Source organism: Cupriavidus necator (genome assembly GCF_013141915.1).
GTDB lineage: Bacteria > Pseudomonadota > Gammaproteobacteria > Burkholderiales > Burkholderiaceae > Cupriavidus > Cupriavidus necator_B.
On record NZ_SROX01000010.1, the window covers coordinates 1 to 55,330 of the forward strand.

General features: G+C 67.9%; 55 protein-coding genes and 1 tRNA gene (1 of these 56 cut by a window edge). 33 read left to right on the plus strand and 23 right to left on the minus strand.

The genetic code is table 11. The annotated features are described in order from the left end of the window. Positions 1 to 583: 583 nt before the first annotated feature. The 3 genes from E5S69_RS18620 to E5S69_RS18630 all read left to right on the plus strand — a co-directional run bounded on the left by E5S69_RS18620 (position 584) and on the right by E5S69_RS18630 (position 2,943). Positions 584 to 970: a DUF488 domain-containing protein gene (locus E5S69_RS18620; protein WP_171516126.1), complete on the plus strand. Its 387-nt coding sequence runs from the start codon at positions 584 to 586 to the stop codon at positions 968 to 970. A 64-nt stretch (positions 971 to 1,034) separates the two neighbouring features. Beyond that, positions 1,035 to 2,279, plus strand: coding sequence for a nucleoside recognition domain-containing protein (locus E5S69_RS18625; protein WP_171516127.1), 1,245 nt, complete (start codon positions 1,035 to 1,037; stop codon positions 2,277 to 2,279). Between the two features lie 385 nt (positions 2,280 to 2,664). Beyond that, positions 2,665 to 2,943: a DUF1488 domain-containing protein gene (locus E5S69_RS18630; protein WP_018006086.1), complete on the plus strand. Its 279-nt coding sequence runs from the start codon at positions 2,665 to 2,667 to the stop codon at positions 2,941 to 2,943. A gap of 57 nt (positions 2,944 to 3,000) precedes the next feature. Here E5S69_RS18630 and E5S69_RS18635 read toward each other — a convergent pair whose 3' ends face one another. Further along, positions 3,001 to 3,471 (minus strand): universal stress protein, encoded by a 471-nt coding sequence (locus E5S69_RS18635; RefSeq protein WP_171516128.1) that lies wholly within the window; start codon positions 3,469 to 3,471, stop codon positions 3,001 to 3,003. A gap of 203 nt (positions 3,472 to 3,674) precedes the next feature. Between E5S69_RS18635 and paaA the strand changes: the two genes are divergently transcribed. From paaA to E5S69_RS18670, 7 genes are all read left to right on the plus strand, one after another. Beyond that, positions 3,675 to 4,694 (plus strand): 1,2-phenylacetyl-CoA epoxidase subunit PaaA, encoded by a 1,020-nt coding sequence (gene paaA / locus E5S69_RS18640; protein WP_171516129.1) that lies wholly within the window; start codon positions 3,675 to 3,677, stop codon positions 4,692 to 4,694. Between the two features lie 31 nt (positions 4,695 to 4,725). Beyond that, positions 4,726 to 5,013, plus strand: coding sequence for a 1,2-phenylacetyl-CoA epoxidase subunit PaaB (paaB, locus tag E5S69_RS18645; protein WP_012354162.1), 288 nt, complete (start codon positions 4,726 to 4,728; stop codon positions 5,011 to 5,013). A 10-nt stretch (positions 5,014 to 5,023) separates the two neighbouring features. Further along, entirely contained in the window at positions 5,024 to 5,875 is an 852-nt protein-coding gene (gene paaC, locus E5S69_RS18650) for a 1,2-phenylacetyl-CoA epoxidase subunit PaaC (RefSeq protein WP_171516130.1), read from the plus strand. A 31-nt stretch (positions 5,876 to 5,906) separates the two neighbouring features. Next, positions 5,907 to 6,476 carry a 1,2-phenylacetyl-CoA epoxidase subunit PaaD gene (gene paaD, locus E5S69_RS18655; protein ID WP_216621377.1) on the plus strand — a complete coding sequence of 190 codons (570 nt, stop codon included), beginning with the start codon at positions 5,907 to 5,909 and terminating at the stop codon, positions 6,474 to 6,476. 24 nt (positions 6,477 to 6,500) lie between these two features. After that, a complete protein-coding gene (gene paaE, locus E5S69_RS18660) occupies positions 6,501 to 7,589 on the plus strand; it encodes a 1,2-phenylacetyl-CoA epoxidase subunit PaaE (RefSeq protein WP_171516131.1) in 1,089 nt (362 codons plus the stop codon). A 195-nt stretch (positions 7,590 to 7,784) separates the two neighbouring features. After that, positions 7,785 to 8,579 (plus strand): DUF1835 domain-containing protein, encoded by a 795-nt coding sequence (locus E5S69_RS18665; RefSeq protein WP_171516132.1) that lies wholly within the window; start codon positions 7,785 to 7,787, stop codon positions 8,577 to 8,579. A 10-nt stretch (positions 8,580 to 8,589) separates the two neighbouring features. Then, positions 8,590 to 9,207 (plus strand): TetR/AcrR family transcriptional regulator, encoded by a 618-nt coding sequence (locus E5S69_RS18670; RefSeq protein ID WP_171516133.1) that lies wholly within the window; start codon positions 8,590 to 8,592, stop codon positions 9,205 to 9,207. Between the two features lie 27 nt (positions 9,208 to 9,234). Here the strand turns inward: E5S69_RS18670 and kefC are convergent, their stop codons facing one another. Further along, positions 9,235 to 11,049: a glutathione-regulated potassium-efflux system protein KefC gene (kefC, locus tag E5S69_RS18675; RefSeq protein WP_171516134.1), complete on the minus strand. Its 1,815-nt coding sequence runs from the start codon at positions 11,047 to 11,049 to the stop codon at positions 9,235 to 9,237. Continuing rightward, complete coding sequence (locus E5S69_RS18680) at positions 11,046 to 11,600, minus strand: NAD(P)H-dependent oxidoreductase (protein WP_171516135.1); 555 nt, start codon at positions 11,598 to 11,600, stop codon at positions 11,046 to 11,048. The genes kefC and E5S69_RS18680 overlap by 4 nt, the downstream gene beginning before the upstream one ends. Positions 11,601 to 11,927: 327 nt before the next feature. On the opposite strand from E5S69_RS18680, the gene E5S69_RS18685 reads away from it, so the two are divergent. Further along, positions 11,928 to 12,626, plus strand: coding sequence for a GNAT family N-acetyltransferase (locus tag E5S69_RS18685; protein WP_171516136.1), 699 nt, complete (start codon positions 11,928 to 11,930; stop codon positions 12,624 to 12,626). 98 nt (positions 12,627 to 12,724) lie between these two features. Here the strand turns inward: E5S69_RS18685 and E5S69_RS18690 are convergent, their stop codons facing one another. The 5 genes from E5S69_RS18690 to E5S69_RS18710 form a co-directional block, all read right to left on the minus strand. Further along, on the minus strand, positions 12,725 to 13,219 hold the full coding sequence (locus E5S69_RS18690; protein WP_010813460.1) for an Lrp/AsnC family transcriptional regulator: 495 nt from the start codon (positions 13,217 to 13,219) through the stop codon (positions 12,725 to 12,727). 407 nt (positions 13,220 to 13,626) lie between these two features. Next, positions 13,627 to 14,241 carry an EF-hand domain-containing protein gene (locus E5S69_RS18695; RefSeq protein WP_171516137.1) on the minus strand — a complete coding sequence of 205 codons (615 nt, stop codon included), beginning with the start codon at positions 14,239 to 14,241 and terminating at the stop codon, positions 13,627 to 13,629. A 154-nt stretch (positions 14,242 to 14,395) separates the two neighbouring features. After that, positions 14,396 to 15,175, minus strand: a complete 780-nt coding sequence (locus E5S69_RS18700; RefSeq protein WP_171516138.1) for a type II secretion system protein N — start codon at positions 15,173 to 15,175, stop codon at positions 14,396 to 14,398. Between the two features lie 126 nt (positions 15,176 to 15,301). Further along, a complete protein-coding gene (locus E5S69_RS18705; protein ID WP_171516139.1) occupies positions 15,302 to 16,522 on the minus strand; it encodes a globin domain-containing protein in 1,221 nt (406 codons plus the stop codon). Positions 16,523 to 16,614: 92 nt separating this feature from the next. Further along, a complete protein-coding gene (locus E5S69_RS18710) occupies positions 16,615 to 17,067 on the minus strand; it encodes an RrF2 family transcriptional regulator (RefSeq protein WP_171516140.1) in 453 nt (150 codons plus the stop codon). A 242-nt stretch (positions 17,068 to 17,309) separates the two neighbouring features. Between E5S69_RS18710 and gspG the strand changes: the two genes are divergently transcribed. From gspG to gspF, 11 genes are all read left to right on the plus strand, one after another. Further along, positions 17,310 to 17,771, plus strand: a complete 462-nt coding sequence (gspG, locus tag E5S69_RS18715) for a type II secretion system major pseudopilin GspG (protein ID WP_171516141.1) — start codon at positions 17,310 to 17,312, stop codon at positions 17,769 to 17,771. A gap of 38 nt (positions 17,772 to 17,809) precedes the next feature. Then, positions 17,810 to 18,310, plus strand: a complete 501-nt coding sequence (locus E5S69_RS18720; protein ID WP_171516142.1) for a GspH/FimT family pseudopilin — start codon at positions 17,810 to 17,812, stop codon at positions 18,308 to 18,310. After that, positions 18,307 to 18,720, plus strand: a complete 414-nt coding sequence (gene gspI / locus E5S69_RS18725) for a type II secretion system minor pseudopilin GspI (RefSeq protein ID WP_171516143.1) — start codon at positions 18,307 to 18,309, stop codon at positions 18,718 to 18,720. The genes E5S69_RS18720 and gspI overlap by 4 nt, the downstream gene beginning before the upstream one ends. Then, on the plus strand, positions 18,698 to 19,405 hold the full coding sequence (locus tag E5S69_RS18730) for a PulJ/GspJ family protein (RefSeq protein WP_171516144.1): 708 nt from the start codon (positions 18,698 to 18,700) through the stop codon (positions 19,403 to 19,405). Before gspI ends, E5S69_RS18730 begins: the two co-directional genes overlap by 23 nt. Next, complete coding sequence (gspK, locus tag E5S69_RS18735; protein ID WP_171516145.1) at positions 19,402 to 20,451, plus strand: type II secretion system minor pseudopilin GspK; 1,050 nt, start codon at positions 19,402 to 19,404, stop codon at positions 20,449 to 20,451. Before E5S69_RS18730 ends, gspK begins: the two co-directional genes overlap by 4 nt. Before the next feature lie 271 nt (positions 20,452 to 20,722). Then, the gene (gspL, locus tag E5S69_RS18740; RefSeq protein ID WP_171516146.1) at positions 20,723 to 22,165 is read left to right on the plus strand and encodes a type II secretion system protein GspL; all 1,443 of its coding nucleotides are present in this window, start codon (positions 20,723 to 20,725) and stop codon (positions 22,163 to 22,165) included. A 16-nt stretch (positions 22,166 to 22,181) separates the two neighbouring features. After that, the gene (locus E5S69_RS18745) at positions 22,182 to 22,787 is read left to right on the plus strand and encodes a type II secretion system protein M (protein WP_171516147.1); all 606 of its coding nucleotides are present in this window, start codon (positions 22,182 to 22,184) and stop codon (positions 22,785 to 22,787) included. Continuing rightward, positions 22,787 to 23,596, plus strand: a complete 810-nt coding sequence (gene gspN, locus E5S69_RS18750; RefSeq protein ID WP_171516148.1) for a type II secretion system protein N — start codon at positions 22,787 to 22,789, stop codon at positions 23,594 to 23,596. Before E5S69_RS18745 ends, gspN begins: the two co-directional genes overlap by 1 nt. Positions 23,597 to 23,630: 34 nt before the next feature. After that, complete coding sequence (gene gspD / locus E5S69_RS18755; protein ID WP_171516149.1) at positions 23,631 to 26,117, plus strand: type II secretion system secretin GspD; 2,487 nt, start codon at positions 23,631 to 23,633, stop codon at positions 26,115 to 26,117. Positions 26,118 to 26,125: 8 nt separating this feature from the next. Next, positions 26,126 to 27,673: a type II secretion system ATPase GspE gene (gspE, locus tag E5S69_RS18760; RefSeq protein WP_171516150.1), complete on the plus strand. Its 1,548-nt coding sequence runs from the start codon at positions 26,126 to 26,128 to the stop codon at positions 27,671 to 27,673. Positions 27,674 to 27,687: 14 nt separating this feature from the next. Beyond that, positions 27,688 to 28,905, plus strand: a complete 1,218-nt coding sequence (gspF, locus tag E5S69_RS18765; protein ID WP_171516151.1) for a type II secretion system inner membrane protein GspF — start codon at positions 27,688 to 27,690, stop codon at positions 28,903 to 28,905. A 203-nt stretch (positions 28,906 to 29,108) separates the two neighbouring features. Here gspF and E5S69_RS18770 read toward each other — a convergent pair whose 3' ends face one another. Continuing rightward, positions 29,109 to 30,377 carry an NYN domain-containing protein gene (locus E5S69_RS18770; RefSeq protein WP_171516152.1) on the minus strand — a complete coding sequence of 423 codons (1,269 nt, stop codon included), beginning with the start codon at positions 30,375 to 30,377 and terminating at the stop codon, positions 29,109 to 29,111. Positions 30,378 to 30,715: 338 nt separating this feature from the next. On the opposite strand from E5S69_RS18770, the gene E5S69_RS18775 reads away from it, so the two are divergent. Then, a complete protein-coding gene (locus tag E5S69_RS18775) occupies positions 30,716 to 34,321 on the plus strand; it encodes an indolepyruvate ferredoxin oxidoreductase family protein (RefSeq protein WP_171516153.1) in 3,606 nt (1,201 codons plus the stop codon). Positions 34,322 to 34,496: 175 nt separating this feature from the next. On the opposite strand, the gene E5S69_RS18780 is transcribed toward E5S69_RS18775, so the two are convergent. Next, positions 34,497 to 35,108, minus strand: a complete 612-nt coding sequence (locus E5S69_RS18780; RefSeq protein ID WP_171516154.1) for an HD domain-containing protein — start codon at positions 35,106 to 35,108, stop codon at positions 34,497 to 34,499. Positions 35,109 to 35,281: 173 nt separating this feature from the next. Here E5S69_RS18780 and E5S69_RS18785 point away from each other — a divergent pair, with 173 nt between their 5' ends. The 4 genes from E5S69_RS18785 to E5S69_RS18800 all read left to right on the plus strand — a co-directional run bounded on the left by E5S69_RS18785 (position 35,282) and on the right by E5S69_RS18800 (position 38,645). After that, complete coding sequence (locus E5S69_RS18785) at positions 35,282 to 35,632, plus strand: GFA family protein (RefSeq protein ID WP_171516155.1); 351 nt, start codon at positions 35,282 to 35,284, stop codon at positions 35,630 to 35,632. A 4-nt stretch (positions 35,633 to 35,636) separates the two neighbouring features. After that, a complete protein-coding gene (locus E5S69_RS18790) occupies positions 35,637 to 36,056 on the plus strand; it encodes a VOC family protein (protein WP_171516293.1) in 420 nt (139 codons plus the stop codon). A 100-nt stretch (positions 36,057 to 36,156) separates the two neighbouring features. After that, positions 36,157 to 37,446: an MFS transporter gene (locus E5S69_RS18795; RefSeq protein WP_171516156.1), complete on the plus strand. Its 1,290-nt coding sequence runs from the start codon at positions 36,157 to 36,159 to the stop codon at positions 37,444 to 37,446. After that, positions 37,443 to 38,645 (plus strand): MFS transporter, encoded by a 1,203-nt coding sequence (locus E5S69_RS18800; RefSeq protein ID WP_171516157.1) that lies wholly within the window; start codon positions 37,443 to 37,445, stop codon positions 38,643 to 38,645. Before E5S69_RS18795 ends, E5S69_RS18800 begins: the two co-directional genes overlap by 4 nt. Positions 38,646 to 38,661: 16 nt before the next feature. Here E5S69_RS18800 and E5S69_RS18805 read toward each other — a convergent pair whose 3' ends face one another. Beyond that, positions 38,662 to 39,546: a DODA-type extradiol aromatic ring-opening family dioxygenase gene (locus tag E5S69_RS18805; RefSeq protein WP_171516158.1), complete on the minus strand. Its 885-nt coding sequence runs from the start codon at positions 39,544 to 39,546 to the stop codon at positions 38,662 to 38,664. Between the two features lie 263 nt (positions 39,547 to 39,809). On the opposite strand from E5S69_RS18805, the gene E5S69_RS18810 reads away from it, so the two are divergent. Next, complete coding sequence (locus E5S69_RS18810; protein ID WP_171516159.1) at positions 39,810 to 40,151, plus strand: hypothetical protein; 342 nt, start codon at positions 39,810 to 39,812, stop codon at positions 40,149 to 40,151. A 75-nt stretch (positions 40,152 to 40,226) separates the two neighbouring features. Continuing rightward, entirely contained in the window at positions 40,227 to 41,537 is a 1,311-nt protein-coding gene (locus E5S69_RS18815; RefSeq protein WP_171516160.1) for an MFS transporter, read from the plus strand. Positions 41,538 to 41,606: 69 nt separating this feature from the next. Here E5S69_RS18815 and E5S69_RS18820 read toward each other — a convergent pair whose 3' ends face one another. Beyond that, positions 41,607 to 41,963: a DUF2314 domain-containing protein gene (locus E5S69_RS18820; protein ID WP_171516161.1), complete on the minus strand. Its 357-nt coding sequence runs from the start codon at positions 41,961 to 41,963 to the stop codon at positions 41,607 to 41,609. 104 nt (positions 41,964 to 42,067) lie between these two features. Between E5S69_RS18820 and E5S69_RS18825 the strand changes: the two genes are divergently transcribed. Beyond that, positions 42,068 to 42,694, plus strand: coding sequence for a DNA-3-methyladenine glycosylase I (locus E5S69_RS18825; RefSeq protein WP_171516162.1), 627 nt, complete (start codon positions 42,068 to 42,070; stop codon positions 42,692 to 42,694). Between the two features lie 360 nt (positions 42,695 to 43,054). Here the strand turns inward: E5S69_RS18825 and E5S69_RS18830 are convergent, their stop codons facing one another. Continuing rightward, on the minus strand, positions 43,055 to 43,999 hold the full coding sequence (locus E5S69_RS18830; RefSeq protein WP_236901382.1) for a cation diffusion facilitator family transporter: 945 nt from the start codon (positions 43,997 to 43,999) through the stop codon (positions 43,055 to 43,057). A 204-nt stretch (positions 44,000 to 44,203) separates the two neighbouring features. Between E5S69_RS18830 and E5S69_RS18835 the strand changes: the two genes are divergently transcribed. Next, positions 44,204 to 44,455: a hypothetical protein gene (locus tag E5S69_RS18835; RefSeq protein ID WP_018006124.1), complete on the plus strand. Its 252-nt coding sequence runs from the start codon at positions 44,204 to 44,206 to the stop codon at positions 44,453 to 44,455. 7 nt (positions 44,456 to 44,462) lie between these two features. Here the strand turns inward: E5S69_RS18835 and E5S69_RS18840 are convergent, their stop codons facing one another. The 4 genes from E5S69_RS18840 to E5S69_RS32655 all read right to left on the minus strand — a co-directional run bounded on the left by E5S69_RS18840 (position 44,463) and on the right by E5S69_RS32655 (position 48,299). After that, positions 44,463 to 45,176, minus strand: coding sequence for an aspartate/glutamate racemase family protein (locus E5S69_RS18840; protein WP_171516164.1), 714 nt, complete (start codon positions 45,174 to 45,176; stop codon positions 44,463 to 44,465). Between the two features lie 14 nt (positions 45,177 to 45,190). Further along, positions 45,191 to 46,672, minus strand: coding sequence for an MFS transporter (locus E5S69_RS18845; RefSeq protein ID WP_171516165.1), 1,482 nt, complete (start codon positions 46,670 to 46,672; stop codon positions 45,191 to 45,193). 203 nt (positions 46,673 to 46,875) lie between these two features. Then, positions 46,876 to 47,727, minus strand: coding sequence for a MurR/RpiR family transcriptional regulator (locus tag E5S69_RS18850; RefSeq protein WP_171516166.1), 852 nt, complete (start codon positions 47,725 to 47,727; stop codon positions 46,876 to 46,878). Positions 47,728 to 48,176: 449 nt separating this feature from the next. Further along, entirely contained in the window at positions 48,177 to 48,299 is a 123-nt protein-coding gene (locus tag E5S69_RS32655; RefSeq protein WP_272871726.1) for a hypothetical protein, read from the minus strand. Between the two features lie 457 nt (positions 48,300 to 48,756). Here E5S69_RS32655 and E5S69_RS18855 point away from each other — a divergent pair, with 457 nt between their 5' ends. Together E5S69_RS18855 and E5S69_RS18860 are read left to right on the plus strand one after the other, a co-directional pair. Further along, positions 48,757 to 50,349 (plus strand): hypothetical protein, encoded by a 1,593-nt coding sequence (locus tag E5S69_RS18855; protein ID WP_236901383.1) that lies wholly within the window; start codon positions 48,757 to 48,759, stop codon positions 50,347 to 50,349. 203 nt (positions 50,350 to 50,552) lie between these two features. Beyond that, positions 50,553 to 51,578, plus strand: a complete 1,026-nt coding sequence (locus E5S69_RS18860) for a hypothetical protein (RefSeq protein ID WP_171516168.1) — start codon at positions 50,553 to 50,555, stop codon at positions 51,576 to 51,578. Here E5S69_RS18860 and cas5 read toward each other — a convergent pair. The 6 genes from cas5 to soxA all read right to left on the minus strand — a co-directional run. Then, a complete protein-coding gene (gene cas5 / locus E5S69_RS32970) occupies positions 51,540 to 51,776 on the minus strand; it encodes a CRISPR-associated protein Cas5 (protein WP_171516294.1) in 237 nt (78 codons plus the stop codon). The two genes, E5S69_RS18860 and cas5, sit on opposite strands and share 39 nt — an antisense overlap. Continuing rightward, a tRNA-Ala gene (locus E5S69_RS18870) sits at positions 51,738 to 51,813 on the minus strand. The genes cas5 and E5S69_RS18870 overlap by 39 nt, the downstream gene beginning before the upstream one ends. A 36-nt stretch (positions 51,814 to 51,849) precedes the next feature. Beyond that, positions 51,850 to 53,607, minus strand: a complete 1,758-nt coding sequence (soxB, locus tag E5S69_RS18875; RefSeq protein ID WP_171516169.1) for a thiosulfohydrolase SoxB — start codon at positions 53,605 to 53,607, stop codon at positions 51,850 to 51,852. A gap of 57 nt (positions 53,608 to 53,664) precedes the next feature. Further along, positions 53,665 to 54,159, minus strand: coding sequence for a TlpA disulfide reductase family protein (locus E5S69_RS18880; protein WP_171516170.1), 495 nt, complete (start codon positions 54,157 to 54,159; stop codon positions 53,665 to 53,667). A 5-nt stretch (positions 54,160 to 54,164) separates the two neighbouring features. Beyond that, on the minus strand, positions 54,165 to 54,827 hold the full coding sequence (gene soxX / locus E5S69_RS18885; RefSeq protein WP_171516171.1) for a sulfur oxidation c-type cytochrome SoxX: 663 nt from the start codon (positions 54,825 to 54,827) through the stop codon (positions 54,165 to 54,167). 19 nt (positions 54,828 to 54,846) lie between these two features. Further along, positions 54,847 to 55,330 carry the 3' portion of a sulfur oxidation c-type cytochrome SoxA gene (soxA, locus tag E5S69_RS18890; protein WP_171516172.1) on the minus strand. The gene runs 353 nt beyond the window's last position, so 484 of the gene's 837 nt are visible here — the last part of the coding sequence; the start codon falls outside the window, past its right edge; it ends in the stop codon at positions 54,847 to 54,849.

Here is a 55,330-nt window from a genome sequence, read left to right on the forward strand (position 1 = left end):
CTCTGTGTGGACCCGAAGGTCCTCGCTCTTTCGAGCGGTCGCTCACTCTCAGAAAACTGACTGACCAGATCCGAAGACCCAGTCACGTTTTGCTGTGCGAGCACTGTATAACTTGAAGCATCACTGTCCGAAGACAGCGGCGTCCGCTACCCAGCGCCCACACTTATCGGTTGTTTGTTTGTTAAAGAACTTCGCCACCCGGCTTTGCCGTTCAGCGCGCTGCGTTGTCTGCAGCAGAGAAACGAGATTATGCAGAGCTTTCTTCGTTTCGTCAACCGTTTGCAGCAATCTTTTTTGCTGCCGTCAGCGCTGCAAACCTTGCCGCGCCGACCTTCCGGCCAACCCCGCATCCCTTGCTGCGCCTGCCTTGCAGGGGCCGCGTGGTGTTGCGAGGGGGCGAATAATAAGCGACCGCAACGCGGTTGGCAAGCGGTCCCACGAAATAATTCGAAGGTGCCGGTAAATCCTGCCGAAGACGCATCAGTTTGTCAGCCACAGCACCATGATTCATGATCTGGGCTGGGGCAAAGAAGCCACCCCGCCGCCGCGGTCTTGCGGGGCGGCCAGACTCAATCGGAACCTCATGACCATCAGCATCGTAAGACTTGGGGCACCGCGTGCAGCCGACGAAGGCCTGCGCGTCGGTACCGTGCGCCGGCCGCCGCGCGGCGTGCCCAAATCGGAGTTTGCGAGCCGCGATTTCTATGATGTCTGGTACCCGGCGCTTTCGCCATCGCCGGAACTGGTTGCGCAGGCACTACATGCGACCGACGATAAACAATGGCGGGCTTTCGTGCGGCATTTCCGCAAGGAAATGGCCGAGCCCGACGCCAGTCGTACGCTGGACCTACTGGCAGCGCTGTCGCACCAAACCAATTTCTCGGTGGGCTGCTATTGCGAAGACGAAGCGCGTTGCCACCGCTCGGTCTTGCGCGAGCTGCTCATCGAACGCGGGGCCGTGATCGGCTGAGTTGCGCGACGTGCCGGGGGTCCTCCCGGCTTTGTTTTCATGTTTTCCCGCTTCCCCTTTTCCGATGGCGCTGAACGTAGTCTGGCTCGGCTTTTTCCTGATTTCCTTCTCCGCCGCCTGCGTCCGCGTGATCCAGGGCGACCTCGCCGTCTTCCCGGCGATGCTCGGCAGCCTGTTCGACAGCGCCCGCACAGCCTTCGAGATCGCGCTCGGACTGGCGGGGGTGATGAGTCTGTGGCTTGGCATCATGCGCATCGGCGAGCGCGCTGGCGTTGTGGACGCCTTCGCCCGGCTGGTGAACCCGCTGTTGCGGCACTTCTTTCCCGGGGTGCCCCAGGGCCACCCTGCACAGGGCGCCATGATGATGAACGTATCGGCAAACCTGCTCGGGCTGGACAACGCCGCCACGCCGCTGGGACTGAACGCCATGCGCGAGTTGCAGACGCTGAACCGGCGCCCGGACGTTGCCACGGACGCGCAGATCATGTTCATCGTGCTGAACTCTGCCGGCCTGACGCTAATCCCGACTTCAGTCATCGCTATCCGCCAGACCATCGCGGTCAAGCAGGGGCTGGTTGGCTTCAACGCCGCTGACATCTTCTTGCCGACGCTGCTGGCCACCGGGGGTGCCTGCCTGGCCGGGCTGCTGGCGGTGGCATGGGTCCAGCGTATCAACCTGCTGCGGCCCGCGGTACTGGTGGCGTTCGCGCTAGTCATCGCGCTGCTTGGGGCGATGTTCGCTTGGTTGCGGCATGCGCCGCCCGAACAGGTCGGCACCGTGACGGCGCTCGCTGGCGCCGGGTTTATCCTGTCCCTGATCACCCTTTTCCTGATCTGCGGCGCGCTACGCCGGGTCAATGTGTATGAGGCGTTTATTGACGGCGCCAAAGAAGGCTTCGGCGTAGCCGTACAGATCATTCCCTATCTGGTTGCAATCCTGGTCGCCATCGGCCTGTTCCGCGCCGCCGGCTGCATGGATGTGCTGATGGCCTGGCTCACGCAGGGCTTCGCCAAATTAGGCGTCAACACCGACTTTGTCCCGGCGCTTCCGGTCGGGCTGATGAAAATCTTGTCAGGCGCCGGGGCCCGCGGGCTGATGGTCGACGTGATGACGACTTACGGCGTGGATTCATTTCAGGGGCGCCTGGCGGCAATTATCCAAGGCTCGACTGAAACGACGTTCTATGTCCTCGCGGTTTATTTTGGCAGCATCAATGTGCGCAATACACGCCACGCGCTCGGATGCGCGCTGGTAGCGGACGCGGCGGGGATCGTTTGTGCGGTGGGCGCCGCATATCTTTTCCGATGACTATGCTGAGTCCCAGTTATGTTGCGCTCATACAACGACATTGTGCGCATCCTCCTACATTGACACATTTGCACTTGGTGCGTCGCAACAAAGCATGTATAGTGAAGTCTGTCTCCTCCACCACCTCGGTGGATTCCAACCCACGCACAACCTGCGTGGGTTTTTTTTCGCCTGTATTCGGTCGCTGCTACAACGGCGAGGCGCCCGGCCCTGGGGGTTTTCCGCAGCGCAACAAGACGCGCTGACAACGACGGCATGGCACCCGACAAGAAGTCCTCGGCCAAAGCGACATCGCCCGCATTGGCCATTCGGCCGGCAAGACTTTACGGAACGCGGCGTTAGCCTATATTGATTGGATACCTCCGCCGCCAGCCCGAGGCACGCCATGCCAGACATCACGTTCCCTCGCAGCCTCCCGACATACTGTGCAGCCAGCCTGACGCTGTCCTGCCCGGCGACGGTCAACGGCAGTCCCACCCTGTATTCCGTCACCGCCGAGGCGCTCGAAGCCCATTTCGGTGCGCGCTCGCCGCGCGAGGAAGACCTGGTGGCGGCCTTCACCAATAACCGCCAACGGATCGAGCGCCTGGCCGAAAGCCTGTTCGAGTTGACCGAGGCGCGCGAAATCGTGCTTCGCAGCGGCCATTTCCGCTTCGCGGGCTAAGCCGCCCCCTTTGCTGCCCCGCTTTCCGGGCTTTATCTCGTTGTCCGGGTCCGGGCTTCAATCGGCTTTGGCTTCGCCGCGCACTAACAAAACCGGCACGGTGGACTGGCGGATCACCGCCTCGGCAACGCTGCCTAGCACCAGCCGGCGCACCCCGCGTCGGCCGTGCGTGCCGATCACCAGCAAGTCTGCGCCCCATTGGCCCGCGGCCTCATTGATGGAAGCACCGATGTCGCCAGGTACCGCAGCCGCGCTCACCAGGCGGGTTTCATGTGCGACCCCGGCGCTGGCCAGGCGCTGCGCCGCACCGTGCAGGGCCCGCTGCCCGCTTTCCTCGAAGGCCTTCTGCAACTGGCTTGGGTCGTAGTATCCGGCGTCGAACATTGGGGTGCCGGTATCGACGACATAGAGCGCCAGTACGGTGGCCCCGCCGGGGGACGCTACGCGTATGGCTTCATCAACCGCCAGATTGGACGTGCTGCTGCCGTCCACCGCCACCACGATCTTGCTGTAGGCCGCACTAGTCATAACGTACCTCCGTCGATGGAAAAAGAGATGCGGCGTCGTGCCGCCTGTCTTGGATAGTACACATCGGGCGAAGCCACCGTTACGCGCCGGCGCAAACCCCCTGCAAGTACGCTCGCTTTAATTGACCGACCGGTCGGCTTATATATAATAGGGCCAGCCGCGCCGGACCCGGATGGGAGTGGCGCCCCGCCAGAGGAGACGATATGTACACGCAGAGTCTTGACCTGCCAGGCCAGCACGCCGATGCAGCGCAGGCTAGCGCGCCGCCCGATGAAGCCGCCCGCCAGGCGGCATTCGATGCGTGCATGGCCGCCGACGGCAAGATCGAGCCGCAGGACTGGATGCCGCACGCCTACCGCAAGACCCTGGTGCGCCAGATCTCGCAGCATGCGCACTCTGAGATCGTCGGCATGCTGCCGGAGGGCAACTGGATCAGCCGGGCGCCGTCGCTCAAGCGCAAGGCCATCCTGCTGGCCAAGGTGCAGGATGAAGGCGGCCACGGCCTCTACCTGTATTCCGCGGCCGAGACCCTGGACGCGTCGCGTGACGACATGGTCGATGCGCTGCACAGCGGCAAGGCCAAGTATTCGTCGATCTTCAATTACCCAACCCTGACCTGGGCCGACGTGGGGGTGATCGGCTGGCTGGTCGACGGCGCCGCGATCATGAACCAGATCCCTCTGTGCCGCTGTTCGTATGGACCGTATGCGCGCGCCATGATCCGCATCTGCAAGGAGGAGTCGTTCCACCAGCGCCAGGGCTTCGACGCGCTGCTGGCCATGATGCGCGGCACCGACGCCCAGCGCGAGATGGTGCAGGACGCCGTCAACCGCTGGTGGTTCCCGGTTCTGATGATGTTCGGCCCGCCCGATGCGGCCTCGACCAACAGCGCGCAGACCATGGCCTGGGGGATCAAGCGCATCTCCAATGACGACCTGCGCCAGAAGTTTGTCGATGCCACGGTCGAGCAGGCGCGGGTGCTGGGCGTGACGCTGCCTGACCCCGGCCTGCAATGGAATGCCGAGCGCGGCCACTACGATTACAGCCCGCTGGACTGGGATGAATTCTGGCGTGTCATCAACGGCGACGGCCCGTGCAACAAGGAACGCCTGGCCACCCGCGTGAAGGCGCACGAGGACGGCGCCTGGGTGCGCGAAGCCGCGCTGGCGCACGCCGCCAAGCTGGCCGAGCGCGAATCCCGCGCCAGCCGCGCCGCCGCCTGATCCCGGGCATCGGCAACCTGAGGAGACCACGATGCAACGCAAGGAATGGCCGCTGTGGGAAGTGTTCGTGCGCAGCAAGCAAGGCCTGGAACACAAGCATTGCGGCAGCCTGCATGCGGCCGACGCACAGCAGGCGCTGCACATGGCGCGTGACGTCTATACGCGGCGCCAGGAAGGCGTATCGATCTGGGTGGTGCCGTCCGCCGCCATCACCGCCAGCGTGCCAGAGGAAAAGCCGGAGCTGTTCGATCCGATGGCCGACAAGATCTACCGGCACCCGACGTTCTACCAGTTGCCCGACGAAGTCAACCACATGTAAGGCCCGTACGATGACCGCGTCCCCACAGCCCGCTGTGCTTGCCTCGCTCGACCACCTGCCGCCCGCGCGCACCGCCGCGCTTCGCTACGTGCTGCGCCTGGCCGACAACGCCCTGATCCTCGGCCAGCGCAACGCCGAATGGTGCGGCCATGGGCCGGTGCTGGAAGAAGACATCGCCCTGGCCAATATCAGCCTCGATCTGATCGGCCAGGCGCGGCTGCTGTATGGCCGTGCCGGCGAACTGGAGGGCGAGCTGACCGGCCTGCCCCGCCATGAGGATGACTACGCCTACTGGCGCGCCGAGCGCGATTTCCGCAACTGGACGCTGCTGGAACTGCCGCATCGCGGCCCGCTGGCCGGTAACGCCGCCGCCGTGCGCGATTATGCCGTCACCATCGTGCGCAACTTCCTCTACAGCGCGCTGATGGTGGAGCTCTGGCAGGTCCTGCTGGCCAGCCGGGATGAACAGCTGGCCGCGATCGCCGCCAAGGCGGTCAAGGAGGCGCGCTATCACCTGCACCATGCCGCGGGCTGGATGGTGCGGCTGGGCGACGGCACCGAGGCGTCGCACGTGCGCATGCAGCGCGCGCTGGAGCACTTGCTGCCTTATATGAACGAGTGTTTTGCAGAAGACCCGGTCGAAAGCGAGGCTGCCGCCCAGGGCATCGGCGTGGTCACCGCCACGCTGCGCCCGGCCTGGGATACGACCGTCGCCGAGACACTCCAGGCCGCCACGCTGACACTGCCGCCGGCGACCGGCTTTGTCTCGGCCGGCAAGCATGGCGTGCATTCAGAGCACATGAGCTACCTGCTGGGCGAGATGCAGGGGCTGGCGCAGGCCCATCCGGGCGCGCAATGGTGAGCGCACGCTTCAGCGCAAAGGGTTGATTTACATGAACGTCTCCCGCCTCCCTTCCCGGAACGTGCACGACGCAAGCGCCACCGGTGCGCGCATCGCGCGCGCGTGGGCGGCGCTCGAGGCGGTGCCGGACCCGGAGATCCCGGTAGTGTCGATCCGCGAACTGGGCATCCTGCGCGAGGTCGTATCGGCGCCGGATGGGGTGCTGGAAATCGTCATCACGCCCACCTATTCCGGTTGCCCGGCGATGTCGCAGATCGGTGAGGACGTTGGCCAGGCGCTGGACCGCGCCGGGCTGGCGCCGTGGCGCATCCGCACCGTGCTGGCGCCGGCCTGGACCACGGACTGGATCACGCCGGCCGCGCGCGAGCGCCTGCGGGCCTTCGGCATCGCCCCGCCGGGCCGGTGCGGGACGCCGGCCGAGGCACAGCCGGTGCGCTTCGTGCCGCGCGCGGCGCGCGCCGCAGTACCTGATGCAGTGCCCTGCCCGCGCTGCGGCAGCGTCCATACGCAAGAGATCTCGCGTTTTGCCTCGACCGCCTGCAAGGCGCTGTACCGGTGCCTGGACTGCCGCGAGCCGTTCGATTATTTCAAACCCTACTGAGCCCCCGGGCCGAGCCAGGCTGCCATGACTCCACAGTTCCACCCGCTGCGCGTGGCGCAGGTACGCCCCGAGACCGCCGACACCATCTCGATTGCCTTCGAGGTCCCGGATGCGCTGCGCGATGCCTACCGGTTCACGCAAGGCCAGTTCCTGACGCTGAAGGCGCCGGTCGACGGCAAGGACCTGCGGCGCTCTTACTCGATCTGTTCGGCGGTGCAGGACTATGACGCGCACGGCGAATTGCGCGTCGCGGTCAAGCTGGTGGAAGACGGGTTGTTTTCCAGCCATCTGCACGATTCCATCGCCCCCGGGCAAGTGATCGACGTGATGACGCCCGACGGGCGCTTCCATGTGCCGCTCGATGCCAATGCCGCGCGCCACTATGTCGCCTTTGCCGCCGGCAGCGGCATCACGCCGGTATTGTCGCTGGTCCGCACCACGCTGCAGGCAGAGCCGCACAGCCGCTTCACCCTGGTCTATGGCAACCGCAATGTCGACAGCATCATCTTTTCCGAGGCGCTGGAAGACCTGAAGAACCAGTACCTGGCGCGCTTCACGCTCTACCACGTGCTGTCGCGGCAGCCGCAGGAAGTGGACCTGCTGCACGGCCGGCTCGACCATGCGCGGGTCACCGCCTTCCTGCAGACGCTGATCCCGGTCGACGACATCGATGCGGCGTTCGTCTGCGGCCCGGCCTCGATGATCGACGAGGTCGAGGCGGCGCTGCGCGACGCGGGGCTGGACCCGCACCGCATCCACGCCGAGCGTTTCGGGGTGCCGCTGGCACGGGCGACGCCCAAGCCGGTCGCAGCCCACGCCGACCTCGCCGGCACGGCCGAGTTGGTGGTGGTGCTGGATGGCAAGCAGCACAGCATGCGGCTGCCGCTTGAGGACGCCAACGTGCTGGACACCGCGCTGGCCGCCGGGCTGGACCTGCCGTACGCCTGCAAGGGCGGCGTCTGTTGCACCTGCCGAGCCAAGGTGCTGGAAGGCAAGGTCGAGATGGAAAAGAACTACACGCTGGAGCCCTGGGAGATGGACAAGGGCTTCGTGCTCACCTGCCAGGCGCGGGCGCTCACGCCGCGGGTGGTGGTCAGCTACGACGAACGCTGATCCGGGCAAGCCGGCGTGTGCGTCGTCAGACAAGCGCTGACATTGGCCAGCATGGGCCGTGACTACAATGGCGGCAGGCGACGCCCTGCTGGCGCGATGCTTGCAGGCGGGTGATCCGGCGCGCGGGGCGGGCGGTTGCCGCGCCGCCGCCGCGGCGGCGCCAGCGAACCGCCCCACCCATATACAATCACGGCCATGCAATATATCCACGTCGTCAACGGTGATGTAGCAGGCACGACCCTGCGCCAGGCGCTGGCCCAGGCTGCGCGGCCGGACCCTGTCGTGGTGCTGCGCGACGATCTCGCGGTCGGTCCGCTGGCGGACATCGACAGCACCGGCATGATCCGCTCCGGATTCTGGCAGCGCGTCGCCCCGCACACCGACATCGACTTCGCCGCCGAGATGCGCCAGGCGCTGGACCAACTGCTGGCGCTGCGGCAGGACGACATGGAAGTGGCAATCTGGCACGGCCAGAGCGCAGCCGACCAGCTGATGCTGCGCCGGGTGGTGTTCCACCTGTACCAGGCGCCGCAGCGGATCAACGAGGTCGCGATGGACCTGCGCGAACTGGAAACGCCGGCACAGGGCAACCTGGCGGCGATCGGCATGTACACGCCGGCGCGGCTGGCGCGGCGCTTCTCGACCATCGCCCCGGTCTCGGTGCTGCGGCTGGGCCGGCTTGGCTACGAGTGGCAGCAGAACGTCAAGGAAAACGCCGACGTGCGGCTGTGGAAGGGCAACACCCTGGTGCCGGCGGCCTACCGCACCGTCGACGACATCATCATGGAACGCGCCCCGTCCGACTGGACCCCGGCGGCGCAGGTGGTGGCCAGCGTGATGGGCGCGATCGAGGGCCTGCTGGCCAGTGACTGGTTCGTGTTCTGGCGCTGCCGCGAGCTGATCGCGATGGGCCAGCTGGTGCTGCGCGGCAACGCCGACTCGCTCGACACCTGCGAGCTGCGCCGCCATGCCGGCGGCGGAGGCGAATAAACAAGAATATATGGCCCGTACCAAGGCACCCGATTTCGAGGCGCAGCGCGAGCAGATCCTGGACCTGGCCGCCGCCGCCTTCGCCAACAGCAGCTACCCCAGCACTTCGATGGCCGACCTGGCCGCCGCCTGCGGCACCTCCAAGGCGCGGCTGTATCACTACTACGAGAGCAAGGAAGCGATCCTGTTCGACCTGCTGGACCGCTACACGCGCCGGCTGATGCTGCTCGTCACCGAAGTGGAAGCCGACGCCGAGCGCCATGCCCGCACCGACAAGGCCGCTTTCGGCAACCTGATCCGCGCCTTCCTGGCCGAGTACGAGACCTCGCAGACGCGCCATATCGCACTGATCAACGACGTCAAGTTCCTGGCCGAGACCCAGCGCGACCTGATCCTGGGCCGCGAGCGCGACGTGGTTGCGGCGTTCTCGCGCCTGTTGCGCCGCGCCTACCCGGAGCGCGTCACGCGCGACAACCAGACCGCGCTGACCATGACCATCTTCGGCATGATCAACTGGACCTTCACCTGGCTCAAGCCGGGCGGGCGTCTGTCGTATGCCGACTTTGCCGAGATGGTGGTCGACCTGCTCGAAGGCGGCCTGCCCGGGCGCACTGCCGCCGGGCGCTAGGCTGGCCACGCCGGGCCGCGCCCGCGCTTACATCCACTCGGCCTCTTCGCGCTGGCGTCGCTGTTCGCGGTCCTGGCGGAACATTTCTTCCAGTTCGTCGCGCGCCTGGCGCGCCAGCGAGACCAGCTTCTTCTGGTCGGTGTAATGCGGGTAAAAGCGGTCGATCGCCTCGATGTTGTGGCGCCGGAACCGCAGCGCGACGTTGCGCGCCTCGCTCGGGTCGAAGCCGAGCCCTTCCAGCACGCGCCGTCCCAGCATCAGCGAGCCCTCGAACATCTCGCGCTCGAACAGCTGCACGCCGCGGTCCTTGAGCTGATAGACATGCGAGACATGGCGCGCGCGCGCGTAGATCTGCAAATCGGGGAAGCGCTCGCGCACGCGGTCGATCAGCGCCAGGCTGTCTTCCATGCTGTCGATGGCGACGACCAGGATGCGCGCGTCGGCAATGCCCGCGGCCTCGAGCAGGTCCACCCGGGTCGCGTCGCCGTAGAACACCTTGAAGCCGTACTGGCGCAGGAAATCGATCTGGTCCGGATCGTGGTCCAGCACCGTCACGCCCACGCCCTGGCTGTACAGCAGGCGCCCGATGATCTGGCCGAAGCGCCCGAAGCCGGCGATCAGCACCGGGTTGCGCTGGGGCGTGATGACTTCGTCTGGCCGCTTCTTGCCGGCGCCGATGCGCGGCGCCACCAGCCGGTCATAGGCCAGCAGCAGCAGCGGCGTCGCCACCATCGACAGCGCCACCACCAGCACCAGCAGGGCCTCGGTCTCGCGCGGCAGCAGTCCGGCGCCGCCAGCGACGCCGAACACCACGAACGCGAATTCCCCGCCCTGCGAGATCAGTAACGCGAACAGCAGGCGCTGGCCGCGGGCAATGGAGAAATACCGCGCCAGCAGTGCCAGCGCCACTGTCTTCGCCGCCACGAAGGCGACGACCAAGCCCAGCACCAGCCAGGGCGAACGTGCCAGCACGGCAAAATCGATCGACATGCCGACCGCCATGAAGAACAGCCCCAGCAGCAGGCCCTTGAACGGCTCCAGGTCGGCCTCGAGGGCGTGGCGGTATTCCGAATCGGCGAGCAGCACGCCGGCGAGAAAGGTTCCCAGCGCCATCGACAGGCCCACCGCATCCATCATCAGCGCGATGCCTACCACCAGCAGCAACGCAAAGGCAGTGAACATCTCACGCATATCGGTGCGCGCGATAAACCGCAGTGCGGGGCGTACCAGGTAGCGGCCGCCCGCCACCACCGCGCCGATCACCGCCACTGCCTTGCCTGCCGCGAGCCAGCCGGCTGCGCCGGCGCCAGCGCCTTCCGCGCCTTGCGTGGCCAGCAGCGGCAGCAGCGCGATCATCGGGATCGCGGCGATGTCCTGGAACAGCAGGATGCCGAAGCTGGCGGCTCCCGCCGGGGTGCCGAACAGGTTGCGCTCGGTCAGCGTCGCCAGCGCGATCGCGGTGGACGACAGCGCCAGCCCCAGCCCCGCCACCAGCGCCACCTGCCAGGGCGCGCCGGCCAGCGCCGCGGCCGCGCCGATTACCAGCGCGCACGCGGCGAGCTGCGCGCCGCCATAGCCGAAGATGCTCCGCCGCAGCGCCCACAGCTTGCGCGGCTCCAGTTCCAGGCCGATCACGAACATCATCAGCACCACGCCGAACTCGGAGAAGTGCAGGATCGACTCGACATCGGTCACCAGGCGCAGTGCGAACGGCCCGATCGCCGCGCCGGCCAGCAGGTAGCCCAGCACCGCGCCCAGGCCGCTGCGCCGCGCCAGGGGCACCGCCACGACCGCCGCCACCAGGAATACCAGCAGCGCAATCAGAAAATCATGCTGGTTCATGCCTGCACCTCTGCCGGCACCGCATGGGTGCCCAGCCGCCCGCAGACATGGGCGATATGGTCGGCCAGCGCCTGCGCATCGGCATTGTGGGCGTCATGCAGCACCACCGGCGGCAGCCACGTCATGCCGCACAGCAAGGCGGTCTGCTCCAGCGGCAGAAGGAACTCGGCAACTGGGTGGCCATGGATGCCTTCCGGCCCGTAGGCGTCGGCCGAGCCGCCGGTGCTGACCACCGCCAGCAGCGACTTGCCGCGCAGCGCGGTGCCGCCCGGGCCATAGGCCCAGCCCGGTTCCAGCACTTCATCCAGCCACAGCTTGAGCAGCGCGGGCACGCTGTACCAGCGCACCGGAAACTGCAGCACGATGGTGTCCGAGACTGACACCACGCGCTGCTCGGCAACGACATCGATGTCGTAGTCGACATAGCTGCGGTAAAGGTCACGTACCTGGACTTGCGGCAGCGCGCTGAGCGCGTCAGCCAACGGCCGGTTGACGCGCGAGCGGCTGGGCGCCGGGTGCGCGTAGATCACAACGATGGGGGGCTCGGTCATTGAAAGGAGCTGGGACTGAGGGGTGATCGGGACAAATCCGGAGGCCGCGACGAATTGTCGCGTTGCACCAAATCCACACCATTGGGCGCGCAACAATTCATCACATTTTTTTAAGTGATTGATTTTATTAATTTTAATTGACTCCCCGAGCGCGACTCGAATCTGCTGCGGCGCGGGAAGCTTACGTCAAACTGACAATTCCACTACAATACTTTTCGTGTTGCATCAAGCTGGTGTTTCCCCGAATCCCGCATCAACCACGGGAAAGTGCTGGAAAAACACCACCGCAATGCCTATTTTTATCTGACCGCACCAGAAGGAACCAACGTGAATCCGCTCGAACTGAGCAAGGCCGTCGGCGCACTGACCGACGAAGATCTGCGCAAGGCAGCCGAAGCCGCCCAAGCCGCCCAGCGCGCCCCCGTCCTGGTGCGCGAGCTGGCGGCCCACCACCGCTCGCGCCTGCTGAAGCATTTCCTCGCCCTCGGCGAGGAGGATCGCCTGCTCCGTTTCGGCCAGTCGGTGGGCGACCACGTGATCGAAGCCTATGTCGACAGCATCGACTTCGACCATGACAGCGTGTTCGGCGTCTACGACGACAAGCTCGAACTGATCGGCGTCGGCCACTTCGCCAACCTGCGCGACAACGCCCAGGGCCGCGTGGCGGAATTCGGCGTATCGGTGTCGGGCAGCGCCCGCGGCCGCGGCATCGGCAGCGCGCTGTTCGAGCGGGCCGCCATCCACGGACGCAATACCAGCGTCCGCACGCTGTACATGCACTGCCTGTCGCGCAATGCCGCGATGATGCACATCGCCAAGAAGGCCGGCATGAAGGTCCAGTATGCCTACGGCGAAGCCGACGCCTACCTGGAACTGCCGCCGGCGGATACCGCCAGCCGCCTGAGCGAGGCGCTGGACGAGCAGCTCGCCGACCTCGACTACGCGGTGCGCCGCAACCTGCGCGACGCACGCCGCTTCGGCCTGCGCTTCTGGCGCACCATGGTGCCGCAGAAGCATACCGCCTGATCGGCCGGACCCACTGACCCACAGGCCGCACGGCGTGGACGAAAAACGGCGCATCGCAACGATGCGCCGTTTTGCTTTTTCAGACTCGGCAGCCCACCTCAGGCCGCGCCGCCCACCGGCAGCGCGGTGGTGTCCTTGATGCTCTCGAGCGCGAAGCTCGAGCGCACGTCGATGACCGAAGGATGCGCCAGCAACTGTTCCTGCATGAAGCGCGCAAAGTGCTCCATGTCCTCGACATAGACCTTGAGCAGCAGGTCCATCTCGCCGGTCATGGCGTGACAGGCCGCCACTTCCGGCCAGACCGCGATCGAGGCGCGGAACAGGTCCAGCGGCGCCTTGCCCTTGGGCGCGCCGCCATGCTTTTCGAGCCGCACATTGATATAGGCCAGCAGGCCGAGCCCGATCTTGTTGGGCTCAAGCAGCGCCGCGTATTGCCGTATCACGCCGATCTCTTCCAGCCGCCGGATGCGGCGCAGGCAGGGGCTTGGCGACAGGTTCACGCGCTCGGCCACCTCCAGGTTGGTCAACCGGCCGTTGGTCTGCAGCACTTCCAGGATCTTCCGGTCGATCTTGTCCAACTCCACCTTGCTCACGATATTGTTGCTCCGCAATATGTTTATTGGCAATTTTTTTGCGCAAATTTAGCAAGCCGTGCACAAGTACGCAATTTTTTGTGAAATTACATCCGATCTACGCCCGAATTCGTAAGCTCGGCAGCCTTATCGGTCACTCGCGCGCCAGCCGGTCGGGCCGGGCATTCCCTGCATGGTGCTGCCGGGATGTTGGCCGCAGCCGCTGACCGCACGGGCGAGGTGGTGCCCAGGTCCGGCAAGCAGGGAAGCGGCATTCTACGGGGGTTTATGCCTGGGCCAACGCCTTCTTGGCGGACCGCGCCGGCGTTCTCCGCTGAATCGATAAAAAAAGCGCGCGGCCGGCAGGCTCGCGCGCTTGGTGACGTGCGCTGGCAGCGGCGCCCAGGCGGCGCTGCGAGGGACCTCGCTTAGCCGCCGCTGGTGGACGGCGCCGCCGGATTGACCGGTGCCGGCTGGCTGCCTGGCGCCATGCCGCGCGCGCCCCGGTCGCCCCGATGGGGATGGTCGCGGTGCATCTTCTCCATGCCCGCGCGGATTTCATCGCGGGTCAGCTTGCCGTCGCGGTTGGCATCGAGCTGGTCAAAGCGCTTGGCCAGGCGCGGCAGGCCGGCATTGGCCTCGGCCTTGGTGATCGCGCCGTCGCCGTTCTTGTCGGCGGCCTTGAACTTCTCGTCGAAGGCAGCCTGCATGCGCGCATGATGCTCGGCCATGGCGGTCTTGCGGTGCGCATCCATCTCGGCCTTGTCGATCTTGCCGTCGCGGTTGGTGTCGAGCTTGTTGAACCAGGCATCGGCCTCCGCCTTGGAAATCGCGCCATCGCCGTCGGTGTCAATTGCCTTCATCCACATGCCGCCGCCATGGTGGCGATGGTGGTGGTCCATGCCTGGCTTGCCGGCCGGCGCTGGCGCTGCGCCCGGCGCAGCGGGCGCGCTGGCCTGGGCAAAGGCGCCGCCGGCGACCAGCAGGGCGGCCGATGCGGCCAGGAAGTGCTTCAGAATCTGCGGCTTGTGATTGCGTTGCATGGCTTGCTCCTTGTCATCACGTTGGCATGTACGGATTAGAACGCAGACGATGCAGCGAAGTTGGCGGTTTTAATACGATGTTACCCGCCTCACAGAAAGCCGGGAGTGGCGTAAGGGAACGCAAGCAAAGGCGAATAATCGATGCGCCGCGAGCCTAGGGCTGCCCTTTTGGTGCCATCTGGCCTTCTACGACCGCCTCGGGCGACATCCCCGATGGGTAGTGGCGCGGATCGACGGGCTGGGGTTGGGGTTGGGCCGGCTGCCCCGATGGCGCTGCCTGAACCGACTGCGGCTGGGGTTGCTGCGCCGCTGGCTGGAACTGGGGTTGCGCCTGCGGCTGGGCCGGTTGCCCCGGGGGCTGGCCGCGCGGCGACTGGGCCGGTGTGGGCTGGCCAGCGGCCTGCGCCGGCGGCATGGGCGTTGCCAACGGCGCCGCCGCGCCGGCAGGCGGCGTCGGCAGCGGGCTGGCGCCACGCGGCGCAGCGCGCGTGGCAGCCGCCTGGAGCGGTAATGCGATCTCTTGGCGTACGCCATTGCGCTCGATCACCACGGCGCGCTGACGGACTTCCACCAGCCGGATTTGGGGTGACAGTTCGGCCCCCATGCGCACGGCCTTGGCCGGGGCGCCATCGATGGATACGATCGCCGCGCTGGCGCCACCGCCGAGCTCGGCCACCACGCCGAGCAATTGCACGTTGCTCGGCCCGCGCTGCGCCGAGCCGCCGAACAGCGTCGCAACCGCGCCGGTCTCGACCGCCTCGGTCTGCGCCACGCGCGCGCTCTTGGGCACCGGGATGGTTCGCATCGCGCTGAACGTCAGCACCCAGTAGGTGACCAGCGCGCACAGCGCGATAAACAGCACGACGCTGGCCAGGCGCGGCAGCCACAGCGCGGAGGCGTCGAAGCGGAACGGAGGCCGGACGGACAATTGCATGGAGCGGGACCCTGGACACCCGCCGCGGCGGGTCATGGCGCGTAAGCGCAGACGCGCCAAGCGTACCAGAGCCCCATGACGATGTCTGCCGCGCCGGCGGTGCTTCCGGCGTTGCGGCCGGTACGCTTAGAGCAAATCGTCCAGCAGGTCGGGCCCGAACACCTCGCGCTCGATATGCGCCACCGGTACGCCCGCGCTTACCAGCGCGTGACGCTGCGCCTGCATGAAGCCGAGCGGTCCGCACAGGTAGAAGCGGCCATCGACAAAGCGTTGCAGGTCGGCCTGGCGCAGCATCTCGGCCAGCGGCATGGTGCCGGCGTGGTCGTAATCGCGGCCCGCGACATCTTCGGCTTGCGGAAACTCATAGCTGATGTGGGTGACCAGGCCGGGCAGCCGCTCGCGCGCCCATTGCAGGTCGGCGCGATGGGCATGGTGGCGGCCATCGCGGGCGGCGTGGGCGAACAGCACCGGTCGTTGCGAGCCCTGCGCGGCCAGCGTGCGCAGCACCGAGAGCATCGGCGTGATGCCGATGCCGCCGGACAGCAGCACCAGCGGGCGGCGGCTTTCCAGCGCCGGGGTGAACTCGCCGAACGGCGCGCTCACCTTGAGCTCGGCACCCTCGTGGGCGTTGGCGTGCAGCCAGTTCGAGACCGCGCCGGCCGGCGTGGCCTGGTCGCCCTCCTCGCGCTTGACCGAGATGCGCCAGGTCGGCAGCCCGGCCTCGGCCGACAGCGAGTACTGGCGCAGCTGGCGCGTACCGTTGTCCAGGCGCGCCTCGACGCTGATGTACTGGCCCGGGCGGAAGTCGCGCAGCGGCTCGCCATCGGCAGCGGCCAGCGTCAGCGCCACGACCTGGCCGCCCTGCGCCTCCCGGCGCACCACGCGTACCGGCATCAGTGCGCCGGCGGCCACGCCGGTGCGCTGGTACAGGCGCGCCTCGGCGGCGATCAGTTCGCCGGCCAGCAGCCAGTAAGCCTCGTCCCAGGCCGCCAGCAGCGGCGCCGTGGCGGCTTCGCCCAGCACCGCGGAGATCGCGCCGAGCAGGTGGCGACCGACGATCGGATAGTGCGCGGGCGTAATGCCCACAGCCGCGTGCTTGTGCACGATGCGCTCGACCACCGGTCCCAGTGCCGCCGCATTATCAATGTTGGCCGCGTAGGCGAACACGGCCGATGCCAGCGACTGCTGCTGGCTGCCATTGGCCTGGTTGCCCATATTGAACAACTGGGTCAGTTCGGGCCGGTCGGCGAACATCTCGCGGTAGAAATGCGTGGTGATGGCCAGGCCGTGCTCACGCAGCACGGGCACGCTTGCATCGATATAGGGGCGGGAAGCGGCGGACAGCATCGGGAATCACTCCGTTTTATTCATGCAATCGAAATGCATGTTTTTGGGCAACAAAAAACCGGCATTCGCCGGCCACGCGCGGATCCATCCGCTCAGGCCGAACGCCGGTTCAGGAAATCTCGATGCAGGCGGATGATCGATTCGGCGGTCTGGCTGCCGGTGACATCGGCCAGCGTGACGTCGTCGAGCGCGCGGTAGAAAGCCTGCTCGGCCACGTCCAGGGCGCGCTTCAGCCGGCAATTGCCGTTCAGCGCGCAGGGCGGGTTGTCGCAGTCGATCACCGGCCGGTGCCCTTCCAGCTCGCGCAGGATGGCGCCGACGGTCAGGCGCTCGGCGCCGGGGCCCAGTTGCAGGCCGCCATGGCGGCCGCGCGTGGCGCTGATCCAGCCCAGTTTCGACAGCCGCGCCGCCACCTTGACCAGGTGGTTGTGCGAGATGCCGAACTGCTGGCCCACCTCGGCGATCGTGATCGGCCGGCTGCCGTCGCCACGGGCGACGTACATCAACAGGCGCAGCGCGTAGTCGGAGAAGCGGGTCAGTTGCATCGTGGCGTCATGTTAAAAAAGATGCATCCTGGATGCAAGTTATTTCTTGCGCCGTCGTGCTAGGGTGCGGGATCGTCGAGAAACGACGGCCCGCTTTGTGATCCGCATCAGACATGGTTGGGCCCCACGTGGGGGCCGCCCATAAAAGAGTCATAAGGCGCCGGTTATACTGATTGGCGAACCCGGCCCCGCCAGCGCCCTGGCGCGGGTCCCGCCATTCCAGCAAAAAGGTCCTACCAACAATGCGCAGATCCACTACCCAGCTTGCCCGCCCCGCCCGCCCTGCCCGCCGCGCGCGCGGCTTTACCCTGATCGAGATCATGGTCGTGATCGTGATCCTGGGCGTGCTGGCGGCACTGGTGGTGCCCAAGATCATGAGCCGACCGGACGAGGCCCGCATCGTGGCCGCGCGCCAGGATATCTCGTCGATCATGCAGGCGCTCAAGCTGTACCGCCTCGACAACAGCCGCTACCCGACCACCGAACAGGGCCTGGCCGCGCTGGTGGCCAAGCCTACCACCGAGCCGGTGCCAAACAACTGGAAGGGCGGCGGCTACCTGGAAAAGCTGCCTAAGGATCCGTGGGGCCATCCGTACCAGTACCTGAACCCCGGCGTGCGCGGCGAAATCGACGTGTTCAGCTTCGGTGCCGACGGCCAGGCCGGCGGCAACGCCAACGACGCCGATATCGGCAACTGGGAGTAAGCGCCCCTGCCGCCCGCCCTTGCCGCTTCGCTTCCATCATGACCACGGCGCCGCGCCGCCGCGCCCCCCGGCAGCGGCACCCCGGCTTCACGCTGCTGGAACTGCTGGTGGTCATGGTGATCGCCGGCATCGTGATCTCGCTGGTCGCGGTCAATGCCGCGCCCAACGAGCGCGGCCGCGTGCTTGACGATGGCCAGCGCATCGCGCGGCTGTTCGAGCTGGCGCAGGAAGAAGCGCAGCTGGGCGCGCGCCCGATCGCCTGGGAAGGCGACGCCGGCGGCTGGCGCTTCCTCGAGTCGACCCCCAACGGCTGGATCCCCATGCGCACCGACGTGTTCGCCCCTGGCAACTGGCGCCTGGCGCTGGACCAGGTCATCGTCGCCGAAGGCGGCCGCAGCACCGGCACCAACAGCCCGCCGCGGCTGATCTTCGGGCGCGAGCTGATCGATGCCCCGCAGCGCCTGGTGCTGGTGCGCGGCGATATCCGCGTGGACGTTGCCGGCGACGGCAGCGGCCGCTATTTCGCCAGCACGCCATGACGCGCCCGCCCCTTGCCGGACGCCAGCGCGGCAGCGTGGCCGGCTTCACGCTGATCGAAGTGCTGGTGGCGCTGACCATCCTGGCCGTGGCGCTGACCGCGGCGATGCGCGCGATGGGCTCGATGGTCGATGCCAGCGCGTCGCTGCAGGCCCGCATGCTGGCTGAATGGAGCGCCGAGAACCACCTGGCCTCGGTGCGCCTGGCCAAGAGCTGGCCCGAGCCCGGTGTCAGCGGCTATGCCTGCCCGCAGGGCGGCACGCCGTTGTACTGCGAACAATCCGTGTCGGCCACGCCCAATCCGGTATTCCGCCGCGTAGAAATCGCAGTCTATCCTTCCGCCACCGACAAGTCGGTGCGGCTGGCCTGGCTCGTCACCATTGTCCCCAATGAAACCCGCAACGTGCTCTGAGCGCCGGCGCGGGCGCAAATCCGCCGGCGGCTTCACGCTGCTGGAAATGCTGGTCGCCATCACGCTGCTGGCGGTGATGGCCGTGATCGGCTGGCGCGCGCTGGACAGCCTGACGCGCAGCCGCGAACGGCTGACCGATCACGATGCCCGGCTGGATGCGCTGAAGGTGCTCTACGGCCAGCTGCAGGCCGATTGCGAGCACCTGGCCAACCCTACGCTGCTGCAGGCCAGCCCGGTCGAGATCGCCCAGAACCGTGTGCTCCTGGTGCGCGACCGCCGCGACGAAGGCCAGCCGCCGACATGGCAGGCGCTGTCTTACCAGCTTGACGGCAACACGTTGCTGCGCGTGGCCGCGCCGCCGGTGGACAACCGCGCGGCGCTGCAGACGTCGCTGCTGGCGCTGCGCCAGGGCGGCGGCAACAACGCGCAGGTGCGACGTGTGCTGGGCGACGTGGAGGGCCTGAGCGCGCGCGCCTGGGTCGAGCCCGGCGGCTGGCAGGCGGACAGCAACCGCATCCGTAACGTACTGTTCAGCGGCAATGCAGCCAGCGCGGTGGCGGCATCGGACGTCGGCGCGGCGGTGCCCAACACCGCGGTGCGCGCGGTGGAACTGACCATCCTCGCCCGCATGGGCGACGGCGACACGCCGCGGCAGTTCCAGAAGATCTGCATGTCCGGGCTATGACGCAAGCCCGCCGCCGATCCCGCTTCCGGCCCGTGCGCCGCGGCGCGCGCGGCGCCGCCGTGGTCACCGCGCTGCTGATGGTGACGCTGGCCGTGGTGGTGGTGTCGGGCATGCTGTGGCGGCAGCAGGTGCAGATCCGCGCTATCGAAAACCAGCGGCTGCTGGCCCAGGCCACCTGGATCGAGCGCGCCGCGGTCGACTGGGCGCGGCTGATCCTGCGCGACGACCAGCGCCGCAGCAACGTCGATGAACTCGGCGAGCCGTGGGCGGTGCCGATCGCCGAGACCCGCTTGTCGGATTTCCTGGGGGCGTCGTTGCGCACCGACGTTGCGGGCGAGACCTCGTTCCTGTCGGGGCGCATCCTCGATGCGCAGGCGCGCTTCAACCTGGCCAACCTGGTGACGTGGTCCGCCACCGGCGGCCAGGGCGGCCCGGTCGGGCGTGTTGCCAACATCGACCAGTCGGCGCAGGCCGCCTACGGCCGCCTGCTGCGCACCGTGGGGCTGAACCCGGCGCTGGCCGAGACCACCGCACGCTACATGCTGCAGGCCGCCCAGGGTGGCCAGGGCGGCGATGCATCGGGCCGGCAGGCGCCACGCCCGCTCGACAGCGTGCAGGGCCTGCTGGCGCTGCCCGGCTACACGCCCGAGATGGTGGCCGTGCTGGAACCCTTTGTGATCGTGCTGCCCGAGCGCACCCTGGTCAATGCCAACACCGCCGACGCGGAAGTGCTGGCCGCGATGATCGACAAGCTGCCGCTGGAGCGCGCGCGCGAACTGGTGCGCCAGCGCGACCGCGCCTATTTCAACAACATCGGCAACCTGCAGACACAGCTGTCCGCGGTGGCGCCGCAGGCGGGCAGCGGCAACCTGGGCAACCTGCTCGACGTGCGCTCGCATTACTTCCTGGTCTACGGGCTGGTGCGGCACGAGCGCGCCAGCCGCCTGCAGGTGTCGCTGATCTACCGCGGCGAACCGCTCGGTGCGGCCAACACCACCCGCGTGGTCTGGATCCAGGATGCGGACCGGCTGCCGGATCTGCGCTGAACCATGGCAAGGCGGCCTGGCGCACATAGGAAAACGGCATGCCGGAGCAACCGGGGAGAATGGTATTGACGTGGTTTTGTCACGCAGGCAAGGTATGCTGCGGCGCTGGCGCGAGCCTGGCACCAGCCCGCTCGCCGCCGATCGGCCTCCCAGGCCGCGCGCCGGCATCCCCGCCCTCCGGCAAGTTTCCTGCGCCGGGGCGATCCCGGGCGCATCCCCATGGGCCATGCGCCTTATCGAGCCGTTCTACTGAAGCCAAAGCAAGGACACCTTGAGCACCACCCTGTACGTGCGCATGCCGCACCGGCCGCATGACCAGCCGCAACCGTGGCATTTCGGCGCCCTGCCCTTTGCGCTGGTGCGCACGGCGGCGGGCGAGTCTGCGCGGCGCGGATCGCCTCGTGCCGTGCCGGAAGTGTTGCGAGAAGGCCACGCCCGCATTGCCGACCTGCCCGCGGCGGAGCGGCTGGTGCTGATCCTGGCCGCCAGCGACGTACTGCTGACCACCGCCAGCGTGCCGCCGCTGCCGCCCGCGCGTTTGAAGCAGGCGCTGCCCAACCTGGTCGAGGACGCCCTCGCCACCGACGCGCAGCCGTGCCACATCGGCATCGGCCCGGCCCTCGGCGGCGCCACGCCCGGCCGCGGCCCGCGCCAGCGCTTATTGATGGTGGCGGACCGCGCCTGGCTGCGCACGGTGCTCGATGCCTTTGCCGAGCATCGCCATCGCCGCCGCCACGTGCTCGCCGCGCAGCTGTGCGTGCCGCTGGCCGCGGTCGAAGAGGAAGCCGGCGCGGAGCCGTCGCTGGCGCCGCCCGGCGAAGCGCCGGCAGCGGCCCAGCCGGCCACGCTGGTGGTCGAAGCCGCCGCCAGCGCGCTCGCCGAAAACGGTGCGCTCGGTGATGCGCTGGGCGCGGCCTTGCCGGACACCGCGGCCAACACCGCGCGCCAGTGGCAACTGACGGTGCGCACCAGTGCGTACGCCGGCTACGGATTGCTGCTGGGCGACGACGCGCTGGCCGCCTGGCAGGCGCTGGCGCCCGACGGCACCTGGTACGCCGATGCCGACGCCGCGGCCATGGCGCCGGTCCCGGGCCTGCGCCAGGCCGGGCGCGCCGGCTGGCGGCTGTGGATCGACGGTGCCCAGGAATGCCTGCGCGAGCCGGGGCTGGACCTGGCGCAGTTTGAGTTTGCGCAGGGCCGCGTCGACCGCTGGAACCTGGTGGCGTGGCGACTGCCGCTGGCGCTGCTGGCAGGCCTGGTGCTGGTCCAGCTGGTCGGCATGAACATTCACTGGCTGCTGCTGCGCAGCGAGCAGCAACGGCTGGAAGCGGCGCAGGCGCAGACGCTGCGCGGCGCGTTCCCGCAGATCCCGACGGTGCTCGACGCCCCGCTGCAGATGCGCCGGCAGGTCGAGCAACTGCGCATCGCCAGCGGACGCAGCACGCCGGATGATTTCCTGCCGCTGGCTGACCGCTTTGCCCAGGCCGCACGCCGGCTGCCGCCCGACGCGCTGCAGGCGCTCGAGTACCGCGGCCGCATGCTGGTGGTGACGCTCAAGCCCGGCACCGACACAGCCGGCTTGCGCGGCGCCGCGCGCCAGGCCGGGCTGCAGATGGAAGAAGACAAGGCCGGCAATGCCTCGGGCAGCACCGGCACCAGCGCAGGCACGCCTGTGACACCCGGCTCGCGCTGGACCATCAAGCCCGGCCTGTGACCGGCGCATGCCCAACATGAACCCATTGAAAGACTCAGCCCGCAGCCAGTCGCCCGCCGCCCGCCGCAGCGGTGCCGCCACGCTGCGCACACGCATGGCGCGGCTGCGCCCGTCGGTGCCGCAGGCGTGGCGGGAACGCTTCGACGCCTTCTGGTCGGCGCGCAACCCGCGCGAGCAGGCCATCCTGGCCGGCGGCGCCGCGGTGCTGGCCCTGGTGCTCGGCTACCTGGTGCTGTGGGAGCCGGCCGCCGAGGGCCGCGAACGGGCCGCGCGCAACCTGCCCCAACTGCGCGCCGACCTGGCCGAGATGGAAACGCTGGCGCAGGAAGCCCGCGGCCTGAAGGCCACGCCGGCGCCATCGCTGCGCGGCGATGCGCTAACCGAGGCGCTGCAGGAAAGCCTGGGCCAGTACGGTCTGAAAGCCACTCGGCTGGCCGCCGGCGCCGACAACAGCGTGCAGGTGCAGCTCGACAAGGTCCCGTTCGGGGCGGTCAGCACCTGGCTGCAGGACGTGCGCCAGCAGCAGCGCATGAAGGTGATCGATGCGCGCGTGGTCTACGTCGGCGCCACGGCACTGGTGAACGTGACCGCGACCCTGCAGGGTCCGGGCGGCCGCAGCTGATGGTGCGGCTGGAGACCCTGCGCCTGCCGCGGCGCGCGTTGCGCCAGCCGGCCGCCGCGCGGCGCCTGCGCTGGCTCGGGCTCGCCCTGGCGAGCGCCGCGCTGACCACGGTGGCAATGCTGCCGGCGGCATGGATCGCCGCGCGCGTCGCCACGCAGACGCAGGGGCGCGTGTTGCTGGCCGATGCCAGCGGCTCGCTGTGGCGCGGCAGCGCCACCCTGGCGCTGTCGGCTGGCGCGGGCAGCCAGACCGCCACCGTACTGCCTGGCCGGCTGCATTGGACGCTGGCGTTCTGGCCGCTGCTGACCGGCACCGCACGGGTGGTGCTGACGCATTCCGAGGCCATGGCCGCGCCCGTCGCGCTCACCGCGACGCCCGGCGGCTGGACCGCGCAAGCGGGCGCCATGCGGCTGCCCGCTTCGCTGCTGGAAGGCGTGGGCGCACCGTTCAACACGCTGCGCCCGGACGGCCTGATGCGGGCGGACTGGTCCGCGCTGCAGGGCGGCTTCTCCGGCAAGGGCTTGACCGGCCATATGACGCTGCGCATCGAGCAGGTGTCGGCCGCGGTCAGCCGGCTGCGCCCGCTGGGCAGCTACCGGGCCGAGATCGACTGGACCGGCGCAGGCGGCGGCAAGCTGCAACTGAGCACCATCGAGGGCCCGCTGTACCTGGAAGGCAGCGGCACGCTCGGGCGGCAGGCGCGCTTCGAGGGTACCGCGCATGGCGACCCGGAGGCCGCCACGCAGCTGACCAGCCTGCTGAGCCTGCTGGGACGACGAGATGACAATGTGACTAGGCTGCGTTTCTGATGCCACGCAGAACGCACAGCCCACGGAAATAACTATGACCACCCACGCCAACCGACCTGTTTTCAAGACCGCCTGCGCCCGCGCCGTGGCATTGCTCTGCGGGCTCTCCTTGCTGGCGCCCGCGCCGCTGTGGGCCCAGCCCGGCGCGCCCGCCGCGCGTACCCAGGCCACCCCGCCGGCGCCGCCCGACGTGACGCCCGCCAATCGCGACCAGGTGGTGCTGAACTTCGTCAACGCCGACCTCGATTCCGTGATCAAGGCGGTCGGCCAGGCCACCGGCAAGAACTTCGTGATCGACCCGCGCGTGAAAGGCACCGTCAATCTCGTCACCGAGCAGCCGGTGTCGCGCGCGCAGGCGCTGCAGACGCTGGGCTCGGTGCTGCGCATGCAGGGCTATGCCATGGTCGAAAGCAACGGCTTCACCAAGGTCGTGCCCGAGGCCGATGCCAAGCTGCAGGGCTCGCCCACCGTGATCGGCGGCAGCCCGAGCCGCGGCGACCAGGTGGTGACCCAGGTGTTCCGGCTGAACTATGAGTCGGCCAACAACCTGGTGCCGGTGCTGCGGCCGATGATCGCGCCCAACAACACCATCACCGCCTATCCGGCCAACAACACCCTGGTCATTACCGACTACGCCGACAACCTGCGCCGCATCGCCCGCATCATCGCCGCGGTCGATGCGCCGGCCTCGGGCGAGGTCGAACTGGTGCCGCTCAAGCACGCGCTGGCCAGCGATACCGCGGCTGTGCTGCAGCGGTTGCTCGATCCCGCTGCCGCAGGTGCCACCGGCGGCGGCGCGGCGGGCGTCGACGCCAGCCTGCGCACCTCGGTGGTGGCCGAGCCGCGCAGCAATTCGCTGATGATCCGCGCCACCAGCCGCGCGCGCCTGCAGCAGGCGCGCCAGCTGATCGAGAAGCTCGACCAGCCCTACGCGCGCCCCGGCAACATCTGGGTGGTGCCGCTGAAGAACGCCGATGCCATCAAGCTGGCCGCCACGCTGCGCGCCATCGTCGCCGCCGACAGCAGCTTCGCCACCGCCACCCAGCCCGGCGGACAGGCTGGCGGCATTGGCGGCGCGGCGGGCATGACCAATGTCTCGACGCCGACGGGCGGCCAGTTCACCGGCGGCGCGACCACCGCCCAGACCGGCATGCGCAGCGGCACCGGCACCGGCGCCGGGGGCGGCAGCGGCGGCGCCTATGGCAACTCGGCCTTCGCCGCCTCGTTCGGCACCAACACCCAGCCGACCACCGGCGGCATCATCCAGGCGGACCCGTCCACCAACTCGCTGATCATCACCGCCAGCGAGCCGGTCTACCGCAACCTGCGCGGCGTGATCGACGACCTCGACGCGCGCCGCGCGCAGGTCTACATCGAGTCGATGATCGTCGAGGTGACCGCCACCCAGGCGAGCGAACTCGGCATCCAGTGGCAGGGCCTGATCAGTTCGCCCGGCGGCAACAACAACGTCTTTGCCGGCACCAATTTCGGCACCGGCGGGCAGAACATCCTGAACCTGTCGCTGGCTGGCGCGCTGTTCGACAGCAACCGCACCGCCGGCATCGCCGCGGCGCAGGGCCTGGTGCAGGACGTGGGCGGCCTCAACCTGGGCATCGTCAACAAGGCCATGGGCCTGGGCGCATTGCTGCGCGCGCTGGGCTCCAACGGCAGCGTCAACCTGCTGTCGACGCCGAACCTGATCACGCTGGAGAACGAGGAAGCCAAGATCCTGATCGGCCAGAACATCCCGATCACCACGGGTTCCTACGCCCAGACCGGCGGCGCGGCCTCGGTCACGCCGTTCCAGACCTTCGACCGCAAGGACGTCGGCATCACGCTGCGGGTGAAGCCGCAGATCACCGACGGCGGGCTGGTGAAGATGCAGATTTTCCAGGAGTCGTCGTCGGTGGTGCAGGCCACCGCCAACCTGATCCAGGGCCCGACCACCAACGTGCGTTCGATCGAAACCAACGTGCTGGTCGACGACGGCCAGATCATCGTGCTGGGCGGCCTGATCGAAGACTCGTACGGCGATGGCGTGCAGAAGGTGCCGCTGCTGGGCGACATCCCGCTGATCGGCGGCCTGTTCCGCTACGAGAACAAGAACCGCTCGAAGACCAACCTGCTGGTGTTCCTGCGCCCCTATGTGATGCGCACGGCCGGCGCCGCGGACCGCCTGACCGCGGACCGCTACGACTATATGCGCGCGCAGCAGCAGGGCTTCGTATCGCCTAACATCATGGTGCGGGACACCAACACGCCGATGCTGCCGCCGGCCGACGCGCCCTCCACCCCGTTCGTCAACCCGCGCACCAACGGACCCGTGGCAGGCCCGCTGCCGCTGCCGCAAACGCTGCCGCCAGGTTCGCAGCAGCCCGGCGTGCCGGGTCAGCCGCAGCCGCTGCAGGCCGTCCCGCAACCGCAGCCGGTCCCGCAACCGGTGCCCCAACCCGCGCCGCCAGCGCCGGCAAACGCCCCGCAGCCGCTCAACCAGCGCGGCGAAGCCGCACTCCCGTACTGAGGCCCGTCATGGCCAGCGAAGTCCAAACCGCCCTTCCCGCCGGCCCCAACCCGCCGGCCGAACTCGAGCCACCCTCGCCGATGGCGGCGCGGCTGGTCTCATACGGCTTTGCGCGCGAGGCGCCGCTGCTGATTGCGCACCAGCGTCCCGATGGGCTGGAGGTGTGGGTCAGCCGCGCCACCTCGCCGACCGCGCTGGCCGAAGTGGCGCGCGTGCACGGCGCGCTGCGCCTGCGCGTGCTGGAGCCCGAGGCGCTGGAGCATGCCATGTCCGACGCCTATCACCGCCAGGACGGCAGCGCCGCGCAGGTGGTGGGCGAGGTCGAGGGCGAAGTCGACCTGTCGCGCCTGATGCAGGACATCCCGGCGGTGGAAGACCTGCTGGAATCCGAAGACGACGCGCCGATCATCCGCATGATCAACGCGCTGCTGACGCAGGCGGCGCGCGAAGGCGCCTCGGACATCCATATCGAGCCGTTCGAATCGTCGTCGGTGGTGCGCTTCCGCGTCGACGGCACGCTGCGCGACGTGGTGCGTCCCAAGAAGGCGCTGCACGGCGCGCTGATCTCGCGCATCAAGATCATGGCGCAGCTCGATATTGCCGAGAAACGGCTGCCGCAGGACGGGCGCATCACGCTGCGCGTCGGTGGCAGGCCGGTCGACGTACGCGTCTCGACGCTGCCCACCGGCCACGGCGAGCGCGCGGTGCTGCGCCTGCTCGACAAGGAAGCGGGCCGGCTGGACCTGGCCAAGCTGGGCATGGCGCCCGACACACTGCGCGGCTTCGACCACCTGATCCGCCAGCCGCACGGCATCGTGCTGGTGACCGGGCCGACCGGCTCCGGCAAGACCACCACGCTGTATGCCGCGCTGTCGCGGCTGGACGCGCGCACCACCAACATCATGACGGTGGAAGACCCGGTCGAGTACGACCTGGACGGCATCGGCCAGACCCAGGTCAACCCGCGCATCGACATGACTTTCGGCAAGGCCCTGCGCGCGATCCTGCGCCAGGACCCGGACGTGGTCATGATCGGCGAGATCCGCGACCTGGAAACCGCGCAGATCGCGGTGCAGGCCTCGCTGACCGGCCACCTGGTGCTGGCCACGCTGCACACCAACGACTCGGCTTCGGCGGTAACGCGGCTGGTCGACATGGGGATCGAGCCGTTCCTGCTGTCGTCGTCGCTGCTGGGGGTGCTGGCGCAGCGGCTGGTACGCCGCCTGTGTCCGCACTGCAAGCGCGAGGAAGTGATCGAGGTCACGCCGGCCGAGGCCGAGATCCTGCACGCGCAGGGCAAGCCGCTGCAGACGCTGTGGCATCCGGTCGGCTGCGACAAGTGCGGCCAGTCGGGCTACCAGGGGCGCATGGGGGTCTATGAACTGCTGACGGTCAATGACGAAATCCGCACCATGATCCACCGGCAGGCACCGGAATCGGAGATCAAGCAGGTGGCGCTGGCGCACGGCATGCACACCATGCGCGGTGACGCGCAGCGCTGGGTCGACAGCGGCGCGACCTCGCTCGAGGAAGTGCTGCGCGTCACGCGCGACTAAGGCGGAGCCGCCGGATGCCAGCTTTCCGCTATGAAGCCGCCGACGCCGCCGGCAAGACCGACCGCGGCGTGATCGAGGCCGACAGCGCGCGCCAGGCGCGCGGCCAGTTGCGCGCGCGCGGCCTGACGCCGCTGACCGTCGACGCGCTCGCCGGCGCCGGCCTGGCGCCGCGCCGCGGAGGCCAGCTGTTCGCGCGCAAGCTGTCGACGCAGGAGCAGGCGCTGTTCACGCGCCAGCTGGCCAGCCTGATCGTGGCCGGCCTGCCGCTGGACGAAGCGCTGGGCGCGCTGGCCGACCAGGCCGAGCGCCCCTATGTGCATGAACTGCTGGCCGGCATCCGCGCCGAGGTGATGGGCGGCAGCGCCCTGTCGGTGGCGCTGGCCCAGCATCCGCGCGACTTCCCCGAGATCTACCGCGCGCTGGTCTCGGCCGGCGAGCACTCCGGCCACCTGGGCGTGGTGCTGGAGCGGCTGGCCGGCTATATCGAGTCGCGCAACACGCTGACCTCCAAGATCCGGCTGGCCTTCACCTATCCGGCGATCGTCACGGTGGTGGCGTTCGCGATCGTGATCTTCCTGCTGTCGTATGTAGTGCCGCAGGTGGTGAGCGTGTTCGCCAACACCAAGCAGAAGCTGCCGACGCTGACCATCATCATGCTGTGGCTGTCGGACTTTGTGCGCAACTGGTGGTGGGCCGCGCTGGCGGTGCTCGCCGTGGCCGCGTTCAGCATCCGCCGGCTGCTGCGCCAGCCCGCGGTGCGGCTCGAATGGCACCGCTGGCTGCTGACCGCGCCGCTGCTGGGCAAGCTGGTGCGCGGCTACAACACCGCGCGCTTTGCCGGCACGCTGGCGATCCTGGTCTCGGCGGGCGTGCCGATCCTGCGCAGCCTGCAGGCCGCTGGCGAGACCCTGACGAATGAGGCGCTGCGCGCCAACGTGGAAGACGCCAACACGCGCGTGCGCGAAGGCGCCTCGCTGGCGCGCGCGCTGGCGGCGCAGAACCAGTTTCCGCCGGTGCTGGTGCACCTGATCCGCTCCGGCGAAGCCACCGGCAACCTGCCGATCATGCTCGAACGCGCCGCCCAGGGCGAGGCGCAGGAACTGGAACGCCGCACGCTGTTCCTGACCAGCCTGCTGGAACCGCTGCTGATCCTGACCATGGGCGTGGTGGTGCTGCTGATCGTGCTGGCGGTGCTGATGCCGATCATCGAGATCAACCAGCTGGTGCGGTAAGGCCGCTGGCGCTGGCATACGGGCAACGCTCGCATTGCCTGACGCCCCGGGTGAGGGCCTCCCCTCTCCCGCGAAGTGGGAAAGGGGTTGGGGGAGAGGGCGGGAGCCCCCACGAAGTCAGGCGCATCGTGCTTGCCGCACGCCTGCCCTCTCCCCCGGCCCCTCTTCCGCAAGCGGGAGAGGGGAGAAAACCAGGGCCCGCTTTACTCGGCTTTCTTGCTCGGACGCTTGCGCGTCTTGCGCGCCGGTGCCGGCGCCGGTGCGGCCTCGGCCTCCGCGGCGGCCGCTTGCGGTTCCGCTTCCACCGTTGCCGTCAGCACAGTCGTGCCCGGCGCCGCGAATACCGACTGGTCGATCGGCCACGGGGTCTCGCTCAGCGTCACTTCCGGCCGGCGTGCCGCGCGCTTGCGCGCGCCAGTGGGGTTGCCCGCTTTCGGCTCCGGGTCCGGCTGCGGCGCCGCTTCCAGCGGCGGCACCGGTTGCGGCTCGGCCTCGGCCTGCACCGCATCGGCCGCGACAAAGGGCGGCTCGGCTGGCGCCAGAACCTCCGGTTCGGGGGCGGCCGTCTCCGGCGTCGGCAGCGGCTCGACCCCGCGGGCGGGCTCCAACGCTTCGGCCGGCGCGGGCGCGGGCTGGCGGCGTGCCGGTTCGGCATGCTGGGCAGGCGGCTGCGGCGCGCGCTGCTGCGGTTCGCCGCCGCCCTTGGCGCGTTTCTTCAGCCGCACCCAGATCGTCTTGTTGTTGCCGCCGTTACGGGTTTCCACTTCGAACAGGCCGGTGGCCAGCACCAGTTCCGACAGCTTGCCGTAGCCGTAGTTGCGGGAGTCGAATTCCGGCGCCTGCTTGGCGATGTGGTTGCCCATGCTGCCCAGCGTGAGCCAGCCGTCTTCGTCCGACACGGCCTGCGCGGCATTCTGCAGCAGGCGCACCAGGCGCGAGTCCTGGCGCAGCTCGCCGGTGCTGCGCTTGCGCGTGGGGGCGGCGGCGCCGTCGGCGCCGTCCGCGCCTTCGGTGTCGACCTCGGCGCGCAGCACGTCGGAGTAGATGAACTTGTCGCACGCGGTGACGAACGGCTTGGGCGTCTTGCGCTCGCCAAAGCCGTACACGGTCAGGCCCTGCTCGCGGATGCGCGAAGCCAGCCGGGTGAAGTCACTGTCGCTGGAGACGATGCAGAAGCCATCGAAGCGCCCGGTGTAGAGCAGGTCCATGGCGTCGATGATCATGGCGCTGTCGGTCGCGTTCTTGCCGACGGTGTAGCGGAACTGCTGGATCGGCTGGATCGAGTGCGACAGCAGCCGCTCCTTCCAGCCGGCCAGGTTGGGTCGGGTCCAGTCGCCGTAGATGCGCTTGACGGCGGCCACGCCGTACTTGGCGACCTCGGCCAGCAGGCCTTCGACAATGGCAGGCGCCGCGTTGTCGGCGTCGATCAGCACGGCCAGGGTTGCGGTGCCCTGGCGAGGGGAATTGGTCATGTTCGGATATTCGCTGGTAGGCCCGCGTCAGGGCGGGCGGTCAAGAGTCCGGGTTGCACCAGGATGGCAACACAGATATGACGGAGGCGAGACTGCCTGGCGTCGGCACGGGCCGTCTCGATGCAACGCAGTGTACACGCGAACCCCTGTCCATACGGGAATTCACGGCCGGTACGGGCACGCTTTGTGCTGCATTGCAAGGTACCGTCGATTTTGTGGCGGTGCTACCATGCCGCGCAGAGACAACAGCCGTCCGGCGCCTTCACAAGAGGCCCCGGACGGCTGCCCACAACTGTAAGTGTCGGCGATCCCGACAGCACGCCCATAGAGGAGCACGCATGAATGCCCCCCTGACCTCTCCGGTCAGCGACGCCATCCGCCAGGCGCTCGCCAACGTTTCCCTCGAAGACAAATACACGCTCGACCGCGGCCGCATCTATATCAGCGGCACGCAGGCGCTGGTGCGCCTGCCGATGCTGCAGCAGGAGCGCGACCACGCCGCCGGGCTCAATACCGCCGGCTTTATCTCCGGCTACCGCGGCTCGCCGCTGGGCGCGCTGGACCAGTCGCTGTGGAAAGCGAAGAAACACCTGGCCGCGCACAATATCGTGTTCCAGGCCGGCCTGAACGAAGACCTCGCGGCCACCTCGGTATGGGGCTCGCAGCAGGTCAACATGTATCCCGATGCGAAGTTCGACGGGGTCTTCGGCATGTGGTACGGCAAGGGGCCGGGCGTGGACCGCACCGGCGACGTGTTCAAGCACGCCAACTCCGCCGGCTCGTCGAAGCACGGCGGCGTGCTGGTGCTGGCCGGCGACGACCACTCCGCCAAGTCTTCGACGCTGGCGCACCAGTCCGAGCACATCTTCAAGGCCTGCGGCCTGCCGGTGCTGTATCCGTCGAACGTGCAGGAGTATCTCGATTACGGCCTGCACGGCTGGGCCATGAGCCGCTACTCCGGGCTATGGGTGGCGATGAAGTGCGTGACCGATGTGGTGGAATCGTCGGCCTCGGTGGAACTGGATCCGCACCGCGTGCAGATCGTGCTGCCGGACGACTTCATCATGCCGCCGGGCGGCCTGAACATCCGCTGGCCCGATCCGCCGCTGGAGCAGGAAGCGCGGCTGCTCGACTACAAGTGGTACGCCGGGCTGGCCTATGTGCGCGCCAACAGGCTGGACCGCATCGAGATCGATTCGCCGCACGCGCGCTTCGGCATCATGACCGGCGGCAAGGCTTACCTGGACACGCGCCAGGCGCTGGCCGACCTGGGCCTGGACGATGCCACCTGCGCGCAGATCGGCATCCGGCTGTACAAGGTCGGCTGCGTGTGGCCGCTCGAAGCGCATGGCGCGCGCGCGTTTGCCGAAGGCCTGCAGGAGATCCTGGTGGTCGAGGAAAAGCGCCAGATCATGGAGTACGCGCTCAAGGAAGAACTGTACAACTGGCGCGACGACGTGCGCCCCAAGGTCTACGGCAAGTTCGACGAGAAGGACAACGCGGGCGGCGAATGGTCGATCCCGCAGAGCAACTGGCTGCTGCCGGCGCACTATGAGCTGTCGCCGGCGATCATCGCCAAGGCCATCGCCACGCGCCTGGACAAGTTCGACCTGCCGGTCGACGTGCGCGCGCGCATCACGGCGCGCCTGGCGATCATCGAGGCCAAGGAAAAGGCACTGGCGACGCCGCGCGTCGTGGGCCAGCCCAAGGCCGAGCGCAAGCCGTGGTTCTGCTCGGGCTGCCCGCACAACACCTCGACCAACGTGCCCGAAGGCTCGCGCGCCCTGGCCGGCATTGGCTGCCACTACATGACGGTGTGGATGGACCGCAATACCAGCACCTTCAGCCAGATGGGCGGCGAAGGCGTGGCGTGGATCGGGCAGGCGCCGTTCGCTGGCGACAAGCATGTGTTTGCCAACCTGGGCGACGGCACCTACTTCCATTCCGGCCTGCTGGCGATTCGCGCGTCGATCGCCGCGGGGGTCAACATCACCTACAAGATCCTGTACAACGATGCGGTGGCGATGACCGGCGGCCAACCGGTGGACGGCCAGCTATCGGTGCAGGACATCGCCTGGCAGGTGCACAGCGAGGGCGCGAAGAAGATCGTCATCGTCAGCGACCAGCCCGAGAAATACAACGCGGCGATCCAGTTGCCGCCAGGCATCGACATCCATCACCGCGACCAGCTCGACAGCGTGCAGCGCGAACTGCGCGAAGTGCCGGGCTGCACCGTCCTGATCTACGACCAGACCTGTGCCACCGAGAAGCGCCGCCGGCGCAAGCGCGGCACGATGGAAGACCCGCCGCGCCGCGCCTTTATCAACGACGCGGTGTGCGAGGGCTGCGGCGACTGCTCGGTCAAGTCCAACTGCCTGTCGGTCGAGCCGCTGGAAACGGAGTTCGGCACCAAGCGGCAGATCAACCAGTCGTCGTGCAACAAGGACTTCTCTTGCGTGAACGGGTTCTGCCCGAGCTTTGTCACGGCCGAGGGTGCGCAGGTGCGCAAGCCGGAACAGCACGGCGTGTCGATGGACAGCCTGCCCGCGCTGCCCGAGCCGGCACTGCCGGTGATCCGCCGCGCCTACGGGATCCTGGTGACCGGCGTGGGCGGCACCGGCGTGGTCACGATCGGCGGCCTGCTCGGCATGGCCGCGCACCTGGAGAACAAGGGCGTCACCGTGCTCGACATGGCCGGGCTGGCGCAGAAAGGCGGCGCGGTGCTGTCGCACGTGCAGCTGGCCGGGCGCCCGGACGACCTGCACGCGACCCGCATCGCCATGGGCGAGGCCGACCTGGTGATCGGCTGCGATGCGATCGTGTCCGCCACGGACGAGGTCATCTCCAAGACCCAGGCCGGCCGCACCCGGGCCGTGGTCAACACCGCGCAGACGCCGACCGCCGACTTCATCAAGAACCCGAAGTGGCAGTTCCCGGGCCTGTCGGCCGAGCAGGACGTGCGCAACGCCGTCGGCGAGAAGTGCGATTTCATCAACGCCTCCGGCCTGGCGGTGGCACTGCTGGGCGATGCCATCTACACCAACCCGCTGGTGCTGGGCTACGCCTGGCAGAAGGGCTGGATCCCGCTGACGCTGCAGGCGCTGGAACGCGCCATCGAGCTGAACGGCGTGGCCGTCGAGAAAAACAAGGCGGCGTTCGACTGGGGCCGCCATATGGCGCACGACCCCGAGCATGTACTGTCGCTGACCGGCAAGCTGAAGAACACCGCCGAAGGCGCTGAGGTGGTCAAGCTGCCCGCCTCGACCGGCGCGATGCTGGAGAAGCTGGTGGCCCGGCGCATGGCACACCTGACCGCATACCAGGACGCCGCTTACGCACGGACCTACCGCGAAGCGGTCGACCGCGTGCGCGTGGCCGAAAGCACGCTGCTGGGCAGCGGCAAGGCGCTGCCGCTGACCGAGGCGGCGGCACGCAACCTGGCCAAGCTGATGGCGTACAAGGACGAGTACGAAGTGGCGCGGCTCTATACGGATCCGGCCTTCCTCGACAAGCTGCGCGCACAGTTCGAGGGCGAGCCCGGCCGCGACTACCAGCTCAACTTCTGGCTGGCACCGCCGCTGAACGCCAGGCGCGACGACAAGGGCCACCTGGTCAAGCGCAAGTTCGGCCCGTCGACGATGAAGCTGTTCCGCGTGCTAGCGAAGATGAAGGGGCTGCGCGGTGGCATGTTCGATATCTTCGGCAAGACCGCGGAGCGCCGCACCGAGCGCGCGCTGATCGGCGAGTACCGTGCCTTGCTGGATGAACTGGTGGCGGGCCTCAATGCCGCCAACCACGACACCGCGGTGGCGCTGGCCAACCTGCCCGACGATATCCGCGGCTTCGGCCACGTGAAGGAAAACAACCTGAAGGCGGTGCGCGCGCGCTGGGCGAAGCTGCTGGAGCAGTTCCGCCATCCGGAGACGGCGCAGCGGGCGGCCTGACGGCGAGGACTTCTGCGAGGCCCCGCGGTTTTCTCCCCTCTCCCGCTTGCGGGAGAGGGGCTGGGGGAGAGGGCAGGAGTATCTGGATGCGTGGTGCCTTGCCAGACCACCCCTCACCCTGCCCTCTCCCCATGTGGGGAGAGGGGAACACCATGGGTCGGCATGAGTCGTCGCGTTACGCCTGCGCCAGGGTGGTCTCTCCCGGCTTCACATACATCGAGTTCTTCGGCTGCGACAGCACCCTGCGCACCATCGGCTCGAAGAACGACAGCGGCAGCGTGTCGTAGTCCGTCATGAACGCCGCCGCATCGTACTTGCGGCAGAACTCGGCGGTGCGTTCGAACAGCTCCGGCTGGCCTCGGTACTGCTCGCGCAGGTTGCGATCCAGCCCCAGGTGATGGAAGAAATAATAGCCCTGGAACACGCCATGCTTTTCCACCATCCACAGGTTTTCGGCGCTGACGAAAGGCTTGAGGATGGCGGCGGCGATATCGGGATGGTTGAAGCTGCCCAGCGTGTCGCCGATATCGTGCAGCAGCGCGCAGACCACGTATTCCTCGTCCTGGCCGTCGCGGTGGGCCAGCGTCGCGGTCTGCAGCGAATGCGTGAGCCGGTCCACGGGGAAGCCGCCGCAGTCGCCGTCGAGCAGGCGCAGGTGCGCCAGCACCCGCTCAGGCAGCGCCCGAGCGAACGGCATGAACTCGGCCGAGATGGCGGCCCAGTCCTCGCGGGTGCCGTGTTCCATATGGCTGAAGGTGGCGCGTGCGGGCGCGTGGGTGTCGCTCATGCGGGTCTCCTTTTGTGGGCGTGCTTGGCATGCCGCCATCGTGGTGAAACGGCTTGCAGGCATTGTGGCACCCGTGGGCCGGACTACACTGTCAAAAACCAAACAATGTGCCGTCATATTGCGGCGCACCAGTCGGACCTTGGTAGAACGGTACCCATCGCAAGGAGACAATGATGACCTTCAACGGAAGCTGCCATTGCGGCAACATCGCCTTCGCGGTCGAAGCCGACAGCATCCCCAGCGTGATCCGCTGCAACTGCTCGATCTGCCGCCGGCGCGGCCACCTGCTGTGGTTCGTGCCGCGCGCGACCTTCAAGCTGGAGACGCCGGAGAGCAACGCCTCGACCTACCGCTTCAACACCATGAAGATCGCGCACCGCTTCTGCCCGGTGTGCGGCTGCGGCCCGTATGCGGACGGCCAGGACAAGGACGGCAAGCCGATGGCCGCGGTCAATGTGCGCTGCCTGGATAATGTCGACCTGGACAGCCTGAAGGTCATCGACTATGACGGGCTCCACCACTGACGCCGTGTTCCGCATCCTCGGCATCGACCACCTGGTGTTGCGCAGCGCCGATGTGGACGCGCTGCGGCGCTTTTATGTCGACGTGCTCGGCTGCAGCATCGAACGCGAGCAGGCTGACCTGGGCCTGACCCAGCTGCGCGCCGGCAGCGGCCTGATCGACCTGGTCGCGCTGGATGGCCCGCTGGGCCGCGCGGGCGGCGCCGGGCCTGGCGCCGAAGGCCGCAACCTCGATCATTTCTGCCTGCGCATCGACCCGTTCGACGCCGCGGCGCTGCGCGCGCACCTGGCACGGCATGGCGTCGACGCGGGCGAAGCGGCGCAGCGCTTCGGCGCCGAAGGCAAGGGGCCGTCGCTGTATGTGCAGGATCCCGACGGCAATGTGGTCGAGCTGAAAGGACCGCCGACGCCGGTGACCGCACAGTAACGCGCGACGCCGCCGGCAGCGCGCGCGCAGGCTCGCTACAATTTCCGACTGGCCCCAGGCGCGCCGCCTTCCAGGGCGGCCATTCCCCGCCGGGCCCGCCATGACCACACTAGACGCCAGCTCAGGCGAGCACGCCGCCAGCACCGATCCAGACGCCAGCCCGGCCCGCGCCGGACCCGCGCAGCCCATCACGCCGCCGCGCCGGCTGGTGTGGATCCTCGGCCTGACCGAGACCATCTCGTGGGGCACGCTGTTCTTCGCCTTTACCGTCTTCATCGATCCCATGATCCGCAGCCTGGGCTGGTCCAAGCCCTTCCTGGCCGGCGGCTATTCGCTGGGGCTGCTGGTGTGGGCGCTGTGCTCGTTCGCGGTCGGACGCCTGCTGGATCGCGCGCCGGCGCGCAAGGTGATGGGCGCGGGCTCGGTGCTGGCCGGGCTGGGCCTGCTGCTGTGGGCGTGGACGCCATCGCAGGCGGTGTTCCTGCTGATGTGGGTGCCGATCGGGCTGGCCATGGCGACCACGCTGTACGAGCCCGCCTTTGTCGTGCTGCGCCAGGCCTATGGCGACCAATACCAGAAGCCGATCGTGGCCGTCACTCTGATGGCCGGCTTTGCCAGCACCATCTTCGTGCCGCTGGCGCAATGGCTGGTGCTCCATCTCGGCTGGCGCCCGACACTGGTCGGCTTTGCCCTGCTCAACCTGCTGGTCTGCGCGCCGCTGCACGCGCGCATGCGCTACGCCCTGCATCCCTCCTACACCGGCGCGGGCCCCGCCGACGGCCGGTCCGGCAGCCGCGACATCGCCCGCGCGACGCTGCGCCAGCCGGTGTTCTGGGCGGTGGTGCTGGCCTTTACCGCGACCGCGGTGGTGGCGTCGCTGCTGGGCGCGCACCTGATCCCGATGCTGACGGAAAAGGGCATGCCGGTGGCGCAGCAACTGGCGGTCGCGGCGCTGATCGGGCCGGCCCAGGTGGCGGGGCGCATGCTGATGATGCGCGCGGAGGTGCGCCACCCGGTGCGGCTGTCGCTGCCGGTCTATGCGCTGATGAGCGCCGGCTTGCTGTGCTTTGCGCTGGGGCACGGCGCGTGGCTGATGGTCGCGGCGGTGCTGTACGGCTGCGCCAACGGCGTCAATACCATGCTGCGTGCGATGGCCATGCCGGAACTGATCTCGCGCCACCACTACGCCACCCTCAACGGGCTGATGATGACCCCGGTGCTGCTGATGCAGGCGGCGGCCCCGTGGCTGGGCGCGTTGCTGTGGCGCGCGGCCGGCGGCTACTGGCTGATGCTGTGGGTGATGCTGGCGCTGGCGCTGGCCGCCCTGCTGGCGTTCGGGTATGCGCTGCATCGGCGCGGGCTGCTGCGCGTGGACGCGGGCCGCCCGTGACCGGCTCCCCCGCTCCCGCCGCCGCCGTGCTGCCTGCAGGCCAGGTCGCGCGGGCCACGCGCGGCACCATGGCGCTGTTCTTCGTCAATGGCGCCACCTTTGCCACCTGGGGCGTGCATATCCCCACCATCAAGGCACGCTTCGGCCTGTCCGACGCCATGCTGTCGCTGGCGATGCTGGCGGTGGCCGGCGGCGCCATCATGGCGATGGGCCCGATCGGGCGCTGGGTGGCACGCGCCGGCAGCGCGCGCGCCGCGATGGCCGGCGGGCTGCTGTTCGCGCTGGCCACCATAGCCATCCTGGCGATGCCGTCGTTCTGGCTGCTGCTGCCCGCACTGCTGGCGTTCGGCATGGCCAATGCGGCGTTCGATGTCGCCATGAACGCGCAGGCCGCCACGGTCGAGGCCAGCCGCACGCGGCCGGTGATGTCGGCGCTGCACGGCATGTTCAGCCTCGGCGGCATGGCGGGCGCGGGCTTTGGCGGCCTGATGCTGGCATTGGAGGTGGCGCCGCTGGCGCATGCGGCACTGATGGCCGGCGTGACCGCGGCGGTGGCCGTGGCAACGCTGCCGGGGCTGCTGGCCGACCATCCGGTGCTGCCATCCGCGCCGCACCATCGCGACCATGCGGTGCGGGCGCTATGGCTGCTTGGCCTGCTGGCCTTTCTCGGGCTGATCGGCGAAGGCGCGATGTACGACTGGACCAGCGTCTACATGCGCGACGTGGCGCGCGCGCCTGACGGCTGGATCAGCCTGGGCTATGCCGCGTTCTCGGGCGGCATGGCATGCGGGCGCTTCGGCGGCGACCGCGTGCGCGCGCGCCTGGGCGACAGCGCCACGCTGAGCGGCAGTGCCTGGCTGGGCTTTGCCGGCATTGCGCTGGCCCTGGCCGTGCCGCTGCCGCTGGCCGCGCTGGCGGGCTTTACGCTGATGGGGCTGGGCGCGGCCAACATGGTGCCGATCTTTTTTGTCGCCGCATCACGGCTGCCGGGCGTGGCGCCGGCCGAAGCGATTGCGCGGGTGGCGCGCTTCGCCTACGTGGGACTGCTGCTGGGCCCGGTGCTGATCGGCGGCGTCGCGCACCTGGCCACCCTGCGCGCCGGCCTGGCGCTGGTGGCGCTGACCATGGGCTGGATCGCGCTGGCCGGGGCGCGCTCGGCGCGGCGCTACCTGCCGCCACGCACGCCGGCGCGCCGGTAGGCCCGCGCGCAAGGCCTCAGGCCGCGGCGCGCAGCGGCGTCCCGGCGCCCATGCCTTCGAACACGAAACTATCCATCGCCAGCACGCCATAGGTGACCTCGTCGGCCACCCGGGACACCGTGGCCGGCTCTGGCATCGCAGGGCGCGCCCCCGCCGGGCCGAGCGCCGCACCCAGCACCACATAGAACGGCAGCAGGTGTTCGTCGGTCGGGTGAGCGCGGCGCGCATAGGGCGCCTGCGCGCGGTAATCGGCAATGCGGCTGGTGTCGCCGGTGGCCAGCGCCTGCTCCAGCGCCTCGGCCATCCACTTGCGGAAGGCTTCGACGTACGGCTCGGCTTGCGGGCCGTGCTGTTCGCGCCGGCCGCCGCCAAACACTTCCTGCAGGTTGTGGGTGAAGCTGCCCGAGGCCAGCACCAGCACGCCTTCGTCGCGCAGCGGCGCCAGCGCGCGCCCGATTGCGATCTGCGTCGCGGGCGGCAGGTACGGATTCAGCGCCAGTTGCACCACCGGCATGTCGGCATCCGGAAAGAAGTGGCGCATCGGCATCCAGGCGCCGTGGTCCAGCGGGCGCTCGTCGTCTTCACCGACAAACCCTGCGCCGGGAATCGCCGCCGCCTCGACCAGCCCCTTCACCCGCGCCCCCAGTTCCGGCGAACCCGGGGCGTCGTAGCGCAGTGCGTACAACTCGCGCGGGAAGCCGCCGAAATCATGCCAGGCCTCCTGGCGTTCGCGGCTGGTAACGGCCAGCGTGCTGTAGATCCAGTGCGCTGAAATCACCAGCACCGCGCGCGGGCGCTGCGCGCGCAGCCGGGCGCCAAGCGCATCGAAGGCGGCGCCAGTGGGGCCGGGATCGATGGCCAGCATTGGCGAGCCGTGGGAGATATAGAGCGAGGGAAGCATGGCATTACCGCCTTCAAACGATTTGTGTACTGGCTTCCAGTTTGGCAAAGAACGGCGGCGGGGGCGGAGCGCGTTTGCGGACACCTCATGCAAAAAAATTGAATCGCCGGGACGATGCGTGGCACCGCCCACACTACGCCGGCCAAGCCAGCCCCGGGGCCGACCGGGCGGACTTATCATGCAGCCGCGAGTTCGCTATCCAGCGGCTCCGAAGGGACTTACACAACGCAGCGCCGTCCCGCGCAGCATGGCAGGAGACCCAGTTGGCACCGCGCAATCCGCGCCGGCCCGGACCGCGCAAACCTGTTTCCGGGCAATGGTGGCAGCCAGGCGTCTACGGCAGCGCGCCTGCCGTAGCGCTGTGGATCCTCGCGCGCCTGCCGGCCGGCCTGCTGCTGTCGATGACCGGCATGCCGGCCGCGCCCGCCTGGCTGAACCTTGGCGGCGACACGGTATTTGTGACTGGCTGGGTCGCCAGCGCATTGCTGCTGTGGTTCACGCGCCGTCGCCCGGCACCCCCGGCTGCGCCGACCACAGACGCACAGGCGGCCGCCGAGACCGCCGCGATTGGCGCGTCAGGCACCGGCTCGGCACTGGGCGGCTGAGCGGCGTCGGCGCCGCCGCGGTATGCGATTAAGGAATCGCTTAATATGGCGGTTTCCCCGCATGACCAACGCTTCATGACCGCGACCACCGCCCCCGTTCCCGAACTGACCCACGCCACTCGACGCAAGGCGATCATCGCCGCCACCATCGGCAATGGCCTGGAGTGGTTCGACTTCACCGTCTACAGCTTCTTCGCCGTCATCATTGCCAAGCTGTTCTTTCCTACCGGCAATGACCTCACCTCGTTCCTGCTCACCGTCGCCACCTTCGGCGTGGGCTTCTTCATGCGCCCGGTCGGCGCCATCGTGCTCGGGGTCTACGCCGACCGCGTGGGCCGCAAGGCGGCGCTGACGCTGACCATCCTGCTGATGGCGCTGGGCACGGCCATCATCGGGCTGGCCCCGACCTACGACCAGATTGGCCTGTGGGCGCCAGCGCTGATCGTGCTGGCGCGCCTGATCCAGGGCTTTTCCGCCGGCGGCGAAGTCGGCGGTGCCACCGCTTTCCTGATCGAGCACGCGCCTGACGCCGAGCGCGGCGCCTACGCCAGCTGGCAGCAGGCCAGCCAGGGCATCTCGTTCATGCTGGGCGCGGCCATGGGCGCGCTGGTCACCAATGGCCTGGCTCCGGAGCAGATCGACGCCTGGGGCTGGCGCATCCCGTTCCTGTTCGGCCTGCTGATCGGCCCGGTCGGCATGTATATCCGCTCGCACCTGCACGAGCCGCCCGAGTTCGAGGCGCGCCAGGCCGCCCGCAAGGCCGCACAGGTGAAGTTTTCGCCGCTGTCGCAGGTGCTGCACGACCACCCGCGCGAAGTGCTGGCCGGCCTGGGCGTGACCATCCTGTGGACGGTCTGCACCTACGTGCTGGTGTTCTACATGCCGTCGTACGCCAAGCAGCAGCTGGGCCTGCCGCTGGGCGCCACGTTCCAGTCGACCGCGCTGTGCGGCGCCATCATCCTGGTGCTGTGCCCGCTGATGGGCATGCTGTCGGACCGCATCGGCCGCAAGCGCATGCTGGGCGTCGTGGCGCTGCTGATCGGCGTGCTGGCCTATCCGCTGTTCCACTGGCTCAACGTGGCACCGACCACGCAGACGCTGCTGCAGGTGCAGATCGTCCTGGGCATCCTGCTGGCGGCCTTTACCGGACCGGCCCCGGCGGTGCTGGCCGAGCAGTTCCCGACCGAAGTGCGCTCCACCGGCCTGTCGCTGGCCTACAACTTCGCCGTGACCATCTTTGGCGGTTTTGCCCCGCTGATCGTGACTTGGCTGATCGAGTCGACACAGAACAAGCTGGCGCCGGCCTACTACGTGATGGCCGCCGCCGCGGTGAGCCTGGTCGCGCTGGTCTTCATGCACGACCGGACCGGCAAGAAGCTGGCCTGAGCGCGCAGCGCCCCCGCTATCGGAAGCCAGCCGCAAGGCTGGCTTTTTTTGTTGCCCGCGGGCGGTCGATCAGGCGTGTTCTTCGCCGTCCCGATAAATATGGATCACATGCCGGGCCTCGAAACACAGCGGCATGCCGGGGTTCATCTCATCGGTGCAGTACGGCTGGTTGTCGAGCTCACCGGTGTAGAACGCGCCTTCGCGTCCCGTGACATTGACCCACATCCGCTCGACGTGCACTTCCTCGTTGCCAGTCTCGTCCGCCACGAGGATGCGGAAGATCAGCTTGACCTGCTGGCCGGGCGCGAGCGCGTCGCGCTCCGCGCGGGGCGGCAGCCAGAAGGTATCGGGGTGGGCGGCGGCGATGGGCTCGGCGTCGTCGAGCTCCCATCCATCCTCGTCCAGGGTGGTCAATCGCATGTCCATTTTCAGCCTTCCGCAATCTCTCAGGTGCGGGCATGATCGCAGCAAATGCGCCGGCCGGCGAGGGGCCGGCCGGCGCCACCCCCATTCCCTATTGAAAGGTACGCATGACGAGCAACAAGGAAGCCCTGCCGGTGCCGGTGCGCTGCGGCTGGTGCGGCACGCTGGAGGATTACTGCCACTACCACGATACCGAGTGGGGCTTTCCGGTGGCCGACGACCGGCGGCTGTTCGAGAAGCTTTGCCTGGAGGGGTTCCAGTCCGGCCTGAGCTGGCTGACCATCCTGCGCAAGCGCGAGGCCTTCCGCAAGGCGTTTGCCAATTTCGACATCGACAAGGTGGCGCGCTTTACCGAGCGCGACATCGCGCGCCTGCTGGGCGACGCCGGCATCGTGCGCCATCGGGGGAAAATCGAGGCCGCGATCAACAACGCCCAGCGCGCGCGCGAGCTGCTGGAGTCGGAATCGTCGCTGGCGGCCTATTTCTGGCGCTTCGAGCCCGACCCGCGCAGCCGGCCCAAGGTGCTGACGCCAGAGGTCTTGCGCACCATGGCCACTTCGCCGGAGTCCACCGCCCTGTCCAGGGACCTGAAGAAACGCGGCTGGCGTTTTGTCGGTCCGACCACGATGTATGCGCTGATGCAGGCGATGGGACTGGTCAATGACCACCAGGAGGGCTGCGCCACGCGCGCGCAGGTGCTGGCGGCGCGCAAGACCTTCAAGGTGCCGCGCTAGCCGGTATACGCGACGCCGCGTATACCTCGACGGGCGCGCTGCCAACCGGAATATCTTCGTGCGTTGCAAAGGTATTGGCTGTTATCTTTATATTGTTTACGTATGTAAACATAGTAGTAGTAGGTAAACGTGGCGTCGGGCCGTGGATAAGTCACCTTTTCCCTTTCGGGTCAGTGACTTGCCGGAAAGATAACGACTGCGGGATAACCCTGATTTGTCGGGACAAGCCGCCGATCGCGTATACACCCGCGCCGCCATGGCGGCAGTTATCCGTATACGTCCCACAACGCGTCCCCAGCCACGGCACAGCTTGTCCGGCCGGTTATCCCCAGCCTCGGCCCAGGCTGTCCACAGGCCCGTTCAGCTCTCGGCGGTCTTCACTGCGACGTATACCGGGTCGACATGCGTCATCACGTTGAGCACATGGTGATATTCAAGTGTGCGGCGCCGCGCTTCCACCGCGATGGCATGGCCCTGCGCCACGGTCAGGCTGGCGTCGATCTCGAGGTGCACGTCGACCAGGACCTGGTCGCCCATCTTGCGGGTGCGCAGGTCATGCAGGCCGAGCACGCCGGGCGTGGCCAGCATGGTGGCGCGGATGGCGTTGACGGTTTCCTCGTCGGCGGCGCGGTCCATCAGGTCGTTGAGCGCGTCCCAGCCAAAGCGCAACCCCATGCGCGCCACCATCAGACCCACCACGATCGCCGCGATCGGATCCAGGATGTGGTAGCCAAGCAGGTTGCCGCCGATGCCAAGCGCCACCACCAGCGACGAAGCCGCGTCCGAGCGCGCATGCCAGGCGTTGGCCACCAGCATGCTGGAACGCACTTGCCGCGCCACGGCCAGCATGTAGCGGAACAGCGCTTCCTTGGCGGCCAGTGCGACCAGCGCCACCCAAAGTGCCAGCGGCTGCACCGGCTGTGCGCCGCCCGGATGCTGCAGCTTGCCCAGGGCCGCCCACAGCATGCCCGCCGCCACCGTCAGCAGCAGTACACCGAGGGCCAGCGATGCCGCGGTCTCGAAGCGCAGGTGGCCGTACTGGTGGTCGGCATCCGGATCCTTGCGGCTTTGCCATCCGGCTGCCAGCACGACAAAGTCCGAAAGCAGGTCGGACAGGGAATGCGCGGCGTCGGCAAGCAGCGCCTGCGAGCCGGCGATCACGCCCGCGACCGCCTGCACCGCGGTCAGGCCGATATTGACCGCCACGCTGACCAGCGTGCTGCGCCGGCCGGCGCGGTGGCGCGCCTCGGCTTGCGCCGCGGGGGTAGCGTCGTGGTCGGGCAAGCCGCCCGGATTTGGGCGCATGCGGGAGAAGTGCGAATCCATCGAGTGACTATAGCCGAACCTGCACAGACCGCGCGGGGCGTGCGGCCACGCCATCGTGCCGATTTCGTAACAGCGCTGGCTAACTTATTGCGCCGCCCTTACCGTACACAAGACGGGCACCGCACCAACCGTGCGGACCAGCGCCAGCGGGCGCACCCGGTCTTTGCAAGGAGGGCTCACACGATGGCGATCCGTTCGCTAGCCTCGCACAGCACATCCCAGCTACGCCGCCTGGTCGGACAGATGCAGGCCGAAGTCGACGCGCTCGAAAACCTTTCCACGCCCGATGCCGATGCGCAAAGCCGCCTGGGCTATGCCACCGGCCGCTTGCGCGACGGCATCGAAGCGGTCGAGGATGCCCTGCAGTCGCTGCGCGCGCTGCAACAGGTTCGCCCCTCGGCCATGAAGGCCAGACGCCCGACGCGCGTGGCCTAGGCTGCGCTTACGCGTCTGCCGCAGCAGTTGCCGGCGATGCCGGCGGTCCCTGGCGCAAGGCCAGCCGCAAGGCCCAGGCCAGCGCTTCGCATGCGGCCGGGATGGGCCCGATCACGGGCACCGCGAAGCGCTGCCCCAGCGCCCGCGCGGCCTCGCCAAGCGGCCCGCCACCGATGATCACGGCCTGCGCGCCATCGTCGACACACGCCTGCACGGCGCCCGCCAGCCGTTCTTCCTGTTGTTGCGGCAGGTTGCCCAGCGCGCGCGGGTCGCCATCGGTGAAGCGCGCGCCGGTAAACCACGCCTCCAGCCCGTGCCGGCGCACGCCGGCTTCAATCGAGGCCGCCAGCCGCGGCGTGGTGGTGGCGATGCCGAAGCGCCGCTCGCCCGCCGCGGCGGCACGCATAGCGGCCTCGCCGATACCCACCACCGGCACCGCCAGGTGCGCGCGCAGCGCGTCGAGGCCCGGATCACCGAAGGCGCCCACGATCACGCCCCCGGCACGGCGGGCCAGGCGCAGCATGTCTGCGTCATTGACCGCCTCGCCAGCCACCGCCAGATCGCCGTCGTCGACGATCATCGCCGCACCGCGTGCAGCCGTCGCGCCCAGCACGGCCGGCGGGGCGGCCAGGTGCTGCGCGAACCAGGCGCGCGCGATGCCGACCATCATCTGCGTGGTGGCGCTGGAAGTATTCGGGTTGATCAGCAGGATCTGGGGCATTGAAGTCTCGGGATTCAGGAGTGCTGGCTGGCCGCGGGCGCGGCATGGGCGGCCGCAGGCTGGCCCGGCGCCTGGCCGGCTGCATTGGGCGACGCGTTCCCCGGCTCGTCGTCGGCGCCATCCAGCGCCCGACCGAAGGTCTCGGGGGCAAACTGCAGCACCAGCGCGAACACGGCATACATGCCGGCCATCATGCCGAACATGCCGCCGATGCCGTACTGGTCGAACACGCGGCCGGCAATCAGCGGCATGGCCGCGCCGGCCATGGTGCCGAGCGCCAGGATGAAGGCGGTGCCGAAGGCGCGTACCCGGGTCGGATACAGCTCCGGCGCGTAGATCCAGATCGAGGTGTTCAGCAACAGCACGCAGAACTGGAAGGCCGCGCCGAAGGTCAGGACCAGTGCTGCCGACTTTGACAGGAAACCGAAGCACAGGCCGATCACGCACGCCAGCAGCGCCCCCAATGTGAGCACACGCTTGCGCGGAAAGCGAAAACCGAAGTACGACGCCGCCACGGCACCGAGCAGGCTGCCGGACTGCATCACGATGGTGAACGCGAAACTCCTGGTCAGCGTATAGCCCTGCGCCATCAGGATCGTCGGCATCAGCGTCAGTACCGAGATCTGCGCGCCATAGGTCATGCACACCGCAATACCCACCGCAATCGTGCGGCGTGCCAGGCGGCCGGTGAAGACTTCACTCAGCCGGACTTTTTCCGGCTGGAGGTCGCCCTCGCGCGCGGCACTCAGGTACTCCGTCGACGGCTTTGTTCGCCGCGACAGCTTGCCCGAGGCGAGGATATTGAGCACGTGGTTGGCTTCGTCGACCCGCCCCTTCGACAGCAGGAAGCGTGGCGTCTCCGGGATGAAGCGCCGGTACAGCAACACGAAAAACGCCGGCAGCACCAGGCAGCCGAACAGCCAGCGCCAGCTGTCCGGGCCCGGGAACAGGGCAAACACGGCCAGCCCGAATGCCGGCGCCAGCATATTGCCCAGGCCGCCGCCCGCCACGTTGATCGCCCCCACCGCCACGCCGCGGAACCGCGACGAGCAGAATTCGGCCAGCATGGTCACTGCGATCGAGATCTCGCCGCCCAGCCCGAAGCCGACAATAAAACGCCCCGCGGCGAGCACAGCATAATTCGGCGCCAGCGCGCAGATCAGCGCACCCAGCGTGAACAGCATCAGGTTGATGCTCAGCATCGCGCGGCGCCCGTAGCGGTCGGCGATATAGCCGGAACCCAGCCGGCCCAGCGCCGCCGCCCCAAACGTCAGCGTGTTGAGAAAACCGATTTCCGCCGCCGACACGCCCCAGTATTCCCGCAGCAAAGGTCCCACCAGGCCCACGGCATTCTGCTCGAACACGTCGAACAGCACGCCGAACAAAATCAGCGCCAGGATTTTCTTGTGCGACGGGGTGACGCCGATATCGTCCAGCGCCCGTTCGAGTTGCTGCAGCCGCGGCTGCGACGAAGAAACGATGACTTCCGCACCCATGCTTTTGCCTCCATGCGCACGCCGGCGCTTGCTTGACGGGCCGGGCTCAAGCGCTCCCGACGGAATGTTTTAGTTTTTTCATATGATAAATAATTGAAAATAATTTTTCATACGGGTTTATACCGACGTGGGCCCGCCGAAGGCGGGCCGGCATGGCAGCGGCAAGCCGGAAAGACATCGAGTCGCGCGGCGCGCGATGGCGCTCAGAGTTCGTCGAGCGCGTCGTGGAAGGCCTCGACCAAGCCAAGGTGGCGCCGGCCCGGGGTGCCGGCCAGCTCCATCACCAGCGTGACGAGCAGGTGGCACAGGCCGATTACGGCGGCGTGGTTGTCCAGCACGCCCGGGGCCTGCACATCGCAGCGAACCACCCACCGCGCGGGCACTTTGGCCGCCGCCCCCTGCTCCGTGATGTAGAGCAGCCTGGGGCAGGCCTTCGCCGCCTGCGCCACGACTGACGGCAGTTCGCGCACGCGCCGGCGCAAGGCCAGCACGATCACCACGTCGTCTTCGGTCATGCCGGCGAGATGTTCACCCATGGTCTCGCCGGCACCAGGCACGGCCTGCGCGCTCGGCACGATCTGCAACAGCTGCCAGCGCAGGTACATGGCCAGCGGCTGGCTGGAGCGAAACCCGACGATCCATACCTTGCGCGCGCCCAGGATGGCCGTGGCGATTTCCCGCAGCTGCCCCTCGGACAGGCGCCGGTATGTGGCCCCGAGGTTGGCCAGCCCTTGCTGGAGATGCGCCCCGAACGATCCGGTGTCAGCCGCGCCGGCTGCGCTTTCAGTGCCGGCCAACAACAGCGGCGAACCCGCGCTTTTCTCCGAGCGCACCTGCTTGCGCGCGTCGTCATACGAGGCGTAGCCCATGCGCCGCACGAAGCGCGTCACGGTGGCATTCGACACATTGGCCAGCCCGGCCAGTTCCGAGGCCGTATAGCCCGCGAGATCGCCCGGGAAATCCAGCGCGAACTCCGCCAGCCGTCGCTCGGAAGGCGACAAGTGGTCCAGCTGTTCGCGGATGCGTCCGACGAATGATTTCCGGGTGGCTTGCATGGGACGTGTCAGCCCTGGCGGGCACGGGTCAACAGCGCCCGGCGCGCACGCCGGGCCCAGGGGGCTCAACGATAGCGCATGGCGCCGGTCGAGGCGAGCCGCACGTCCCACCGCGTGGCGCGTGGCCCTTAACGGCCCGCCGCGCTGGCATTCATATGGAATTCAGGTGGCATTAACCCCCGCGCAGCTCTGGCGTTGCGCCGGCATTAAATGCCCCCCGGTCCTCGCCCAAGTCAGCGCAATTTCCTGTTCTTGTAGCCGCGAAAATCGCGCGCGATGATATTGCCCCGTACGGAAAACTGTCCACAAATCGAACAAATCCTTACATGTGATCCGCAGTCGAGTAATCGTTACGTCGCAACCGTGCCCAGCAATAGTGCATAGGTGCCCCGCCGGAAAATCACACGTAACCCATTGTTACTGTCCTGTACGGTCTCGGACACGTGCCCCTAGTATCGCCGCTGCCGGGTTTCCCAAGGGGTTAACCCGATCCGCTTTTTATGCCACTGCAATTCTTCGCGCACACCCTCGACCGGCACCAGAACGGGGTGGTGATGTTTATTCACTTTCATCTTTTATCCATTTACTTAAAAATCAATGACTGGGAAAAATCTACCTCGCGATAACCCATCCGACCTCCGCAGAACGCGTAATTCCTACATTTACCCGAGCCTGAACTTCCTGGCCGCTGCCTGTGCCGCTGTGGTGCTTACCGCATGCGGTGGCGGTGGCGACGATGCCACCTCCGGTAGCAGCTCGTCGACGGAAGCTTCGCGAGCTTCGCGTGGCCCGACCACGCCGGCTGCATCGACCCAGGTTGCCGACGCGATTTTCGACGGCTCCGGCAACCTGAATGCCGACGAATATGTTGCCATTGGTTCCGATTACAGCAGCGATAAAGCCATGGCTTATCGCTATGGCGCAAGTAATTCGGCCGCCGCAGCAGTCAAAACCTATTGGAAGCCCGCGGACCAGACCTTTTATCCGCATGGTAATACCTGCTACCAGCAGGAATATCCCGGCACCCAGATGGACACCAGCACCAACATCATTTACCAGCTGGGTAACATCGACTGCACCCGTAACGATTTCGGCAGCAATATGGGCGACGTGATTTACCGCCCCGACGTCGCCTCCGATTCCGCCGTCACGCCGCTGCTGACGCTTGACCTGAGCGCCGGCACCATCGCCGAGAAGCCGCAGACGGCCTGGGTGTTTGGCAATGCCACCACCAATCCGCAACTGAATAATCACGTCGCCGCCAACGGTGGCGTCATGCCCACGCAGCCGATCGCCATGGGCCGCTGCAGCGAGCACGATTGCGCACAGTCGCTGGTGGCTTTCCAGAACGGCCTGATCGCTTCGGTCGGCACGAATACGGCTTCGCACTCGGCTTCGGTGAAGCTTCCTGAAGGCAAGGTGCCCACGGCTATCGCGATCACCTCGAATTCCGAATTTGCCCTGGTCACCATCTGGGACACCAAGAACCTGAAGGGCCAGGTAGCGGTGATTGCGCTGGGCAGTCTCGCCGACGGCAGCCAGGTGGGCGGCCCGTATGACTCCAGCGATATGTCGTGGGCCGGCCTCTATCCGGGCCTGCGCAACATGTCGAACTTCGTCTTCATGAAGCTGCTGGGCTTCGTTGACCTGCCGGATATGAAGGCCCCGACGGACATTTCCGCCGTGACCGACTTCAGCACCATGCAGGACAACACCACCCAGGGCTGGCTGCGGGATCCGGTCGGAGACGCCGGCGCCAGCCTGGGCCTGCGCGCAGCCACCCCGGGGCTGAGCGAAGCCAACCAGAAGAGCTTTGCCACCGGTGGCGTGAATGCCAACCTGATTTCCCGCTCCGGCGTTGCCGCGGTGATTTCGAAGTCGGAAAAGAAGGTGGTGTTCCTGGACCTGAAGCCGCTGTTCGACAAGGTCAACAACACCTATTTCGAAGGCAGCTTCAGCGACCTGCAGAACGCGCTGTCGAATACGGGCCAGGAAGCCTCGCAATGGCCGCAGACGTTCGCGGTGGACAACTACGCCCCCACCATCATCAAGACCATGAGCCTGGCTGAAAAGCCGACCGCGGTGAAGGTCTCGATCCTGGCCAACCCCGGCCAGGCCTGGGTGGCGACGGAAGACGGCGTGATCCACGCGATCTCGGTGGCTGGCGTGCAGTCCGGTACCAACCTCGATCCCGCACTGATCAAGGAAGTGACCACCCTGCAAGTGGGCAAGAACCCCACCAGCATGATCCACCAGGTGAACCGCGAGAGCTTCGGCAACTCGAACACCAAGCTGTGGGTGGTGTCGCGCGGCGACCAGAAGGTTCAGCTGGTAGACATGGCAACGCTGACGGTTGAAAAGACGCTGCAGGATTCGCGCATCGTCGATCCGATCTCGGTGTCCGAAACCCAGCAAAGCCCGCTGCTGACCAGCGTGATCACGCTGACCGACTATGCCGGAAAGCAGGTGCTGAACTATCGCTATGCGCCGATCAACCTCCAGGGTGGCAACACCCCGATGTATATCGGCGTGGGCCAGTCGGGCAATGAAGAGTTCGAGTTCGGCGGTTCGTATGCAGTGGCCGGCAAGCCGTTCAATTTCACCCAAAGCAATGTACCCTGAGCGCCATGTCAGGCTGAAGCGCGCCGGTTGATGCTGGCAACCTTCTCCCACTGATCGCGCTTGATCGAGGCCCGCACGGTTCGCCGTGCGGGCTTTTTTCATTGGGCAGACGCCGGTAACGCCGTGACGCCGCGTGCGTTGGAGCACAGATATCCTGCCAGCGGACATGACAACCTCGCCATATGCGCAAGGAGCCTGCCCCAATGCCGAGTCCATCCGCCCACGATCTGAACGCCCGCGGCACCGGCGCCCCCATCAGCCTGGTCGCGCCCGGCGAGGGTGGCGTCAAGGACTATGCCGCGACGCTGAACGGGTTGCTGCAGGGACAGCTTCTGGAGGCGACGCCCGACCTGCCCGCCACCGCGCTGGACGGCGCCGATGTGATCCTCCATTACTGCGGCTACGGCTACGCCAGGCGCGGCGCGCCGCTGTGGCTGCTGCGCCGGCTGCGCGAGGCCCGCCCGCGCATGCGCCGCCTCGGCATCTACTTCCACGAACTGTATGCCGACGGGGCACCATGGCGCTCGGCGTTCTGGCTCTCGCCGGTGCAGCGCTACATTGCCGCGGAACTGGCAGCACTGGCCGATTTCTGGGTGACCAACCGCGAGGGCTCGGCGCGCTGGCTCGACACCCACGCGCCGGCGCGGCCGCATCGCGTGCTGCCGGTGTTTTCCAATCTAGGGGAAAGTGGCGCGCCGCTTCGGGACAGGCAGGCTGCCGTGGTCGTGCTCGGCGGCCCGGCGCTGCGCGCCCAGACTTACCAGGAAGCGGGTGACGCGCTGTTCGACTGGGTCAATCGTGCCGGTTTCACGCTGCATGACGTCGGGCCACCGCTCGGCGATGCCGCTCTGGCGGCCAGCGTCGCTCACCGAGGTGCGGTGGTGCACGGCCGCGTCGAAGCCGCCGAAGCGGCGCGGCTCCTGTCGGCATCGACCTATGGCGTGCTGGCCTATCCGGTCGACTATGCGGCCAAGAGCGGAGTATTCGCCGCGTACTGCGCCCACGCGGTCTGCCCCGTGCTGCTGTCCCGCCACGGCGGAGTGCACGATGGCATCACAACCGGGCACTACCTGCCCTCGATCCCGGCCATGACGACCGACCTGGACGCCGCCTGGCGCATCGGCCGGGCAGCGCACGCCTGGTATGCGCCGCATGCGCTGCGGCACCATGAGGCTGGGTTCAGGGAGTTGTTAGGAGCGCGGGCGGTCCAAGTCGCTGCTGCGTTGTGAGGGGGCGTGACCGCGGAACATCGAGCCAGGACGGCCGGTGCAGAATTTTGCGCGTTCTCTAGGACCGTTCATGCCAGCCTTTACAAGGCCCAACAAAAAACCCCGGCAACCTGACGGCTCCGGGGTATGCAATGTTTTGCGGGATGCTTGAAAGAATTCTGGTGGACCGAAGGAGGATCGAACTCCCGACCTCTGCATTGCGAACGCAGCGCTCTCCCAGCTGAGCTATCGGCCCGTCGCGGAGGATTGTAGCGTACTTGGACGGCCCGCTTCAATCCTCGGTGCGTCGGTGCGTGGTGTTTGCCACATCACGCGCGATGCCGGCATTGCCCTCCATGCCGCGCACGCGCGGCAGGTTCAGCGGGCGGGCGCTGACTTCCCTGGTGCTGCGCAGCCACTGCGCCATCACGTCCCAGATCGGCGGGCCGCCGGCGTCGCGGGCTTCTTCGGCCACGGGGGCCCAGCCGGCCACTTTGTAGGTCTTGGCGGCGTCGAGCGGCTTGCCACCCAGGCGCATGTCGGTGATGCGCTTGCCCATGCCGGCGGCCGGGTCGATGGTGTACTGCAGGCCACCGACGCGCACCATGTCGCCGCCCTGCTGGTAGTACGGGTCCGGGTTGAACAGGTTGTCGGCGACGTCTTCCAGGATGGTCTTGATGGTCGCGCCGCTCATCTGCGTCACCGTGGTGTAGGGATACGTGATGGCGGTCTGGTCCATCAGGTGTTCCATGGTGATGGCCTGGCCCGGCAGCAAGGTGGTGCCCCAGCGGAAGCCCGGCGAGAACGCGATCTGCGCACCCTGGGCCTGCATCAGCCCGTCGAGGATCAGCTGGTCGAAGGTGCCGTTGAAGTTGCCGCGCCGGTACAGCAAGCCGCGGTTGACGGCCAGCACCTCGCCCAGCTTCTGCTCATAGGGCGCGCGGACCTTGCGGATCAGTGCGTCCATGCCGGGGTCGGCCGGCAGGTAGTTGGCGAAAACCGGCAGCAGCCGGTAGCGGAAGTCGGCCACCTTGCCATTTTTCACGTCGAAATCGAGCACGCCGAGGAACTTGCCGTTGGAGCCGGCATTGGTCACCAGCGTGGTGCCGCCGGCGTTCTTCACCGGCACTGGCGCGGGCACGCCGTCATGGGTGTGGCCGCCGAGGATGGCGTCGAGCCCGCGCACGCGCGAGGCCAGCTTCAGGTCCACGTCCATGCCGTTGTGCGAAAGCAGCACCACCGCCTGCGCGCCTTTGCCGCGCGCCGCGTCGATGACCTGCTGCAGGTTCTCTTCCTGGATGCCGAAGGTCCAGTCCGGCACGAAGTAGCGCGGGTTGGCGATGGGGGTGTACGGAAACGCCTGGCCGATGATGGCCACCGGCACGCCGTTGATCTCGCGGATCACGTACGGGTCGAACACGGGGTCGCCGAAGTCGTTGGTCTTGATGTTCTGCGCCAGGAAGGCGACCTTGCCCTTGAAGTCCTTGTCGACGATCTCCCTGACGCGCTCGGCGCCCAGCGTCATCTCCCAGTGTGGCGTCATCACGTCGACGCCCAGCGCCAGCGCGGCATCGACCATGTCCTGGCCCTTGGTCCAGAGCGCGGTGGCCGAGCCCTGCCAGGTATCGCCGCCGTCGAGCAGCAACGCCCCCGGGCGGCCGGCCTTGAGCCGTTGCACCAGCGTGGCCAGGTGCGCAAACCCGCCGACCTTGCCATAGCGGCGCGCCGCCTCGTTGAAATCGAGATAGGTGAACGCATGCGCCTGCGGCGTGCCGGGGCGGATGCCGTAGTGGCGCAGCAGCGCCTCGCCGACCAGGTGCGGCGGCTTGCCGGCATAGTCGCCGATGCCGAGGTTGACGTTGGGTTCGCGAAAATACACCGGCCGCAGCTGCGCATGGCAGTCAGTGAAATGCAGCAGGTGGACGTTGCCGAAGCGCGGCACGTCGTACATGGCCTCGGCGGCCTGCGCAGCGTGGGCATCCGGGTGGGGGAACGTCATGCCGCCGGCGCCGGCGATGGCCAGCACCTGCAGGAACTCGCGTCGGTTCATGTCTCTTCCTGTGGATAAGTGCCTGCCGGGGGGCGCGTGGCTGCCGGCATTGCAGGGCTATGGCTTCGCGTAACGCTCCAGCGCGGCCACGTCTTCTTCGAGCATTTCGCCCACTTCCTTCTGCACCACGCGGCCGCGCGCGTCGATCACGTACAGCTCGGGCAGCCCCTTGCGCTTGCCGAACACGGCCTGCAGCGCGGGCGCATCCATGGTTGCGGGGAAGGTGTAGCCGCGCTGCTTCATGTAATCGGCGGCCTCGCGCGGGTCCTTGTCGATGCTGATGGTCAGCACCTGCAGCGGCGTGCCGCGGGTGCGGTCGTACAGCTTCTGCAGGCGCGGGTTCTGCAACGCGCAGAACGGACACCAGGTGGCCCAGTATTCGACCACCAGCGGCTTGCCGGCCAGCGCCGCCGCGTTCAGCGTGCGGCCGTCGAGGGTGCGTACGTCGGGCAGGCGCACGGTGTCGCCCACTTCCAGCGCGGCGGCGCCGGCCGCCGCCACGACCAGGCCCGCGGCCAGCAGCGGGCGCAGCAGCATGGCGGGCGCGCGCATCGGCGTTACTGGTTGACCGGCGAGGCCGGGTCGAGCAGTAGCGCCATCACATCGCGGATCTGGGCCTCGGTCAGGATGCCCTTGTGGCCGAAGCGCGGCATGTTGGAGCAGGCGGCGTAGGCGCTCGAATCCCAGATCTTGCCCCAGGTGTACTTGACGACGTCCTGCGAATTGCCGCGCAGCTTGCCGTACTGGTACAGCGAGGGGCCGATATTGCCGAACGAGATCTCGGCCTTGGTCATCTGGTGGCAGGCGTAGCAGTTGCCGCCGTTGGTGCCGCCGACCTGGTCGGTGAACTGCATGCCGCGGCCGTTCTGGGCGACCTTCTCGCCCTCCTTCCAGTCGCCCAGCCATTTGTCGTCGGCGGGGTATTTGATCTGCTTCAGTTCCGCAGCCTCGATCTTCTTCGCCACCTTCGCCGGCACCTTGGTGCGGTCCGGGTACTGGCTGCAGGCCTGCTGCATGCCGTCCTGGTTCAGCACGCCCTCGACCGTGACGGGTCCGCGCGAAGCGAACGAGTCTTCGATCAGGTGCTTCATGTCGGCGCCGCTTACCGCGGCGGGCTTGCCCTTGGCGGGGCGCGATTGCGCGCTGTCTTGCGCGTATGCGCCGGTTGCCAGCACGGCGGCCAGGGCCGCGACGGCCACTGCCTGTTTGTGTTGTTGCATGGTGTCTCTCCCGTACTGGTCAGCGCTTCATCGCCGGGCCGTCGTAGGTGCCGCCGTTGGCGTTCTTCGCCAGGAACATGGTCAGCGCGGTAATCACGTCCGAGCCATAGGCGGGTTCGGGAAAGCGCTGCTGGCGCAGGCAGTCGTAAAGCCGGTGCTGCATGGTGCGGACCTCGCCCTGCGACACGCGATAGGCCGGCCAGGTGGTGTAGGCCGCCTGCGCGCCCTTGGCGGTCAGCAGGTTGGGCAGGTCCTGCAGGCGGATGCGCTGGCCGTCCACCGCATGGCAGGTGGCGCAGGCAAAGTCATAGGCGCCGCCGCGGTAGAAGAACATCTTCTCGCCGAGCGCATAGGTGCGCTTCTCTTCCGGATGGCTGAGCTGCACGTTCATCTTCACGCCGCGCGATTCGCCGGTCAGGTAGGCCACCAGCCGTTCGATCTCGGACGGCTTGCCCGACGACGAGAACGGGTTTTTGGTGGCCTCTTCCTTGCTCAGGCCTTGC

Coding starts and splice junctions, on each gene's coding strand:
- E5S69_RS18620 (WP_171516126.1), top strand. CDS start 584: ATGACCATCAGCATCGTAAGACTTGGGGCACCGCGTGCAGCCGACGAA.
- E5S69_RS18625 (WP_171516127.1), top strand. CDS start 1,035: ATGGCGCTGAACGTAGTCTGGCTCGGCTTTTTCCTGATTTCCTTCTCC.
- E5S69_RS18630 (WP_018006086.1), top strand. CDS start 2,665: ATGCCAGACATCACGTTCCCTCGCAGCCTCCCGACATACTGTGCAGCC.
- E5S69_RS18635 (WP_171516128.1), bottom strand. CDS start 3,471: ATGACTAGTGCGGCCTACAGCAAGATCGTGGTGGCGGTGGACGGCAGC.
- paaA (WP_171516129.1), top strand. CDS start 3,675: ATGTACACGCAGAGTCTTGACCTGCCAGGCCAGCACGCCGATGCAGCG.
- paaB (WP_012354162.1), top strand. CDS start 4,726: ATGCAACGCAAGGAATGGCCGCTGTGGGAAGTGTTCGTGCGCAGCAAG.
- paaC (WP_171516130.1), top strand. CDS start 5,024: ATGACCGCGTCCCCACAGCCCGCTGTGCTTGCCTCGCTCGACCACCTG.
- paaD (WP_216621377.1), top strand. CDS start 5,907: ATGAACGTCTCCCGCCTCCCTTCCCGGAACGTGCACGACGCAAGCGCC.
- paaE (WP_171516131.1), top strand. CDS start 6,501: ATGACTCCACAGTTCCACCCGCTGCGCGTGGCGCAGGTACGCCCCGAG.
- E5S69_RS18665 (WP_171516132.1), top strand. CDS start 7,785: ATGCAATATATCCACGTCGTCAACGGTGATGTAGCAGGCACGACCCTG.
- E5S69_RS18670 (WP_171516133.1), top strand. CDS start 8,590: ATGGCCCGTACCAAGGCACCCGATTTCGAGGCGCAGCGCGAGCAGATC.
- kefC (WP_171516134.1), bottom strand. CDS start 11,049: ATGAACCAGCATGATTTTCTGATTGCGCTGCTGGTATTCCTGGTGGCG.
- E5S69_RS18680 (WP_171516135.1), bottom strand. CDS start 11,600: ATGACCGAGCCCCCCATCGTTGTGATCTACGCGCACCCGGCGCCCAGC.
- E5S69_RS18695 (WP_171516137.1), bottom strand. CDS start 14,241: ATGCAACGCAATCACAAGCCGCAGATTCTGAAGCACTTCCTGGCCGCA.
- E5S69_RS18700 (WP_171516138.1), bottom strand. CDS start 15,175: ATGCAATTGTCCGTCCGGCCTCCGTTCCGCTTCGACGCCTCCGCGCTG.
- E5S69_RS18705 (WP_171516139.1), bottom strand. CDS start 16,522: ATGCTGTCCGCCGCTTCCCGCCCCTATATCGATGCAAGCGTGCCCGTG.
- E5S69_RS18710 (WP_171516140.1), bottom strand. CDS start 17,067: ATGCAACTGACCCGCTTCTCCGACTACGCGCTGCGCCTGTTGATGTAC.
- gspG (WP_171516141.1), top strand. CDS start 17,310: ATGCGCAGATCCACTACCCAGCTTGCCCGCCCCGCCCGCCCTGCCCGC.
- E5S69_RS18720 (WP_171516142.1), top strand. CDS start 17,810: ATGACCACGGCGCCGCGCCGCCGCGCCCCCCGGCAGCGGCACCCCGGC.
- gspI (WP_171516143.1), top strand. CDS start 18,307: ATGACGCGCCCGCCCCTTGCCGGACGCCAGCGCGGCAGCGTGGCCGGC.
- E5S69_RS18730 (WP_171516144.1), top strand. CDS start 18,698: ATGAAACCCGCAACGTGCTCTGAGCGCCGGCGCGGGCGCAAATCCGCC.
- gspK (WP_171516145.1), top strand. CDS start 19,402: ATGACGCAAGCCCGCCGCCGATCCCGCTTCCGGCCCGTGCGCCGCGGC.
- E5S69_RS18745 (WP_171516147.1), top strand. CDS start 22,182: ATGAACCCATTGAAAGACTCAGCCCGCAGCCAGTCGCCCGCCGCCCGC.
- gspN (WP_171516148.1), top strand. CDS start 22,787: ATGGTGCGGCTGGAGACCCTGCGCCTGCCGCGGCGCGCGTTGCGCCAG.
- gspD (WP_171516149.1), top strand. CDS start 23,631: ATGACCACCCACGCCAACCGACCTGTTTTCAAGACCGCCTGCGCCCGC.
- gspE (WP_171516150.1), top strand. CDS start 26,126: ATGGCCAGCGAAGTCCAAACCGCCCTTCCCGCCGGCCCCAACCCGCCG.
- gspF (WP_171516151.1), top strand. CDS start 27,688: ATGCCAGCTTTCCGCTATGAAGCCGCCGACGCCGCCGGCAAGACCGAC.
- E5S69_RS18770 (WP_171516152.1), bottom strand. CDS start 30,377: ATGACCAATTCCCCTCGCCAGGGCACCGCAACCCTGGCCGTGCTGATC.
- E5S69_RS18775 (WP_171516153.1), top strand. CDS start 30,716: ATGAATGCCCCCCTGACCTCTCCGGTCAGCGACGCCATCCGCCAGGCG.
- E5S69_RS18780 (WP_171516154.1), bottom strand. CDS start 35,108: ATGAGCGACACCCACGCGCCCGCACGCGCCACCTTCAGCCATATGGAA.
- E5S69_RS18785 (WP_171516155.1), top strand. CDS start 35,282: ATGACCTTCAACGGAAGCTGCCATTGCGGCAACATCGCCTTCGCGGTC.
- E5S69_RS18795 (WP_171516156.1), top strand. CDS start 36,157: ATGACCACACTAGACGCCAGCTCAGGCGAGCACGCCGCCAGCACCGAT.
- E5S69_RS18805 (WP_171516158.1), bottom strand. CDS start 39,546: ATGCTTCCCTCGCTCTATATCTCCCACGGCTCGCCAATGCTGGCCATC.
- E5S69_RS18815 (WP_171516160.1), top strand. CDS start 40,227: ATGACCGCGACCACCGCCCCCGTTCCCGAACTGACCCACGCCACTCGA.
- E5S69_RS18820 (WP_171516161.1), bottom strand. CDS start 41,963: ATGGACATGCGATTGACCACCCTGGACGAGGATGGATGGGAGCTCGAC.
- E5S69_RS18825 (WP_171516162.1), top strand. CDS start 42,068: ATGACGAGCAACAAGGAAGCCCTGCCGGTGCCGGTGCGCTGCGGCTGG.
- E5S69_RS18830 (WP_236901382.1), bottom strand. CDS start 43,999: ATGCGCCCAAATCCGGGCGGCTTGCCCGACCACGACGCTACCCCCGCG.
- E5S69_RS18835 (WP_018006124.1), top strand. CDS start 44,204: ATGGCGATCCGTTCGCTAGCCTCGCACAGCACATCCCAGCTACGCCGC.
- E5S69_RS18840 (WP_171516164.1), bottom strand. CDS start 45,176: ATGCCCCAGATCCTGCTGATCAACCCGAATACTTCCAGCGCCACCACG.
- E5S69_RS18845 (WP_171516165.1), bottom strand. CDS start 46,672: ATGGGTGCGGAAGTCATCGTTTCTTCGTCGCAGCCGCGGCTGCAGCAA.
- E5S69_RS18850 (WP_171516166.1), bottom strand. CDS start 47,727: ATGCAAGCCACCCGGAAATCATTCGTCGGACGCATCCGCGAACAGCTG.
- E5S69_RS32655 (WP_272871726.1), bottom strand. CDS start 48,299: ATGAAAGTGAATAAACATCACCACCCCGTTCTGGTGCCGGTCGAGGGT.
- E5S69_RS18855 (WP_236901383.1), top strand. CDS start 48,757: ATGGACACCAGCACCAACATCATTTACCAGCTGGGTAACATCGACTGC.
- E5S69_RS18860 (WP_171516168.1), top strand. CDS start 50,553: ATGCCGAGTCCATCCGCCCACGATCTGAACGCCCGCGGCACCGGCGCC.
- cas5 (WP_171516294.1), bottom strand. CDS start 51,776: ATGCAGAGGTCGGGAGTTCGATCCTCCTTCGGTCCACCAGAATTCTTT.
- soxB (WP_171516169.1), bottom strand. CDS start 53,607: ATGAACCGACGCGAGTTCCTGCAGGTGCTGGCCATCGCCGGCGCCGGC.
- E5S69_RS18880 (WP_171516170.1), bottom strand. CDS start 54,159: ATGCGCGCGCCCGCCATGCTGCTGCGCCCGCTGCTGGCCGCGGGCCTG.
- soxX (WP_171516171.1), bottom strand. CDS start 54,827: ATGCAACAACACAAACAGGCAGTGGCCGTCGCGGCCCTGGCCGCCGTG.